Source organism: uncultured Clostridium sp. (genome assembly GCF_910588715.1).
Classification (GTDB): domain Bacteria; phylum Bacillota; class Clostridia; order Clostridiales; family Clostridiaceae; genus Clostridium.
Genome location: NZ_CAJURG010000012.1, coordinates 1 through 41,329, shown reverse-complemented (window position 1 = coordinate 41,329; position 41,329 = coordinate 1). Strand labels below are relative to the sequence as shown.

Annotated in this window: 43 protein-coding genes; 32 read left to right on the top strand and 11 right to left on the bottom strand. The window is 25.4% G+C overall.

The annotated features are described in order from the left end of the window. Positions 1-578 (top strand): Rpn family recombination-promoting nuclease/putative transposase (locus QZ321_RS11570; RefSeq protein WP_294196938.1); only part of this gene is annotated, 578 nt, incomplete at its 5' end. A gap of 17 nt (positions 579-595) precedes the next feature. Here the strand turns inward: QZ321_RS11570 and QZ321_RS11565 are convergent. Beyond that, positions 596-757 (bottom strand): hypothetical protein, encoded by a 162-nt coding sequence (locus tag QZ321_RS11565; protein ID WP_294196936.1) that lies wholly within the window; start codon positions 755-757, stop codon positions 596-598. Between the two features lie 191 nt (positions 758-948). Between QZ321_RS11565 and QZ321_RS11560 the strand changes: the two genes are divergently transcribed. Both QZ321_RS11560 and QZ321_RS11555 read left to right on the top strand, forming a co-directional pair. After that, entirely contained in the window at positions 949-2,073 is a 1,125-nt protein-coding gene (locus QZ321_RS11560) for a protein kinase family protein (RefSeq protein WP_294196934.1), read from the top strand. A 293-nt stretch (positions 2,074-2,366) separates the two neighbouring features. After that, the gene (locus tag QZ321_RS11555) at positions 2,367-2,945 is read left to right on the top strand and encodes a recombinase family protein (protein WP_294196932.1); all 579 of its coding nucleotides are present in this window, start codon (positions 2,367-2,369) and stop codon (positions 2,943-2,945) included. A 161-nt stretch (positions 2,946-3,106) separates the two neighbouring features. Here the strand turns inward: QZ321_RS11555 and QZ321_RS11550 are convergent, their stop codons facing one another. The 9 genes from QZ321_RS11550 to QZ321_RS11510 all read right to left on the bottom strand — a co-directional run bounded on the left by QZ321_RS11550 (position 3,107) and on the right by QZ321_RS11510 (position 10,096). After that, the gene (locus QZ321_RS11550; protein ID WP_294196931.1) at positions 3,107-3,307 is read right to left on the bottom strand and encodes a hypothetical protein; all 201 of its coding nucleotides are present in this window, start codon (positions 3,305-3,307) and stop codon (positions 3,107-3,109) included. A gap of 54 nt (positions 3,308-3,361) precedes the next feature. Next, entirely contained in the window at positions 3,362-3,655 is a 294-nt protein-coding gene (locus QZ321_RS11545) for a hypothetical protein (RefSeq protein ID WP_294196929.1), read from the bottom strand. Positions 3,656-4,312: 657 nt separating this feature from the next. After that, a complete protein-coding gene (locus QZ321_RS11540) occupies positions 4,313-5,158 on the bottom strand; it encodes an Rpn family recombination-promoting nuclease/putative transposase (protein WP_294196928.1) in 846 nt (281 codons plus the stop codon). Positions 5,159-5,218: 60 nt separating this feature from the next. Continuing rightward, positions 5,219-6,541: a ParB N-terminal domain-containing protein gene (locus QZ321_RS11535; protein ID WP_294196927.1), complete on the bottom strand. Its 1,323-nt coding sequence runs from the start codon at positions 6,539-6,541 to the stop codon at positions 5,219-5,221. 66 nt (positions 6,542-6,607) lie between these two features. Further along, positions 6,608-7,357, bottom strand: a complete 750-nt coding sequence (locus tag QZ321_RS11530; RefSeq protein ID WP_294196925.1) for a ParA family protein — start codon at positions 7,355-7,357, stop codon at positions 6,608-6,610. 264 nt (positions 7,358-7,621) lie between these two features. After that, entirely contained in the window at positions 7,622-7,744 is a 123-nt protein-coding gene (locus QZ321_RS11525) for a hypothetical protein (protein WP_294196923.1), read from the bottom strand. Positions 7,745-7,768: 24 nt separating this feature from the next. Further along, on the bottom strand, positions 7,769-7,987 hold the full coding sequence (locus QZ321_RS11520; RefSeq protein WP_294196921.1) for a hypothetical protein: 219 nt from the start codon (positions 7,985-7,987) through the stop codon (positions 7,769-7,771). A 447-nt stretch (positions 7,988-8,434) separates the two neighbouring features. Next, positions 8,435-8,620 (bottom strand): hypothetical protein, encoded by a 186-nt coding sequence (locus QZ321_RS11515; protein ID WP_294196920.1) that lies wholly within the window; start codon positions 8,618-8,620, stop codon positions 8,435-8,437. 357 nt (positions 8,621-8,977) lie between these two features. After that, positions 8,978-10,096, bottom strand: a complete 1,119-nt coding sequence (locus QZ321_RS11510; protein ID WP_294196918.1) for a replication initiation protein — start codon at positions 10,094-10,096, stop codon at positions 8,978-8,980. 599 nt (positions 10,097-10,695) lie between these two features. On the opposite strand from QZ321_RS11510, the gene QZ321_RS11505 reads away from it, so the two are divergent. Next, on the top strand, positions 10,696-10,890 hold the full coding sequence (locus tag QZ321_RS11505) for a hypothetical protein (RefSeq protein WP_294196916.1): 195 nt from the start codon (positions 10,696-10,698) through the stop codon (positions 10,888-10,890). Positions 10,891-10,960: 70 nt separating this feature from the next. Here QZ321_RS11505 and QZ321_RS11500 read toward each other — a convergent pair whose 3' ends face one another. Next, a complete protein-coding gene (locus QZ321_RS11500) occupies positions 10,961-11,431 on the bottom strand; it encodes a helix-turn-helix transcriptional regulator (protein WP_294196914.1) in 471 nt (156 codons plus the stop codon). Positions 11,432-11,717: 286 nt separating this feature from the next. Between QZ321_RS11500 and QZ321_RS11495 the strand changes: the two genes are divergently transcribed. The 28 genes from QZ321_RS11495 to QZ321_RS11360 all read left to right on the top strand — a co-directional run. After that, positions 11,718-12,206 (top strand): hypothetical protein, encoded by a 489-nt coding sequence (locus QZ321_RS11495; protein ID WP_294196912.1) that lies wholly within the window; start codon positions 11,718-11,720, stop codon positions 12,204-12,206. 89 nt (positions 12,207-12,295) lie between these two features. Next, the gene (locus QZ321_RS11490; RefSeq protein WP_294196910.1) at positions 12,296-13,192 is read left to right on the top strand and encodes a hypothetical protein; all 897 of its coding nucleotides are present in this window, start codon (positions 12,296-12,298) and stop codon (positions 13,190-13,192) included. Positions 13,193-13,399: 207 nt separating this feature from the next. Then, positions 13,400-16,090: a SpaA isopeptide-forming pilin-related protein gene (locus tag QZ321_RS11485; RefSeq protein ID WP_294196908.1), complete on the top strand. Its 2,691-nt coding sequence runs from the start codon at positions 13,400-13,402 to the stop codon at positions 16,088-16,090. 5 nt (positions 16,091-16,095) lie between these two features. Beyond that, complete coding sequence (locus QZ321_RS11480) at positions 16,096-17,934, top strand: isopeptide-forming domain-containing fimbrial protein (protein ID WP_294196906.1); 1,839 nt, start codon at positions 16,096-16,098, stop codon at positions 17,932-17,934. Positions 17,935-17,947: 13 nt separating this feature from the next. Next, positions 17,948-18,763 (top strand): class C sortase, encoded by an 816-nt coding sequence (locus tag QZ321_RS11475; RefSeq protein WP_294196904.1) that lies wholly within the window; start codon positions 17,948-17,950, stop codon positions 18,761-18,763. Next, entirely contained in the window at positions 18,744-19,475 is a 732-nt protein-coding gene (locus tag QZ321_RS11470) for a hypothetical protein (RefSeq protein ID WP_294196903.1), read from the top strand. Before QZ321_RS11475 ends, QZ321_RS11470 begins: the two co-directional genes overlap by 20 nt. Positions 19,476-19,477: 2 nt before the next feature. Continuing rightward, a complete protein-coding gene (locus QZ321_RS11465; RefSeq protein ID WP_294196902.1) occupies positions 19,478-20,209 on the top strand; it encodes a class B sortase in 732 nt (243 codons plus the stop codon). Positions 20,210-20,745: 536 nt separating this feature from the next. Then, the gene (locus QZ321_RS11460) at positions 20,746-21,123 is read left to right on the top strand and encodes a hypothetical protein (RefSeq protein WP_294196900.1); all 378 of its coding nucleotides are present in this window, start codon (positions 20,746-20,748) and stop codon (positions 21,121-21,123) included. A 169-nt stretch (positions 21,124-21,292) separates the two neighbouring features. Next, complete coding sequence (locus QZ321_RS11455; protein ID WP_294196898.1) at positions 21,293-21,475, top strand: hypothetical protein; 183 nt, start codon at positions 21,293-21,295, stop codon at positions 21,473-21,475. A 21-nt stretch (positions 21,476-21,496) separates the two neighbouring features. Then, positions 21,497-21,772 carry a hypothetical protein gene (locus tag QZ321_RS11450; protein ID WP_294196897.1) on the top strand — a complete coding sequence of 92 codons (276 nt, stop codon included), beginning with the start codon at positions 21,497-21,499 and terminating at the stop codon, positions 21,770-21,772. 11 nt (positions 21,773-21,783) lie between these two features. Then, complete coding sequence (locus QZ321_RS11445) at positions 21,784-22,020, top strand: hypothetical protein (protein ID WP_294196893.1); 237 nt, start codon at positions 21,784-21,786, stop codon at positions 22,018-22,020. A 46-nt stretch (positions 22,021-22,066) separates the two neighbouring features. Continuing rightward, the gene (locus QZ321_RS11440; RefSeq protein WP_294196889.1) at positions 22,067-24,289 is read left to right on the top strand and encodes a VirD4-like conjugal transfer protein, CD1115 family; all 2,223 of its coding nucleotides are present in this window, start codon (positions 22,067-22,069) and stop codon (positions 24,287-24,289) included. A gap of 12 nt (positions 24,290-24,301) precedes the next feature. Further along, positions 24,302-26,860, top strand: a complete 2,559-nt coding sequence (locus QZ321_RS11435) for a pLS20_p028 family conjugation system transmembrane protein (RefSeq protein WP_294196887.1) — start codon at positions 24,302-24,304, stop codon at positions 26,858-26,860. Positions 26,861-26,874: 14 nt separating this feature from the next. After that, entirely contained in the window at positions 26,875-27,144 is a 270-nt protein-coding gene (locus tag QZ321_RS11430; RefSeq protein WP_294196886.1) for a DUF5592 family protein, read from the top strand. A gap of 41 nt (positions 27,145-27,185) precedes the next feature. Further along, positions 27,186-27,848: a hypothetical protein gene (locus tag QZ321_RS11425; RefSeq protein WP_294196884.1), complete on the top strand. Its 663-nt coding sequence runs from the start codon at positions 27,186-27,188 to the stop codon at positions 27,846-27,848. 63 nt (positions 27,849-27,911) lie between these two features. Next, positions 27,912-29,807, top strand: a complete 1,896-nt coding sequence (locus QZ321_RS11420) for an ATP-binding protein (RefSeq protein WP_294196883.1) — start codon at positions 27,912-27,914, stop codon at positions 29,805-29,807. Position 29,808: 1 nt separating this feature from the next. Continuing rightward, a complete protein-coding gene (locus QZ321_RS11415) occupies positions 29,809-30,498 on the top strand; it encodes a hypothetical protein (RefSeq protein ID WP_294196881.1) in 690 nt (229 codons plus the stop codon). A gap of 20 nt (positions 30,499-30,518) precedes the next feature. Beyond that, positions 30,519-31,679 carry a bifunctional lysozyme/C40 family peptidase gene (locus QZ321_RS11410; RefSeq protein WP_294196879.1) on the top strand — a complete coding sequence of 387 codons (1,161 nt, stop codon included), beginning with the start codon at positions 30,519-30,521 and terminating at the stop codon, positions 31,677-31,679. A 19-nt stretch (positions 31,680-31,698) separates the two neighbouring features. Continuing rightward, the gene (locus QZ321_RS11405; RefSeq protein ID WP_294196876.1) at positions 31,699-32,055 is read left to right on the top strand and encodes a hypothetical protein; all 357 of its coding nucleotides are present in this window, start codon (positions 31,699-31,701) and stop codon (positions 32,053-32,055) included. Positions 32,056-32,079: 24 nt separating this feature from the next. Beyond that, a complete protein-coding gene (locus QZ321_RS11400; RefSeq protein ID WP_294196875.1) occupies positions 32,080-32,898 on the top strand; it encodes a hypothetical protein in 819 nt (272 codons plus the stop codon). A 300-nt stretch (positions 32,899-33,198) separates the two neighbouring features. Then, positions 33,199-33,606, top strand: a complete 408-nt coding sequence (locus QZ321_RS11395; protein WP_294196873.1) for a hypothetical protein — start codon at positions 33,199-33,201, stop codon at positions 33,604-33,606. Positions 33,607-33,621: 15 nt separating this feature from the next. Next, the gene (gene mobP2, locus QZ321_RS11390; RefSeq protein ID WP_294196871.1) at positions 33,622-34,737 is read left to right on the top strand and encodes a MobP2 family relaxase; all 1,116 of its coding nucleotides are present in this window, start codon (positions 33,622-33,624) and stop codon (positions 34,735-34,737) included. Positions 34,738-34,743: 6 nt separating this feature from the next. Next, entirely contained in the window at positions 34,744-34,950 is a 207-nt protein-coding gene (locus QZ321_RS11385; RefSeq protein WP_294196869.1) for a hypothetical protein, read from the top strand. Positions 34,951-35,007: 57 nt separating this feature from the next. After that, positions 35,008-37,389 (top strand): LPD25 domain-containing protein, encoded by a 2,382-nt coding sequence (locus QZ321_RS11380; RefSeq protein ID WP_294196867.1) that lies wholly within the window; start codon positions 35,008-35,010, stop codon positions 37,387-37,389. A gap of 18 nt (positions 37,390-37,407) precedes the next feature. Further along, positions 37,408-37,929, top strand: coding sequence for a hypothetical protein (locus tag QZ321_RS11375; RefSeq protein WP_294196866.1), 522 nt, complete (start codon positions 37,408-37,410; stop codon positions 37,927-37,929). Positions 37,930-37,945: 16 nt separating this feature from the next. Then, positions 37,946-38,326 (top strand): hypothetical protein, encoded by a 381-nt coding sequence (locus QZ321_RS11370; RefSeq protein WP_294196864.1) that lies wholly within the window; start codon positions 37,946-37,948, stop codon positions 38,324-38,326. Positions 38,327-38,787: 461 nt separating this feature from the next. Next, positions 38,788-40,602, top strand: a complete 1,815-nt coding sequence (locus QZ321_RS11365; protein WP_294196862.1) for a hypothetical protein — start codon at positions 38,788-38,790, stop codon at positions 40,600-40,602. Positions 40,603-41,184: 582 nt separating this feature from the next. After that, the coding region (locus tag QZ321_RS11360; RefSeq protein ID WP_294196940.1) for a PD-(D/E)XK nuclease family transposase at positions 41,185-41,329 on the top strand (145 nt) is incomplete at its 3' end.

Sequence of the window (41,329 nt, the reverse complement as noted above, 5' to 3'; positions counted from 1 at the left end):
ATATGGTTAAAAGAAGTCTTTATTATTGGAGTAAAATGTTTGAAAGTCAGCTTACCGAAGGACAAAAGTATGATAAGTTAGCTAAAACTATTTGCATAAATATATTAAATTTTAAATGTTTAAATACTAAGGAAGCTCATTCAGTTTACAGATTAAAAGAAGTTAATACAAATGAAGAATTAACAGATATTCAGGAATTACATTTTATAGAACTACCTAAATTGCCTAAGAACGAAGAGATAAAAGATGTTTTTGACGCTTGGATGGAATTTATTGAAAATCCTATTAGCACTAAACTGGAAAAGGCAGAAATGACAATCGAAGAAATAAAAGAAGCAAAAGATGAATTATTAAGATTAAGTGCAAATGATAAAGAAAGAATGAAGTATGAAGATAGAAGAGCAGCTTTACTGGATAAAATAAGTGCATTAGAAAATGCAGAAGAAAAAGGTATAGAAAAAGGTATAGAAAAAGGTAAAATAGAAGTAGCGAAAAAATCTTTAGAAGCTGGTTTAGATATAAACACTATTTCTAATATAACGGGATTAGATATAAGTGAGATAGAAAAATTATTGTAGATAAAAAAGAACTCGATTTATATTTTATCGAGTTCTTTTTTGGCTTGTTCATATTGTTCTTTTGTAAAAGTAATATTATTTTTCTTTAACATTTCTGCATATTTATCTATGTCAGTTATTTTTTCACCTTTTCTAGTTTTGAAAGGAGCATTAATATCCCTTGGTTTCCATTTATACATAGTTATTATCCTTTTTATATTTATTTTTTATTATAGTAAAATAATTTTTTCTATATAATATCCCATACGCTTTTTTTAAATTTTACTAATTTTAATATTTTAACATAATAAAGCTAAAATTTGGAGATAATATATTAGAAAAATTTTAAGATAGTATTTAAATATTTATTTTAAATAATAGGAGTAAATAAATGAGTAAAAGTTATTTAAGCAAAGAATGGAATATAAATGGAAATAAGATAGAATTAAAAGATGGATATATATTAATCAATAAAGAAGTAATTGAATTTCCTGAATATTATATAAAAAGTTATATAGGAAAAGGCGATAACGGAATTATATTAGAAGTTGAAGAAATTATTACTAATGAAATTAGAGCATTAAAAATTTGGTTACCAAATAATAAAAAAAGAAAATCAAATAATTCAAGAGGCAGAGAAGAAATAAAGAAATTAGCAAAATTAAATCATCAAAATATAGTTAAGTATTTTCACGCTACAGTTATCAAAAATTATAATTGTTGCATTATTGAAAAGATTAATGGAATTACATTAAGAGAATATTTAAATACAAGGCATCCTCAATTAGATGAACGATATTACATACTACAAACTATACTTGAAACATTACGCTATTCTCAGGAAAAAGGTATATATCATGGAGATTTACATTTAGATAATATACTTATAGATTTTAATAAAAAAGTAAAAATATTGGATTATGGTACTAGTATATTTAGTGGAAAATCTTCTTTAAAGAGAGATAGCAAATTATTATATGAATCTACTATTAAAATTATTGGTAAGGAATTTGACAATAAAATAATGTTATTAGAAATAAATGAAATAGCTAAACTTTCTCCCCATATTGTTAGAATAATATGTAAAGCAGTAAGTAAAATTTCTGTATTGTTAAATTTTGCTTCGTATGGATTAGTAGATTCAATAATAGAGGATATATCTATTATTGTAATCTTAGTTCCGTTTTTTAATCTTAAATATATATTAAATAAAATAGTAAGCTATAAAGCTGAAATGAGTAAAGTAGAAATCGCCAGATATTTTATGCAATGTTTATTAAAGGAAAGTTCTTATGCTGTAGACACTTATACTATGTATATTGAAGGAAGTGAACTTAAAGAAGATATGAATTCCATATATAAATTTTATAAGGAATTAAAAAATAGATTTATAAATAATATAAGCAAAAAAGTATCAGAAGAAAATATATATCCACATAGTTATCCAGGTTATTCGAGTTATCAAAAGGAAACTTTTAATAGAGAACTATATTATCAATATCAAAATGAATATTAATAGAAAATATATCAAACATTAATTATAGATAAAATTATATTTAATTAAATTAAATATTTTACTTATTATAAGAGTAAATATAAATATTTACTCTCTTTTATTTGCAACAAGGGTATCAAAAGTCAACACTTATGACACTTTGAATTTTTAGTTGACTTAAATTTAAAATTAATTATAAAATAAAGAATAAATAGGGTTCAAAAGTAATGTCCAAAAGTATTTATATTAATTTTACTTTTGAACTAACTTTTGACCATATTTTGAACCAACTTTTGAACCATGGGAGAATTATTATGAATTATGGATATGCTAGAGTTAGCACTAAAAAGCAAGGAAAGGGAAACTCATTAGATGAACAGCTATTACAATTGTTTCAAGCTGGGTGTGAAAGTGTTGTAGAAGAAGAATATTCAGGAAAATCTAATGATAGACCTAAGTTAAAACTATTATTAGAAAATTTAAAAGAAGGGGATACTTTTACTGTTACTAAATTAGATAGGTTTGCTAGGAGCTTGATAGAGGGAACTAAGTTAGTCGAAGAATTATTGGAGCGTGGAGTGAAAATAAATATATTAAATATAGGAGTAATGGACAATACACCTTCAAGCAAATTAATAAGGAATATTTTTTTATCTTTTGCTGAATTTGAAAGAGATATGATTTTAGAAAGGACAAGGGAAGGAAAAGAAATTGCTAAAACAAAACAAGGATATAAAGATGGTAGACCTAAAAAATTTAGCAAAGAAAAAATTGAATTAGCTTTATCTATGCTTTCTGTAAATGGAGGAGATAAGAGTTATAAGGACGTAGAGAGATTAATGGGAATTAGTGTAAGTACATTAAAAAGAGAAAATAATTATAGAAAACTTTAAAAAAGTAGAATAAAAAGAACAAATAAAGCTATACTTTAATAAAAATATAAGATTTAATTATATAAAGAATAATAACATTAGATGTATTTAAGTATAAAAGCAAAAAGAACAAGAAATTGTTCTTTTTTATTTTTACTACTATTCTTCTATAATTATAATTTTTAAAAATTTTTTCTAGCTATTGTCCATATTCCACGCTCTATATTTTTAAATAAAGTTGTGAAACTTCCACTCATATAATCACTTATTTCATCAAATTTATAAATTGAATGTAAATCTATTAATAATTTTCCTGTAGCATTTCCCCTATATTTATTATTTCCGTATTCTCCTCTATTTTGATAAGAAACTATACTTTTCACTTTTACATCTCCTTTATTATTATTTATAAAAGGTGTTTTGGAAACACCTTTTGATTAATATTCTTCAGGAAGCAAAATGGTAATTAATAAACCTTTAATTGAATAATCATATTCACTAATAATCCAAATTTTTGTTTTATTTAAAACATATACTCCCATAAACCTTTCTGTATATTTTGAATTAGGGATTTTTAATAATTCTTTTTGAAATTCTTTATCTTCATTAGATAAAATCCCCCAATCATTAAAAGTGAATTTAGATAAAGAACTTAGTAAATCTACTTCATTAATTTTTTGATTTTTCATTAAATATTTAATTCCTTGTGTCATTATTATTACATTTTTCATAAAGTACCTATTCCTTTCAAATTTGATGTTTTTTTGTTGAGCCTAAGACTACATATAGAAGTGAGTTGTAAAGGAAAATGAAGTAAAAATTTTTGAGTGCTATTCCTTTTAAGGATCATGGCCACCAAAAATTTTTATGGAATGGCTTTACAACTTGAATGAAGATATGATAGGCTGGTGCTTCAAAAAAACAAATAAAAAAAGAAGTCCGATAAGGGGACTTCTTACTTCTTTGAATGCACTCCAGCGGGACACGATTATAGCAAAAATAAGCTTAGATATTCTTTGTCTTAGATTGGTCGCTCGGATAGATGGAACAAGCTAAGATAATAGAATATCTTAGCTTATTACAGCGTTTTAATTGGGTGCTGGGAATAGTGCCTAAATAAGCTATCTTTTTAATTTCTTTTTTCTTTTTTCAGAAAATCTAAGAAAATAATCATCTATTACTTTCATGTAAATTTCCATTAATTTAAATAAAATAGGTATTAAAAAAAAACCTAATAGCAATATGCTTAAGGCAAATAATAAATCTAACATAAACAAAAAATCCTTTCTTTAAAATTTAATTAATGTTTGAGGAGATAAATATACTCTATTATTCAATTCTTAATTTATTATTTTGTAACATTTCGTAATTTTTTTGCAAATTTGTTTTTATAATTTTTCTATCTCATTTATATCTAATCCTGTTATACTAGAAATAGTATTTATATCTAATCCTGCTTCTAAAGATTTTCTAGCTACTTCTATAGCCTTGTTTTTTTCTCCTTCCTTTTTCCCAATTTCTTTGCCCTTTTCTTCTGCATTTTCTAATGCACTTATTTTATCCAGTAAAGCTGCTCTTCTATCTTCATACTTCATTCTTTCTTTATCATTTGCACTTAATCTTAATAATTCATCTTTTGCTTCTTTTATTTCTTGTATTGTCATTTCTGCTTTTTCAAGCTTATTGCTAATAGGATTTTCTATAAATTCCATCCAAGCATCAAAAACATCTTTTATTTCTTCATTCTTAGGCAATTTAGGTAGTTCTATAAAATGTAACTCCTGAATATCTGTTAATTCCTCATTTGTATTAACTTCTTTTAATCTGTAAACTGAATGAGCTTCTTTAGTATTTAAACATTTAAAGTTTAATATATTTATGCAGATAGTTTTTGCTAACTTATCATACTTTTGTCCTTCCGTAAGCTGACTTTCAAACATTTTACTCCAATAATAAAGACTTCTTTTAACCATATTATGTTCATCTTTTATTTGGATTTCAATATTAATTAATTCACCTTTATTAGTTTTTGCCTTTATATCCAATCTACTAAATTTATCTTCTATAGATTCTTTTTCTATATCAGTATTCATTATTTGAACCGATTTTATTAAGTCTTGTGGCTTTATTACTGCATTTAAAAAGGATATTAATATCTTAGGATTTCTTTCATTTCCAAATATTCTTTTAAAAACAAAATCGACTTTGGGGCTTAATATCTCTAGTCTAGTCATTTCTAATCACTCCTTTTATTATTAATATTTATATAATGGTGTCCACGGGGGACACCATTATTATTTAATTTCATCAAATAGATTGTTTAGTATAACTTTAGCTGTATTGACTTTTTTAAGTTCTTCTAAAATATCATTGGAGAAATTAATTTTATTGTTTTTCATTTTATTATGTTGTAACATAAGAGCATTTAAGCTATTATGAACATTTCTTAATTCAGTTATTAGTTTATAATTTTCTTTGAATTCATCAGATTTACTTTGGTTTTCCTTGTTTTCTGCTTTTATCTTTTCTAACTCATTTTTATAACGTTCTTTTTCTTCTTTATTAATTGAAACTTCATTTTTTATGTTTTCAATTTCAGAAAAATATTTTTTATCTAAATCTTTTTTTAATTCTTCCCTTAATTGATTTTTAAGTTCTTTTATTTCTTTTTCGGTTTTATTTTCGCTTTTATCTAGTTCAGCTTTTAATCTTATAACTTCATCACTAATAAGTTGTTGACTTTTAAGAGCTTCTTCCTTTTCATTCTCTATTTTTTGTATCTCAATTAATTTTTCATTTTCTATTTTTTTAATTTCATATATTTTTTCATTTTCTAATTTTTTTAATTCATCAGCTTTTTCTTGTTCAATTTTTTTAAGCTTTACTTTTAATGCTGTAGCTTCTTCTTTTGTAATTTCTACGTTATTATTTATAATGTCCAAAATTACTCTTTGGTTATCTTCACTTAAACTTGAAAATTCACTAGCATTTGCAATTGTTAAATTACCATTTTCAAGTATTTGTTTTAATTCGGGAATAAGACCCTTATTTATTCTCTCATATCTTCCTACTTGTGTTGGGGATAGCTTTAAATCATTAGCAATTATTTCTCTTATTTTTCCTGGTACTTTCTCCCCATTTTTCTTTTTAGTTTTATATAATTCAGTAAGTCTTTTTACTTGTTCAAGCTTTTCTATTTCTGTTAATTCCCTCGTTTGAGCATTGGCTTGTATCAAAATTATTTCACTATCTATGTCATTTACTTCTATAACTTTACAAGGAATTAAAGATAATATATCCTTTTTAGCTTGTTCAATTTCTTCTTGTTCAAGTAACTGTTTAATAGCCGTATATCTTCTTTCTCCACTTATTAATTCATATTTATCATTATGTAGTTTTCTAACTACTAAATTATGATTTAAACCATTAATTTTAATATCTTCTGCAAGTTCATCTACATTAACTATTTCATAGAAGTTTTTATTATTTCTTTCTATATTTTTAATATCTATATATTGAACATTGAAGTTATTTTTAGCTTCAATTTCATTTGCTTTTTTAACATTTTGAGAAACCTTATTTAACATTCCTTCACTAATTGAAAATTTCTTACTCATATTTCTAACACCTTCACTTATTTAACTTTTTTATTTTAGGTGTCCCTTGGGGACACCTAAAATTTTTTAGAATACTTCTTTACATAAATTTTTATAGTCTACACTAGCCCTAGCTTTTTTATTTGAAAAAACAACTGGACATTCTTCAAATGTACTTTCTATTACTTTTACATTTTGGTTAATAGTAGTATTAAACATTTTATCGGCTAACAACTGTTTTAATTCTTTTTTTATTACTTTATTTACTGTTGTGGCGGTATCCATAGTTACAAAACATCCCCTGAAATTAAGGTTAGGATTAAATTCATCTTTTATCTCCTCTATACTATCAAGTAAATATTCTAGTCCGTCTAGTGCAAACTTGTCTATCTTAATTGGAACAAATACTTCATCACTTGCACATAAGGCATTTATAGTAATCATATTAAGAGATGGTGGACAATCGATTAAACAATAGTCATATTCATTAAGTTTTTCTAATGCCTTACTTAATCTATTTTGTTGGCTTCTGCTAACATCTAACAGAATTTTCTTTTCAGTAAAGGCTAATTTTAAATTACTTGGAATTATATCTATATTTTCAAAATCCGTTTTCTTAATAACTGTATTTATATCTAAGTCCTTATTTAGTAAAACATCAGATATTGTTAAATCGTCCATGCTATAAGCCTTAAAAAGCTTTGTAAGGTTACTTTGGGCATCAAGGTCAATTAATAAGACTTTCTTATTTTTTTCGCTTAAACAAGCTCCTAGATTAGCTGTAGAAGTTGTTTTTGCAACTCCACCTTTTATATTAAAAATTGCAACTTTTTTCATAATAAATTTCCTCCATTTTTTAACCTAATTCTTATTATATATTTTTCATGGTAAGGTGTCTTTAAAAGACACCTTGAATTATTTTAAAATTAATACAATTGTTGTTAATACTGAAACCATCAAATTTAATATTAACAGAATTAATAGAATATTTGAATTTTTTTCGCTTATCACTTGCTTCCTCCTTATTAATCTGATATGATTAAATAAGAATAATTTTGAAACTGGAGGGGGGTAAGCCCTCCATTGTGTATAACTACTTAATTATTTAATAAGTAGTGTTATCAAGTTAATAATAGCAATTATAAGCTCAATAATTACGGTTGCTATTATTAACTTTTCTGTTTCAATTTTGTTCTTATTTTTTTTTCTTCTTCTTTTCACCATACATCACCCCCTTTCAAAAAGATATTACTTTTTGAAAATTTGTACATATCTAACCTTACGTTGTATATATTCACCTTTTATATTAATAAAATCATCATGTCCTTTTGAAACATATAAAATTTTAAAATCCTTCAATTCTTCAATATCTTTAATTTTCATATTGCCTAAAAGGTCAATTCTTATTTTTGCTTTATCTTTTAAAAATTTATCATTTGCTGATAAGAAAATCTTGTAATCTTTCAAGTTGAAATCCTCCTTTATTTTAAAATAACACTCTCGGTTAGCACCTCGTGTTGTTGTTTTTTTGTTGAGCCTAAGACTTCATATTGGAGTGGGTTGTAAAGGAAAATGAAATAAAAAATTTTGTCTACAATCGAAAGAGCTGTGGGCAAAAATTTTTATGCAATGGCTTTACAACTTTAACGGAAATATGATAGGCTAGTGCCTCAAAAAAACAAATAAAAAAGAAGTCCAATAAAGGACTTCCTACTTCTTTGGATGCACTCCAGCGGGACACGATTATAGCAAAAATAAGCTTAGATATTCTTTGGCTTAGATTGGTCGCTCGGATAGATGGAACAATATAAGGCAATAGAATATCTTTGCTTATTGCAGCGTTTTAATTGGGTGCTGGGAATAGTGCCTTAATATAAAAATTTTTTATGTATAAATTTAATAAACTTTTCATCCTTATTTATATTCTTTATTCATCATTGCAAGTATATATCCTATAATTGCAATTACAAAAGTAATAAATAATATTGGCTTACATAAAAATGATGAAAAATTTTTCATACTAAAAAAATAAAAAGATATTATTCCTAATACTGTAATACCAATAAAAGCTAATAATGCGTTTAAATTTTTATTTTTCATAAATTCTCCCCCTCCTTTTCTTTTATATTAATTAAAATTTTATACTATAATAAAAAAAAATAATACTTTATATATCTAATATATATGTAAATTATTTGTTAATTCCTAATTTTATGATATTTGAGATGGAAGATATAACATATGAAAAACTTAAACATATTAATATTTCAGCAATAATTAAATTAAAGACTTGTAATAATAATGCAATTTACAAAAGAAATAAAGAATAAATTTAGAGTTTATGGATAAAAATTTGATTTAAGAAGTATTTTTTTATTTTTTAAAAAAGGCGTTTACTCCTTGCGAAGTAAATGCCTATTAATCCAAATATTTTTATACTTTTTTAATTATTAAATACTACTGATTTTTTTCTTCAAGAAATACTTTCAAACATTCGGGTACATTAATTTTCTCGTCACCTAATTCTTTATTTTTAGAACCATATAATAATTCTTCTTCAATTAGCTTTAACTTTTCTTCTGTTGTTCCAGGCTCAAAATTATTAAATGATTTCGGATTTATATTACAATTACTTTCTTTTATATTTTCAAGAATGGACTTTAAATATTTTACAGGAGCTCCTACTCTTTTTTTTCTATTGTTTTCTCCCATTATACATATAGCTTTTTCTAATATTTCAATACCATATTCTTTTTCAAGTTTCTCTAATGTAGTTATTGCAATTGGTTTTAACGAGTATTCTTTAAGTAATTTTACTAAAGAATTTTCTTTACCAACTTCATTTAATTCTATTATTACATCATTATTATTAAATTCATAGGTTCTAGGTTCAAAATCGATAAAAATAAACTCTATTTTCGTTATTCTTCTTCCTGTTTTAATTTCATTAAAAGTAACTTGCATATTTAATTTTTCATTGATTTCTTTTACCGCTGGAAGTATAACTCTATTTTTAAACGCTTTATATAAATCATAGCTTGTTCCTTCAACAATATCGCACACTTCTTTTATTTGTTCTAGTGTAAATTCTTTATTAACTTGCTTATTTTCTCTACTCCACATCCGTAAAAGCTGATAAATTTTTTGTGTATAAAAGCCTTTTGCCCGTTTAACTAATTTTATATCAATAGGTGAATAGCCAAATTCGGTATAGTGCATTAAAGCCATATATACATTTTCAGACATACTACAAGTAAAGGTATCTTCATCTTCATCATAAATATAATCTGCTAATAAAGTTGCTCCATAGTGCTTTTTTCCTAGCTTAAATCTTATTTTCACACTCATAAATTTTTCTAACATTTTTTTTAATTCTTCAATCGTAGAATTATCATTGCTTTTTACTATATTTCTTAATTCTTCTCTGCTTATTTCAGCTTTTCTCCAATGTTCATCTTTTGTAACTTGACATCTTTGCAACAAAGTATCATATATCTTATACTCTGTACTTGTTACAGCTTTATTAGCTGTAGCTAATATTAATCCATTAGGTTTAAACAATATTTCGTTGTTCATAATAATCCCTCATTTATAAAAATATAGTATTATTATAAAAGGTAACAATAATTAAGTCAAGTTACCTTTCGCTCCTAAAATGTTACCTTTCGCTCCTAAAATGTTACCTTTCGCTCCTAAAATGTTACCTTTCACTCCTAAAATGTTACCTTTCGCTCCTAAAATGTTACCTTTATGTTAAATAAACTTAGTTAAATAGCCATTTGTAGCTTATCTAAATACTCTAAACACATTAAATACTTTAAATACATTAAACTACTGTTAAATTATTGTGAAAAATAAAAGACTTGAAATACCCTATAAATTATTACTAAACAGATATATAATAAGCCAAACAAGTCTAATAATATGTTTTATGTATTAATTGTTATTTGTTTTTTTACTTTTAAATTTAAAAACTAAAAATTTTATTGATTTTATAATCATAAATGAAATAAAAACTGCAACATTAAGGATTCATAGAAAATCCATAAATGAAAAGTACTTTTTTAATCCCAAAAGGTACTTTTTAAACCTCATAAAGTTAGTTAAATAGCGTTTTTCATAAATCCTAAATACTCTAAATACTTTAAACAACTATAAAACAAGTTGTTATTTTGATGCAATTAAATTTATGGGTTAAGTTAGAAATAAAATTAATATTTAAAGAAGTTTTTGATATGAAAAATGTTGTTAAGAAATGTAGAAATAGTTTTTCTTATTTTAAGTATAGTAATGAAATTAGTATTAATAAATATATTAACGGGTTCTTATCAGGAATGATTAATTTAGTAATCATTCTTGATAAGTTTTAAATGATTTATGTATTTATGTTTTTACAATGTTTTAATTTAAAGTTTATATATGTAAAATATAATTTTAAAATTATTTCTTAAAAAATGAAATTTCTTGAGCCATTTCTAAATCTAAATTATCATATTCGTTTATATAATTAATTAAACGATCGATTTCTTTAAGTTTTTTTGGAATTTCTTTATCTCTTAAATGAAAAAAAAGTTTTTTTTTATCTTCTAATTCTAACAAGATATTTTTACGTAAATCTAAATTAATATCTTCAGTTTCTTTACTAAAATCTAAAGAGTTAAAAATTACATTTTTTATATTTTCTAAAAAGTTAATATCATTACTAAGGTTTTCTGTTAATAATTTATCTATTTCTATATTAAGAAAATCACAAATTTTTATTAAGGTATCTAAATCAGGTTGTCTACGTCCTGTTTCATAGTTTGAATATGATGCAGGATTTACTTTTAAATAATTTGAAATTTCTTTTTGGCTAAAATTTAAAGATTTTCTTATAAACTTTAAATTCTCATGAAAATAATTTTTTTTCAAAGAATACTCCCTCTTTCTTTTTTATCATTATAATAATGTTAAAAAACATTAAAAGACACACATTCTTTGATATGAATAATAAATAAAAATTAAAAAATATTCATATTGACAAATTATCTTGAAATTGTTAATATATAATTAAAATAATACAAAAAAATACAAAAACATTTAATTTATCCAATAAGACGACTTTGGGGATTAAATACTTTAGGGAAAAATATTAAATTTGTCCCAAAATGTCCCCTAAATGGGTTGGGGGAAACTATACATTTAAGGGAGAAAATTTATGGTGCTGAATCTAGAAGATAAGAGTTTAATTGAAGAATTATATTTAAATGGAATGGAAATTAAGGAAATATCTAAGATATTAGATAAGAATTATGATGTTGTAAGAAAATTTATACAGAGAAATTTAAAGTACCTTAAAGAGAAACATGAAAGTGAAAAATTAAGGGACATTGGGGAATTATATTTAAAAGGACTAGGAGTTGAAGAAATATCTAAAAGACTGAATAAAAGTCCTGATGCTGTAAAAAAAATTATACAAAGAAATTTTAAGCATCTTAAAGAGAAGCATAAAAATGAGAAATTAAGAGCAAAGGAAATTCTAAAAGTAACTAAGTGGGAAAGTTCTAAAGCAATTTCAAGTCGTAGTTTTGCGAAATCCAATCAATCTATTTATAAACAAGCTAAGAATGGAGATTTAGTAGTCAATAAGGAAGTTGCACCAGTAATTACTTTTGATACACCTAAAAGAATTACTAAAGTTATATAAATTTGTTATAATAGTATTAATATAAAAATAAATAATGAAAAGATAAAAAGTGTTCCCGAAGGACACTTTTTTATAGCGGGGAAGTAAATATGAATTTAAAAAAGATAAAAGATATTTTAAAAAACAAAAAGCTACAAATTATAGGTGGAACAATAAGTGGATCTTTAGCTTTAATTTTAATTGGAACAATGGTATTAAATAATAGAAATATTGAAAGTAAGATTATTGTTTCAGATAATAAAACAATTAGTGATAAAGATAAAAATAATAAATTAGAAAATATAAAAGATAATGTAGCTGATAATTTAATTGAAGTAGATAAATCAGAAAATAATAATCAATTAAAAGAAGAAAATAATTCAATTAAAGATGATCCAGCAAGTTCAAATATTATAGCAAATGAAGCAAATGTTCCATTATCAGAGCCTAATAAGAGTACAAGCAATAATACAGAAAATTCACAAAATACTATTAATAAACCAACAACAAGTGTTTCAAATACACAAGGTAATGTAGCAAACAATGGTCAACAAGAAGTAGAAAACACTAAGCCGTCAGTAGGTTCATCATCAAATAATAAGCCTAATAATAGTACAAGCAATACTCCAAAGCCAGATAAACATACACATAATTGGATACCAGTTACTCAAGTGGTACATCATGATGAGCAAGGGCATAATGAGAAAGTTCTAATTAGCGAAGCTTGGACAGAAGAAATTCCAGTTTATGAAGAACAAGCTAGAGATATATGCAATACTTGTAATGCTGATTTAACTGGACTTGATATATCAGCTCATGTAAAAAAACATATGTTGGCAGGAGAAGATAAAGGTGGGCATAGAACAGAATGGAAGAAGGTTCAAGTAGGAAGTAATAAAATAAATCATGATGCAGTATATGAAAATAAATGGGTTGTTGATAAAGCAGCTTGGGATGAAACAGTTACTACTGGACATAAGTGTAGTGATTGTGGAGAAACTAAATAATAAAATGTGTTCCCAGGGGACATTAAAAAAAACACCTAATATTTAGGTGTTTTTTTAGTATGAAAAATTATGTACTATAAAGAACTTCAACTACTTAGTAGTTGGAGTTTTTTAATTGCATAATTGTTTTAAAGGGGGGAAGAGTATATGAGTGTTTTAGCAAATATCTAATAATAAAAAGGTCAAAAAATATAAGGAGGGGAGATCGTGAGAAAACTTAAAAGAGTTTTAAGTTTACTTCTAACAAGCTGTATTTTTATGAGTTTAGGTGGAAATTTAATTACAAAAGCAGAAACAAGAGAAGATATTGCTAAGTTAGAAATTAAAGTCAACGGTAATGGAACAGTTATAGTTGATGACGGTGAAGCTAAATATTCCTTAAAGGATAAGGAAACATTAAGAGCTAATGTAACTGTAAATAGTAAATTAAAGTTAACAGTTACTCCCGATAGCGGCTATTCAATTTTAGAAGTAAATGGAATTGATTCTGTAACAAGTCAAAATGGAAATAGCAAAACTTATGAAGTTAATACAAAAGCAAATGGAACATTTATTGGTGTAAAATTTGTGAAAGAAGTTAAAGAAGAAACAAAAAGTGAAATTAAAGAAGAAAATAATATTGTTTCTGAAAAAGTTGAAGATAACTTAAATAATATTGAAGATGTTGTTTTAACAGAAGAAGAAAAAAGAGAAATAGAAATTATTAATAAATACATTGAAGGTATAAAAATGTTACCTGAAATGATTGAAGCAAGAAAGAATAAAGCTGAAGAACTAAATTTATTAAATTTAGTAGATGAAAATTATTTCTTAGTAGATGATTTCTATAAAGATAAAAGTGAAGCTGATGTTGAAAATTTAGGTGCTAATATTTTAGTTAATACTGTGACAAATGAAGAATTAAATAATTGGGCAAAAGCATTAAAGTATTCTTTATTAAAAAATACAGATTTAGATTTAAAAACTGTTACTTTCTACCAAATGGTTAGTTATGGACAATCTATCGTTGGAAAATTTGAAGTTGATGGACGTATGGCATTTTGTTCTCAACATAGTAGACCAACTCCAGCTAAGGGTGCACCAACTGGAACACCAAGACTAATAAACAATGATATGATGAGAAAAGCACTATATTATGGTTATGGAGGACCAGGACAGTTGTCCAACATGACAGGGAATTATGGTTGGGTTGTTACATCTCTAGCATTATCAAGAGCCAATGGAGATAAGGGTGGAAATTTAGCTAATGATTTTTATAACCAAATTTCTAATATGCCAACTCCACCAACTGGATTTAAAGTTTATGTAGTTTCAACTAATAGTGGATCTACGCAAGATTTGGCGTATTGGGAGTATAGTCCTAAAGGTACATTACAAATATCAAAATCTTCTGCTGATCCTTCTATAACAAATGGAAACAATTGTTACGATATAACTGGTGCAGAATATGGTGTATTTACTAATTCTAATGCAACTGGTCAAGTAGCTACACTTAAAATAGATGCAAATGGATGGTCGCAAGAAATTGAATTAGATGAAGGAACTTATTTTATAAAAGAAATTAAAAATCCGAAAGGTTTTGCTTTAGACAATAACGTATATTCAGTTTCAGTTTCAGCAGGAAATAAAACAACAAAAAACTTTACTGATAGACCTCAAGCCGATCCTATAGGTATATTAATTAGAAAAGTAGATGCTGATACAGGTGCTAATAGACCGCAAGGAAGTGGTAGTCTTGCTGATTCTCATTTTACTATAAAGTATTATGCAGGAGAATATCAAGAAGATGTTAATCCAGCAGATTTAGGTGTTAATCCTACAAGAACTTGGGTATTAAAAACAGATAATGATGGGTTCACATATTTAAGTGATTCTTATAAGGTATCAGGTGATCCTTTTTACTATAATAGTACATCTGCACCAACAATACCTTTAGGTACTATAACAATTGAAGAAACTAAAGCACCTATAGGATATAAATTAAATAGAGAAATTTTTGTAAGAAAAATTGTTTCTAATGGGTATGCTGAAAATATTACTACTTACGTTGAACCTATAGTAAGAGAAGATGTATTAGAATTTAAAATAAAGAAAGTTCAAACAGGAACTTCAATTGTGATACCGAATGTTAAGTTCAAACATACTAAACCTGATGGATCTAGTGAAGAATTAACAACTAATTCAAATGGAGAAATAATTATAAAAGGTTTAGTTCAAGGTACTCATAAAATTATTGAAATTAAGAGTGCTGATGGATATGAATTAAATAAAAATGAATTTGTATTTGAAGTAAAAACTGATAATACAATAAAAGTTGTTTCTAATACAACAAATATGGGTATGGTTTATTCTGAAAATAATGGAGATGGGCTTTTAACGGTAAACAATAATGTTGCTCCATTTAGCATTAAGATTATAAAAATTAATGATAAGGGTAATGCACTTGCTGGTGCTGAATTTGGATTATTTTCAGACAAAGCTTGTACAAATAAGATAGATACTCAAACAACAGATGGTAAAGGTAATCTTAAATTCAACAATTTAAAAGTTGGAGAAAAATATTATGTAAAGGAAACCAAGTACCCAACAGGCTATCCAATATTAGGAGAAGCACATATTTACGAAATTCAAGTAGAAGCAACACCAATTAATAATGTATTTGATTACATTGTAGATGGTGTTAAATACACAATAAAAGACACAAATTCTAAAAATGATATTTATTTAAGTGGTGGAAAATCGGATAGAGAATTAAATATAAAAGTTGTAAACAATATAGGAATGGAATTACCTAAAACTGGTTCAGTATTAATGTTACCTATATTATTTATAGGAATAGGATTAATGTCTTATTCATTATTTTCGAGAAATAAAATAAAAAACGATAAAGGGGAATAGAGGGAATGTTAAGTAAAAAAACTAGAAAAGTATTTAGTGCAATGATGTTAACTGGAGTTCTAGTAACTCAAATGAGTTCTTTGAATGCTTATGCAGAAAAAAATACTTCTACAGAAGCTACAGCTATAGAAGCAGTTAATCTTGAAGTAAGAACAAATAAAGGGATAGCAAATTTAGGGCGTGGAAGTGCTGAAATAACAATAGAAGGGAATAAAGGACAAAGCCTAGTTGGGAAAAAATTTAACGTTTATAAGATTTTTGATGCTGAAAATTCTGTTGGTTTAGAATCAATAAGATATATAATGAATCCTATTTATGAACCTGCATTAGTAAATGTAATCAGCGAAAAACTGCATAAGTCTACATCTCAAATAACAGAATATGAGATTATAGATTATATTCAGTCTTTGAATACTAATAAAGCTGAAAGTGCTATTTCAGATCAACCACTAGAGGGAAGATATAGTGATTTTAGATATTTTGTAGAAGATTTAAGAGATGAAATTAGAAAGTTAAACATCAAAGGTGATGTTGTTACAGTTAGTGAAACTAGATCAGATAATAGTGTAGTTATTTCTGGACTAGATTATGGTTATTACATCATAGATGAAGTAACAGAAGTTGATGACACTCACTCGGCTAGTTCTTTATGTATGGTTAATACTGCTAATCCAAATGCTGAAGTTCAAATTAAATCGGATTATCCTTCAGTTATTAAAAAAATACAAGAAGATGACAACAAAGATACTATTGGGAATGATGGTTGGAATGATATAGCAGATTTTGAAATAGGACAAACAGTACCATACAAATTTGAATCCAATGTACCTAACATGAATGGTTATGATACATATTACTATGCTTGGCACGATAAAATGGATGAAGCTTTAACTTTCAATAAAAATTCTGTAGGTATTAAGATTGTAGATTCTAAGGGAAAAACTTATACTCTACAAAATAATGAATTTAATGTTGTAGAAAATCCAGGAATGGGAGAAACATTTAAAGTTGTAATTAGTGACTTAAAAGCATTAGTAGATAGAGAATTTAATAATAAAAACGGATCTGATGAAAATGTGTATGGACAAAAGGTTATACTAACATTTAATGCTACTTTAAACGATAAAGCAGCAAATGATACAGGTAGACCAGGTTTTGAAAATGATGTAAGACTAGAGTTTTCTAATGATCCAGATAGTGATGGTGAAGGATCAACAGGATTTACGCCATGGGATACGGTTGTTTGTTTTACGTTTAAAATAAATGGTCTAAAAGTTAATGATCAAGGTCTTAAATTAGAAGGTGCAAGATTTAGATTGTATTCTGATAAAGATTGTAATAATGAAATTTATGTTAAAAATAGCGATAAAGGATATATTGTAATTAATGAAGATTCAGCAGGTGGTGATATACCAACAGATGCAGTAGAAATGGTATCTAATGAAAATGCTGAATTTAATATAATAGGTCTTGACCAAGGAACTTATTATATTAAAGAAGTTGGAGCTCCTCCAGGATATAGACCATTACTAGATCCAATTGAAATAAATGTTGTACCAACTTATACAACAGATAGAAACAATTATATTAAAGGCGACGGAGCAACAGATAAGACTTTACAAACATTAGAAGCAACAGCTAAAATTAAATCTTTCTATTCAGGAATATTTAACACAGAGGATTTAAATTTAACAACAGATGTAAATGAAGGTTCTGCAAATTTAACAGTTGTGAATAAAGTAGGAGCTAAATTACCAATAACAGGTTCATCAATGACTTTATTAATGATGGCTGCTGGAACAGGAATTATGACTTGTTCTCTTAAAAGAAAGAAAAATAGATAGGAAAAATTAAATTATGGGGAAGAATAATATATTAAAAAAATTAAGTTTTGTAATTGGATTAATATTATGTTCTTACCCCTTGGTAAGTGGGATTGTTCAACAACAGGCTCAAAAAGGAACTGTTGCTACATATCAGCAGATGATAGATAATTCATCTAATTCTTCAATAGAAGAATCGTTATCAAGGGCTAAGGAGTATAATAAGATTTTATTTGAATCTTTGACAAAGCTTAGTAGTGATAAGATAGACATTTTAAGTGAAGAAAATTACAACTCGATTCTTAATGTTGGAAATGGAGTAATGGGAAGTATAGAAATACCTTGTATAAATGTTAATTTACCAATATACCATGGCACAAGTGATGAAGTATTGTCTGTTGGTGTAGGACACCTTAATGGAAGCAGTTTACCTATAGGTGGTACTAATAATAAAAGCATATTAACTGCACATAGAGGACTACCTAGTTCAAAGTTATTTACAAGATTGGATGAATTAGTTGAAGGGGATTTATTTTTTATAAGAGTTTTAGATCAAACTTTAGCTTATAAAATAAATAGTATAGAAGTAATTGAGCCAGAAGATGTTTCAGGATTGGAAATAGAAGCAGGAAAAGATTTAGTTTCTCTTATAACTTGTACTCCATATGGAATAAATACACATAGGCTTGTAGTAACGGGAGAAAGAACAGAATATGAGGTAGAAACTTATAAAAATATAAAGAGTAAAAATATGTCCATTAGAGAGTGTGTATTTTTAATAATCCCATTTATATTTATAGGAATTATTGTTGGAAGGAGGGTAATTATTCGTGTTAGGAAAAAATATTAAAGTATTTTTAACAACATTAGCGTTATTAAGTATACCAGTTTGTGCTATAGCAACACCAAGAGCAATAATAGCGGATTCTATTACGATAGATAAGGGTGATGGAAGTAGTGTAATTCCACCAAGTGAAGTTTTAACAGAAATACTTGATGAAAGTAGCAAGGATTCTTTAAAAGATAAGGGAAGTATAACTATAAAATTAGCAGATTTAAAAAATAATAAAAGCAAAAAAGACGTTGAATTCTCAATTTCAAAGATAGCAGATATAGTAGATGGAGAATATAAAGTAAAAGAAATTTATAAAAATGTACAAATTGATTTAAATAATATAAATACTGCTAATGACTTAGAAATGGCGGCAGAATTATTTAAAGATGTGGCACAAACAGATAACATAATGAAAACAGATAGTAATGGACAATGTAGCATAGATAATTTGGAAATAGGAGTATATTTAGTTAAAGCTAAAAATATAGCGAATTACGATAATATAACACCTTTTATAGTTTCAATTCCAGCATGGAGTGATACTAATAAAACTATGTCTTATGATTTGGAAGTAATACCAAAACATACAGAAATAACTGAAAAGGGAAAATCTAAAGTCCCAGCAACAGGATATAACGATAAGGTTATGATGAATGTAGCAGTAGGTAGCATTTGTTTAGTTGGAAGTGTTTTCTTATTTTTAAATGTTAAAAGGGAAAGGCAATAACCATGAAAAAAATCGTAGCAAGTATATTATTAATTTTGAGTGTATTTTTTTTTATTAATGGGATAAAAGAAGCTAAATATTTAATTCAAAATAAATTAAAAAATCAAAGCATTAGGGAGATAGCAACAAGTAATGCTGATGATCCATTTTCAAGAGTAATAGATTTTACAAAATTAAGAGCTATAAATGAAGATATTAAGGCTTGGATATATATTCCTGAAACTAATATAGATTATCCAATATTAGTTGGAGATGAAAATGAAGAATATATTAATAAAAATTTAGATAAAGAATATACGCCTTTGGGTTCTATTTTTAGTTACAGTAATACAAATTTTACAAGGGGCAACACTTTTATATTTGGACATAACATGGCAAATGGACAAATGTTTGGTGAATTGAAAAAATATATAAATTCAGATTTTCTAAATAAAAACAAATATTTTTATATCTATACGGAAAGGAAAATATTAAAATGTGAGATATTTTCAAGCTTTATAGCAGACGAAAATGATGATATATTTGGCAATGAATATGAATTAGGCACAGCAGATTATCTTTCCTTGCTTTCAAAAATAATAGATAGAAATAATTATTGTGATAGTAATTTAGATAAGCCAATAATCGAATATTCAACAACTCAAATTTTTAATCTTGTTACATGTCAGGGTAATGCAGGAACTTCTAATAGATTAGTTGTAAGTGGATTAGTTATAGAAGAAAAAATAAAATAAAAAAGGTGTTCCCTGGGAACACCTTTTTATAAGCAATTTTAAGGGTATAGGTTCGATGCCTATATATTTAATAGTAGCTTAAATATATTAAGAAAATCAGAGAAATGTATTCCCGACTTAGTAAATACTATGATGGATAAGGGTAATTGGACTCACCCACAACGTATAAGGGTTGCCTATTAGGTGGAAACTTAAATATCAAACTACGTTAAAAGAATCCTCGCACCCTTGTGGTCGAGGTAGTTCAAGTTAACTGCAATTATAATGCTATTTGTTATATTAAGTTGTGTAATTGTAGGTTCGAGAAGTGAAAAAGAGTATAGAAACAATAAACGAATATATTAGTAAAATCAATAAGGTGTCCTTGGGGGACACCTTTTAATTAGGGTTTATGATAATATCACTTTTGAATAAGTTAACTAAAGTAATTATTTTATGATTATTTTAGTTAATTTAATTTGATAATTTTATAGTACGATAGATAAATTTTAAAAAGGTGTTCCCAGGGAACATCTTTTTTTATGGAGGTTTTTAGAATGGAAAATGAAATTAATATAGGAGTAAGAATTACAAGAGAAACATTAATACAAATGCAAGAATATATAGTAGAAAAGGGATTACATAAATACTCAATAAAGCCCTCTCAACTAGGGATATTTATATTAAAAGAATGGTTAGAAAATCCAATTTTAAATAAAAACCAAATGATATTTGGTAGAGTTCCAAATGAACCAAGAACACATAGAATAACAGTAAAATTAAAAGAAGATGAAAATATCAAATTATATGAAATATATGTTAGAGAGTATATAAGAGAGTGTAATTCTGTAAATATGCTTATAAATAATGTTATATTGCAGTTTTTAAAATACAATAGAGAATTAAAGACATTACCAAATGCAATATTAACTTAAATACTATAGCTAAATAAGCAATAGTGTTTAAGTTGATATGAAATGCGGTAGCAACTTAAAGTGTTCTCCAAAGACACTTTTTAAATTAAAACCTAGTTTGTATAGAAAAGGTGTTCCCGAAGGACACCTTTTTAATATATATAATTTTTAGTGAAAGGGGGTGAAAAAGATGGCTGAAAAGTTAGATAAGGAAATAAAAGAAATAGCAGCAGCTATAATTGAAGCCAATGGCAAAGGATATGATGAATGGCTTAATGAAGAACATAAAAAGGTTATATTTAATAATTCTAAATTATTAAAAGAAGTATTAATGCTGAAAAAACAATCGCAAGAAGCAAAGAAAGAAAAATAAAAGAAATGAGTGAAGATCTTATTGGAAATTAAGGTACGAGGAATTTCACAGGCAGTAGTTTTAAGTATTGATGAAAAAGCCAAAAAATTAGGGTATAAAAGTAGAAATGACTTTTTAAAAGAATATTTAGAAAGAGAGTTTCTATTATTAGATCAATTAAAAGAACATGATAGTAACTATAACATATTATTTGAAAAAGTTTTGAAACAACTAGAGTATAATACTTTAGTTTTAAGTGAATTTTGTAATACAAATTTAATTAACTTAGAAGATACAATAAAAAAACAACAATTATAGGAGTGATAAAAATGGACGTTATACAACAATTAGCTAATATGGGGAATGAAGCCATAAGTTGGATGCAGATTTTAGGTGTAGTAGCTGCGGGATTAGCATTTGGTGTTGGTGGATTCCAACAAATATTAGGGGGAGCAGAAGGATTAAGAAAAGCTAAACCATGGTATATTGGTTCTGCGGTTGGTCTTATATTTATACTTGGAGCTTCTGCTATAGCTTCATTTTTAAAAATGAAAATAACATTTTAATAAATTTATGGAGAAGCTTTAGGCTTCTCCTTAAAAGGGGAATTGTATGAAATTTATAGAAGATTTAAAAGAAGAACTTCAAACTTTATTAGATGAAAAAGAAGCTAATAAGGAAATGAAATTAATTAGAAAAATTGCTGATAAAAAAATCCTTTCAACAGCAATAATAATATTATTTATTTTAATAACCTTATTTGTTAATTTTATATCAAACTCACTAGATGGATTATTTCTATTATCTACAGGGATGGAGAAAAAAATTAATTTGATTTGGAATATACTCATGCCGAATTTATCCTATCCTTTACTTTACTTATTAGCATATATTTTAGCTGGAGCAGTTTTATTTAAATTAGTATTTAATATAAAAGCTTCTTTTAAGGATATACGGGAAGGTCAAAAAGGAAATAGTAGATTTGCAACTCAAAGTGAAATAAGAGAACAATATAAATCTGTTCCAGAATTAGAAAGTGAAATGGAACAAATATGTGGAGGATATGAAGGGCGTGGAGGTGTTATTGTAAGTAGAGAAAAAGACAAGATATTTTTAGATGATAGTCCAACTAATAACTTAATTATAGGAACAACTAGAAGTGGTAAGGGAGAGTTATTTATATTTCCGACAATAGATTTATATTCAAGAGCTTCCATAAAATCTTCACTTATTTTAAACGATCCTAAGGGCGAACTATATAGTGCCTCAAAAGAAACATTAGAAAAAAGGGGATATAGAGTTGAAGTATTAAATCTATTAAAACCAATGAATTCTATGAGCTATAACCCATTACAATTAATAATAGATGCTTATAGAGAAAAAGATTATAGTACAGCACAAAGCTTAGTTAAAACATTAACTTATACATTATATTATAAGCCAGGTTCTAAAGATCCATTTTGGCAAACATCCGCTATGAGCTTAGTTAATGCTTTAATTTTAGCAGTCTGTGATGAATGTATTAAAAGTGGAGATTTACATAAAATAACACTTTATACAGTAGCTAATATGTTATCCGAGTTAGGTTCTAAAGAAGATGTAACAGGAAAAAATGAACTAGATAATTATTTTGAAAGGTTAGACAGTTTGTCAGTTGCTAAAATGCAGTATGCTACTTCAAATTTTTCTAAGGGATCAACTAGGGGAGGTATATTTGCAACTGCAATGTCAGAGCTTCAAATATTTACTATGGATGAAATAGCAAAGTTAACATCAAAAAATTCAATAAATTTAAAAGATATAGGTTTTAAAAATGCAGATGATAATAAACCAATAGCACTCTTTATGGTGACACCTGATTATGATTGTTCTAATCATGTTATATCTAGTATTTTTGTAAGGCAATTATACTATGTTTTAGCAAAAGAAGCATCACTAAAAATTGGGGGGAAATGTGATAGAGAAGTAATATTTTTATTAGATGAATTTGGTAACATGCCTTCAATAGAAGGTATGGCTAATATTGTAACTGTTTGTTTAGGAAGAAATATAAGATTTAATTTAGTTATACAAGCTATATCCCAATTAAAAAAATTATATGGTGATGATTATAAAACAATACTGGGTAATTGTTCAAATAAATTTTATATATTTACAAATGAAGTTGAAACAGCAGAAGAGTTTTGCAAAATTTTAGGAGATAAAACTATTATTACTTATTCTCGAAGTGGGGAAATTTTAGATACTACTAAACACCAAACAGAAAGTGTGGATGCAAGAAAATTATTAACTGTTGATGAACTAATGCACCTTGAGGAAGGGGAGATAGTTCTTGCTAGAGGTACGAAAAGAAGCGATTTAAATGGTAATAAAATCAGACCATTTCCAATTTTTAATACTGGAGAAAATAAACTTAAATATAGATATGAATACTTAAAGGATTATTTCGACACTTCAAAAAATTTAATAAATGAAAAAGTTGATACATTGCATAGCAATGTAAATTTAAAAGATTTACTATTAAATCAAAATGAAAATAAAGAAAAAATATTAGAAAGTATTGAAACAAAAGAAATTGAGGAAATAGAAATAAAGGTAGATAATTCAATAGTTAAAGAAGAAAATGAAATATTAATAAATGAAATATTTACTATAGATGAATTTTATAGCATTAATAAAATGATTGAGGCTACTCCAACAGATGGAGGAAAAATTAAATTAGACATGAAATGGTCAGATGTAGAAAATATTTTAAAACAATATGATAAAAAGTATTTTGGGAAATATATAACTCTTGGAGAAGATAGGATTAAAATGTTAAATGATAAGTGTTAGTGAGGTTCGAGAATGGAAATATTGGAAAAATTAATGGAACACAATATTCTTGAAATGGCTAATATAATTAGCACTTGTATTAGATGGATAATGTGGAGAGTAGTAACAACATTAGCATTGTTAGTAAACGGAATAGAAAAATCTATAACTAAAATTTATAATATAAATGGATTTTTTGATTCTCCAGAAGTAACTATGTTAATAGATAAATACAAACCTTTGATTTGGGTTATCCTTGGAATATCAATAGCGGCGTTAGGGTTTAAAATAATGTTTAATAGGAAACAAAATAGAGATGAATTACCAGCGAATATTTTATTTTCTATTCTTATGTTAGTCTTATTACCAACTTTAATGACTAAGTTAGATAGTATAACAAGTATAGCAGTTAAAGATGTTGCTAGTGAATATACAAGTTCAGCAAATGAATTAATAAAAAATAACATATATGATCTATATTATTTAGATGCTAATAATTACGATTTGAGTAAAAAAAATAATATAAATTCTGCTGAAATATTATCTGTTAATGAAAGTGAAACTATAGATTTAGAAGAAGTAAATAATAAAGGTGTTCTAGGAAAGAAAATTGAATTTGACAAAAATGGTAATAAGAAATTAGAAGATTTAGAATCGGGTTGGTTCAAAATAGATGAAGAATATTATAGATATGGAATAGATTTTTTAACAATAATAGTAACACTAGGAGCTATGGGTATAACTCTTATGTGTGTTGGATTAAAAGTTGCAAGATTGATATTTGAATTAGCATTTAATAAACTACTTGCAACATTTTTTGCATTTGCAGATATTGGAGATGGAAAGAAATTAAAAGAAATAATAAAGCATATCTTCTCAATTTTTATAGTTATATTTGCAACGGCTATAATGACGAAATTGTATGTAATATTTAGTTCTTGGTTAGGAACAAGTTTAGGAAATGCTGGATTGAGTGCGAATGGTATCGCCAAAATGATTGTATTAGTTGGTGGAAGCATAGCAGTTATAGATGGTCCTAATATAATAGAAAGAATAATAGGAATAGATGCAGGACTTAAAAATGGATGGTCAGCAGTTATAGCAGGGTATGGATTAGGTAAGGGAGCTATTAATGGTATAAGTACATTATCGAATGGAGTTAAGAATTTAGTAAAAACTACCGCAGTAGGAGTTAGCATGGGTGCTGGAGCGGTAAATGGTATATTTGATAAAAATAATATTAATGATAGCAATAAAGATACAAATGATAAAAATAATGATAATAATAATAATTTAAATAATAGTTTAGAAGAAGATATGAAAAATTCTAATAATACTGAAAATAAAAGTTCTAATAGTGATGATAATAAATCTAAGAATATTAAAGAAAATGATGAAATAAAAAATGTAAATATGAATACTATTGAAGAAGAAATGAAAGCTAATAAGAATTTAAATTCAAATAGTTTTAATGATAATAAAAATACCAATAGTATTGAAGATGAAATGAATGGAATTAATCATTCAAATAATGATAATAGTGTTTCAGATAATGATTCTAATGAGAGAATTAGTGATACTAATAATAATATTATTTATAGCAATGCTAATTCAAGAGAATTAAAGGATATTAATAAAAATAATGATAGAAGCAATAGTGGTAATATTCAGGAAGAAATGTATAGAAATCAAGCTTCAGTTAGTAAAATTGATGGAGATTCAATGATTAATCCAAATAACATAGATAATTTAAATAATGAAATGAATAAAGGTGATTTAAACAATCTAACATCAAAGGATATTATAAAGAGTGCAGTTAGCTTAGATAATTTTAATAATAAAGAAAGCTTAAATGATGAAATTACTAGAAATAATTCTAGTAATTTAAATTCAAGGGAAGCTTTAAAAGGTGAAAGTGTTAATAATAATAATGCTATTAAAGATGATCAAGTTAGCTTAGATAATTTTAATAATAAAGAAAGTCTAAGTGGTGAAATGAATAGAAACAATCCTAACAATTTAAATTCAAGAGAAGCTTTAAAAGATGAAAGTATTAATAGTAGTAATAGTTTTAGAAATGCTTCAGCTAATTTAGATAATTCTAATAGTAGAGAAAGCCTAAATAGTGAAATAAATAGAAATAACCCTAATAATTTAAACTCAAAAGAAAATTTCAAAAATGAAGGTATTATTAATGATGGAGTTAACGTAGATAATTCTAATAGTAGAGAGAGCCTAAATGGGGAAATGAAAAGTAATTTTAGTAATTTAGGTTCAAGTAATAGTTTTAAAGATGAAGGTGTTAATAATAGTGCAGATATTAGAAATAATGAATCAAGAAGTATAAAAAATGATAATGGTATGAGATATAAGGAGGGAGTTGAAAATATTCAATCTAAGGAAGTTCAAGGTAACTTAAATTTAGATGATAGAACAAAGAATAAGAATGTAGTAGGTAAAATGGAAAATAGAACAATTGGTGAATATACAAGAGATAAGGTTAAATCATCAAAATTTATAGATGATTTGGCAAGGTCTTATAATTTAGGGAAAAATACTGGTAGTAAGTGGAATGTTAAAAATAAAAAATAAAGTTGGGTGATAGTATGTATGTTTTACCAAAGGAAATTTCATCTTCAATGAAGTTTACTAAAAACTTATATTTATTTGATATTGTTTTTGTTGGGACTGTATTAATTATAGCATGGGCATTGAGTTCTCTTGTTTACAAGCCATTAGTTGTACCATATTATTTATTTATGTTTACTATATCAATTATTTTAACAAGTAAAAGTAGAATAAACCCAGAAAAGAGAAAATTTCAAAGCATATATTATGCTTTAATAAGAAATAGGAAAGCTTATGCTAGAGAATAGAAAAGTGTCCCCAAAGGACACTTTTTTAATTGGAGGTTTTTATGGCAGTAAAAAAATTTGAAGATATAAACATAAAGAAAGAAACTCAAAAAGAGAAGATAAAACTAACAAAAGAAGAAAAGAAAATAAAAAAAGAAGAAAAAAAATTAAAGAAAAAGGAAAATAAAGAATTAAAAAGAGAAAATAAAAAGGTTTTATTAACAACTAAAGAATTATTACCATTTAAAGATATAAATGATGATGATAATAGTATAATTACCAAAAATGGAGAAATAGATATTTTTCAGATTGATAGTAAAGACATATATTCACTAAATGAAATTGAAAGAAAAATGCACATATATAGTTTTGTATCATTTTTAAGGGGATATGTTTATGATTTTAAAATAATATCAATGAAATTTCCAGTAAATACTGTGAATCAGCAAAAGTATTTAGAAAAGAAACTAAAGGAGTGTAAAAATGATATTTATGCAAGTTTTTTAAAAGAGAAATTAGAGCAGTTAGTTTATCTTGAATCAAATAGACAAAATAGAGAATTTTATATAATGATATTTATCAAAGATAGTGATAATAAAGAAGAAGTTAGGGGATTATTACTTAGAAATCAAAATTTAGCTATAAAATTAAAATCTTTAGATACAGAAAAAAAGCTAAAAATATTATTTAAATTAAATAATCCAAATACAAAACTTATTAATTAAAGAGTAATTTAAAAGATACTAATTAATTTTAGTATCTTTTTATTTTAAAGGGGGGAATTTACAATGACGTTAAGAAAAAAAATAGAATATAATCCTTATCTTTTAACTACAATACAACCCGTAGGTGGTATCAGTTTCGCAGATAAAGCTATTATAAAAGGTGATGGATATGAAGCGTGTATAAGAATATATGAATTTAAAACACAGGTGAATGACTATTGGTTAGAAGATTTATTAAATTTTGAAGATGTAACAACTACAATAGATGTTTCAACGGAAAATCAAGATAGGATATTGGAAAAAATTAATAGATCAATTACTGAACAAATTACAAGAGTAGGAGATGCTCCAAGTAATATAGATAGAATTAAAGCTACATCAGAGATTAATAAGTTACAAGCATTAGTTGAGGATATTACGCAAAATGAAGAAATAGTAAAGCTTGTTACTATAAGATATTATGTATCAGCATTAACATTAGATGAATTAGATATAAAAATTAAGGAAATATTGATTAGATTACAAAACTTAGGCTATAGAGGAGCAGTCTGCATTAATGAACAAGAATATGAATGGCAATCATTATTTTCCTCAGCTACGGAACAGAGTTATTATCCTAATAAAAGAGTTGGAAAGCCATTACCTTCTATATTTTTAGGAGCAGGTTATCCATTCCATTTTACAGAACTAAACGATCCGACAGGAAAATACTTAGGTAGAACTTATACAGGTGGAAATGTACTTTTTGATATTTTTACTAGAAATGATTATAGAAAGTCATATAATGCGTTAGCAGTTGGACTAATGGGTTCGGGAAAATCTACTTTATTAAAAAGATTAATGACAGATAATGCAATAGTAAATAATATAATAAGAGTTTTGGACATTTCAGGAGAATTTAAAACTTTAGTGGAAGCTTTAGGTGGAAAAGTAATTGCACTTGATGGTACAGATGGAATTATCAATCCATTACAAATTTTCGCAACAGTTGTTGATGAAGAAACAAACGAAGTTTTAGAAGAACAAAGTTATATGCTTCATTTGAGTAAGGTTTCTATGTTATATCAGTTTATTTCTCCAAATGCAGAACAAGCAGAAATAAGAGAATTTGAGAGAATTTTAAGTGACTTTTACAGAAGCTATGGAATTGATAGAAAGAGAGCTACAACTTATGAAATTAGACAATATCCAATAATGGAAGAATTACTAGAATATATAAAACATGAACTTTACGAAAATATAGAAAAAGAAATTATAAAGAAAAATTTAACTCCAACTAAACAAGAGAGATTAGAGTTAATAATATTAAACATTGAAAGTATAGTAAGAGATTACGGTACACTATTTAATGGGTATTCTTCAATAAACAGTTTTGATAATGAACAGTTAGTAAGCTTTGAAGTTAAAAATTTAGTTCAATTTGATAAGAGAATTTTTAATGCACAAACTTTTAATATAATGACTTTATTGTGGAATAATGCTTTAACACATGGATTAAAAGTTAAAAAATTATATGATGATGGAAAGGTTAAATTTGAAGATATTATAAAGTATTTTCTTCTTATAGATGAATCACATAAGTTTATTAATTCAAATAATATAATGGCTGTTGATTATCTAATTTCTTTTGAAAGAGAAGCTAGAAAATATTTTGCAGGACTAATTTTTGCAACACAAAGCATTAGGGATGTAGTACCAGAAAACGCAGAAAGTGAAGCATTACAAAAGATAAAAACATTATTTGAGTTAACTCAATATAAATTTATTATGCAACAAGATAATAACTCAAAAGGAGCTTTACTAGATATTTTTGATGGACAATTAACTGAAAGTGAAATTGAAGGTATACCCTTTTTCAGAAAGGGAGAATGTATATTAGCTATAAATGGATTTAAGAATATAAAGTTTAGAATTGAAGTTACAAATAAAGAGTTAGATTTATTTAAGGGTGGTGCTTAATTTGAAAAAAATTAAACATTTAATAATAATTTCTTGTATATCATTAGGAGTTGTATCTACTATTTTTGTAGCAAAAGATTTAGCAAATGATATAAAAAATAAACAAGAACATAATAATATTAGTGTCGAAGAAAACAATATTTCTAATGAAAATAGTAATAAAGTTTATGATTTGGATAAAGAATTAGAGAATAACAAAGATGAATTTTCTAAAGATATTATAATAGAAAAAGGATTTAAAACTAGCATAACAAATGGAAATTCAGATGAAGAAATTAAGAAAAATAATTTCCTACTTGATACAAATAAATTTAGCTTAGATGAAAGAATTAAGGCTAAGAATGTAGCGGAAAATTTTGTACAAGCAATAGAAAGTTTTGATATTGAAAATATCAAGGAAACTGTAGATTTAGCTGTTAAATATTCAGCAGATGAATTAAAAGAAGAAGTAGAAGCATTGTATATGTATCTTGGGAAAAATCAGGATATTAAGAAAAAAACAATTGAAGAAGTAAAGTCTTATGAAGAAGAAAATAAATATGATAATGATTATATTTTGTTTGATGTTTATGTTAAATGGAATGTTATAGATCAATACGATCAAATCTGTAATTCGGGAAGAAGTTCTTATGAGGTTAAGTTATTAAAATTCAATAATAAATATAAAGTAGTTAGTTATAGAGTTATTTAAATTAAAAGTTGGTGGGGTTATTGGAAAAAGAGAAGCAGTTAATTAAAAGAGTAATTAAGATTTCATTATCAAGTGTAGGAGCAATAACTATTAGCTTTTTAATATTAGTAAGTGCTATAACTATGTATATTTTTAAAGCACAAGAATTTCAAAATGATGGCGGAGGAGGGCTTATTACTGATATTGGTGCATATGGTGTACCTACAGAATTTGTTCCTTATTTCAATGAAGCAGCAAGTATATTTAATGTTCCTAATTGGGTATTAGCAGCAGTTGCAAAACAAGAAAGTAACTTTAATCCTAATACATCTTATGGTGGAGCATATGGAATAATGCAAATACAAAAATACGATATTTTAACAGGAAAAGATTTATGGAAATATCTTATTGATATGGGATTAGGAGATGCTTATAAAGAAAGTGGATATGTATTTTCATCATCAGATGAAATGTGGAATATATATTTAAGCGATCCTAAAGCTCAAATTTTTGCGGGTGCATATGAAATGAGATATTATGCAAATTTTGTTTTGTATAAACAAAATAAAGTAGATAAATTAGACTACAATAATGATGAAAATATGAAGCTAGTTGGTTGGGAAAGAAGTGAAACAGATAAGGACTTTAAAGAAACTTTAAGAAGAATTTTTGCTTGTTACAATGGAGGTCCAAGTTATGGAATGAGTGTAGATTTAGATAAGGCACAAAATAATTATCCTAATAAGGTCTTTCAATATGCCATGGAATTTCGTAATGCAGGACTATTGGCAAGTGGTAATGAGATAATAGAAAAGGCAATTGAGGCAGGAATGAAATGGGTAGGAAAATCGCCTTATGTATGGGGTGGTGGAAGAACAGAAGCAGATGTTTTAGCTGGTCGTTTTGACTGTTCGTCTTTTATACATTATATGTATGCAAGTGCTGGAGTTCAACTTGGCGATAGAGCAAGTGTTGTAACATTTTCTCTTGTAAAGATGGGAAAAGCAGTAAACCCTAAGGATATGAAAAGGGGAGATATAATCTTCTTTGATACTTACACAATTAACGGTCATGTTGGAGTTTATTTAGGAAATGGACAGTTTATACATGATGGTAGTAGTACAGGTGTAAGTATAGGAAGTTTAAATAATCCATATTATCAGCAAACATTTAATAGGAAAGTTAGAAGGGTTGTAGAATAAAAATTTATGGGAGGTTACTATGAATAATTACTCAATTAACTTTATTTTTAATGAAGGTGATTTAACTTTTGAAACTAAAACAAATTATAAATTTAGTGCCAAAAGCAAATTGAAAGCTATAAAAGAAATAGAAAAAATAGAAGATAAATTAAGAAAATATTTAACTTCGTTTTATGATAAAGAATCAAAAACAATTAAAGGAATAATGGAAAAGAATAATTATTTTTCAGAAATAATTTTAAGTGATTATGCGTACAAAGGAAGTATTATAAGTGAAAAAGAATTTTACATATTAATAGATAACCTTTATGAAAAATATCTTAATTTAAATGCAATATTAAAATTTGAAGCAATATCATTTAAAGTAATATCTTAAATAAAAGGTGAGTGATCTTGGAATATGAATAAAGAAAGTATGCAAATTAAAGTAGATAATATAAATAAAAAATTAGAAAAAAATAAATCAATTCCATATTATTTTTTAGCTTCAATTTGTATAATTGGAGTTTTATTTTTTTTATCTTCAAATGTTATTTTTAATAAAGAAATGAGTTTGATGAGTACAGAAATTAATAAGGAATTAGTTTTAAATAGCGTAACTATTATGTTAAAAGATAGAGAATATAATTCTGAAAATGGATTAGTACAATTTACAGTTAAGGTTAAAAATAATAGTTTAACTGAGAAAGTAAATTTAGATTTTTCGATAAGAGAAAAAACAAATCCTACAGAAGTTATTCCAAGTAAAGTAACAAAAGTAACTAATAGTGACTATATAATAACTACAAATGTTAATAAGAATTGGAAGGCTTTATCATTAACGGTATTAGATAAAAATAATCAAGGGAGCATTAAATTATATTCAGATTCAAGGGATATAAATATTAACAATAGCTTAAAAGAAAAGGGAATTAATGAATATACAGTTGAAGTTATAGAAAATGAAATCAATGATATTCAAGCAGAAATAGAAAAAATAAATGAAATGATTTCTTCAAAAAACAATAGTATAAATTCATATGAGGAAAACATAACTACACTAGAAAAAGATAAAAAATATCAAACAGAAAGTGAGCTTGAAGCAACAGAAAATACAATAAGTTCTAATAAATCTAAGATTAATCAATTAGAAATTGAGATGAAAATTGAAGATAAAAGAGCTGATGAACTTAAAGAAAAGATTAAAAAATTAGAAGAAAAGAAGAAAAATTATGAGTAAAGTTAATGTAGAAACATAATTATTTTTTTTTATTTTGTACGGATGTCGTACGGATTATGTACGGCGACTTAACGGTTTTGGAAAAAATTTTGTCCCCATGTAAACGCTAGGCTTTGCCTAGCTCCCCAATTATTTTGGGGACAGTTTTCCCTTATGCTCTTATTAAATATCTTCATATGTAATTTCCAATTAAGATATTTAATATTTCATTATAAAAATTTTGATTAAACTTTTTAAAGTTTATAGGTGAGCGAAAGCGAGGACAAAGTCCTTTTTGTTATAATTATAAGGAGAATATTTATGGGAAGATTACGAAAAGAATTTAGATTAAATCAACAATGTATAGATTATATAGAAGAGATCAGAGAAAAAAATAATTTTAAATTTGATAGAGAAGCGTTAGAGTTTATTATAAGAGAACATCAAAATAATTGTGATATGACTACAGATGTTATGATTAAGTTAATAGGAAAAGAGATTGCAGAACAATTAAAAGGTGAATTATTAGGTATTAAAAAAGCAAGTAATGAAACAGATAAAAACTCTCAAGTTATTATTGAACTTTTAAATGGATTCTTTGTAAAGTCTGGATATAATTTTTTAGCAACAACAGAAGAAGCTAAGTGCGAAGCTATAGATAATGCAATAGATGTAGTAGAAAAAAGAATTGCAACTAAAAGGGTATCTAAACTAGATAGAGAATATTAATGTAAGGATAAAAGTATGGTAGGAATAATTCATAAAGTCAGATGGATTAAAAGCAATAGTAAAAAATTTTCAACTTATATAGATTATATAGACAGAGAAGAAGCAGTTAGAAATTATAAATTTGATGACTTTTCATTATATAATGACTATATGGGCAATCCAAGTAAATCAGGCAATTTATTCACAGCAGATAAATATTTTTTGAATGAAAATGAAAAAAAAATATTAAAAAATTATTTTTCTATGGCACAAAAAAAAGAAGGTATAATGTGGCAAGATGTTTTTAGTTTTGATAATAATTGGCTAGAAAGTGAAGGACTATATGATAGAAAAACTGGAATTGTAAATGAGAAAAAAATAATTGAGGCAGTTAGAAGTTCAATGAACGAGTTGATTAAAAAAGAAGGATTAAATAATTTAATTTGGAGTGGATCTCTCCATTATAATACGGATAATATTCATGTTCATGTAGCAAGTGTAGAAATCAATCCAACCAGGGAAAGAGGAAAAAGAAAACCTAAAACTTTATATAATATGAAAAGTAAATTTGCAAATAATCTTATTGATAGAAGCAAAGAACAAAGACAAATAAATGATTTAATAAGAAAAAATATAATTGAAAGCAAAAAGAATTTTTCTTTTCATAATGATATTGAAATGAAAAGAATGGTTTTAGATATAATAGAAAAATTACCTAACGATAAAAAACAATGGCACTATAATTATAATTCTATAAATGATGCTAGACCTATTTTAGATGAATTAACAAAGTATTATATTGAGAATTATAAAAAGGAAGAATTAAATAAATTAGAGAATTTACTTGATAGAGAAGTAGAATACTTAAAAAAAATGTATGGTACAGGTGAAGAGTTTAGGTATAATAATTATAAAAAAAATAAGATAGATGATTTATATACAAGAATGGGAAATACACTTCTTAAAGAAATAAAAGATGTAGTTGAAAATGATAGTAGAAGTCTATTTAATAATAATAATAAATCTAAAATAGTATTATTAACAAAAAGGGAAATTAATAATTTAAAAAAGGCATTTGATAATGACTTTGAAAAAGTTAAAAATCAAATAGCTTATGAAAAATTACAAAGAGAAATAGAAATGGAAAGGTAGATGTTTATGTTTAATAATTTAGGAATAGTTAAAGAAGCTATAAGTAATAATGAACTGAAAGTATTAAGTATTAATAGAAAAGAAGAATTTATATTGAAAGCTTCAAATGAATATGTTTCATCAATAAAATCAGAATTAAATGACGAAGAAGGAGAAACTATTATAGTAGAATTTGATTTGAAAAATAAAATTATAAATGAAAATATATTTTAACACCAGGTAAAATCCTGGTGTTTTATTATTGATTTTTTTGGGGAGGATAATTTGAAAATGAAGAAATCATACAGTAAAAAATCAAAAGAAGATAAAGAAAAGGAAATTAATAATCTTTTAGAAAAAGCTAATATAGAAATAGAAAATTGTTTTACAAGTCCAGAGCAATTAAAAGAATTTGCTAGTTATATGGGAAAATTCTATAATTACTCTTTACGAAATACTATTTTAATTAAAAGGCAATTTAAAGGAGCATTAGCAGTTGGTTCATATGCTTTTTGGAAAGAAAAAGGCTATACAGTTAATAAAGGAGAAAAAGGAATTAAAATATTAGTTCCTACTAGATTAAGTGATTATTTTATTAATTTAAAAGGTGAAGAAGTTAAGATAAATAAAGCAAACTTAGATGAAAAAGCATTAATAGAGCAAGGGAAAATTGAAGTAAAAAAAGGCAAGTTAGTTTTCAACCAAGGATATGTTTTTGACATTAGTCAAACAAATGCTAAGGGAGAAGATTTACCAAAAATATTTCCAAACAAATGGCTAGATGGAGAAGTTAAAAATTATGATTTAATGTATAGTGCTATGAGAAATATAGCTAATAACATAGGAGTTAAAATTATTGAGCCTAAAAGTGAATTGGGAGTAGCAAAGGGAGTTAGTTATACATTAACAAAAGAAGTTGCTTTAAATCCTAGAAATACTCAATTACAAAATGTAAAAACATTATTACATGAGTTAACTCATGCAAAATTACATACTATTGAAAAAAGAAATAATTACAGTATAAATGAAAGAGAATTTCAAGCAGAATTAGTAGCATATACAGTATGCAATTATTTTGGATTAGATACAGCAGAATATTCTTTTAGATATATAAAACAATGGACTAAGAATACTGAATTAAATAATAAGGAAAAATTAATAAACGAAGTAAGAGAAACGGTAAAAGAATATATTGAAGTTATAGAAAAAACATTAATTAATGAAAATATAGTAGAAAAGGAAATAAGAGATGAGAAATTAAAAAAATTTTTAGGAAGAGATAGAGTTGTTATAAATGAAATTACTAGAGATAAGATGGAGAATATAATAAATAGAAATAATTCAACTATATTTTTAGAAAATGAACAAGAGTTAACTATAAAAAATGAAGTAGTAGCAATGAAAGGGAGAAATAATAAATATGTGGATGTATATTGGGGTACAGAATATAAATTAGAAAATCTTATATACATTGATGATAATAAAAATTTATATAAAATCAAAAAAATAGAAAATGATAAATCACAAGTTTTTAATAAATTAGAAGAACTTAAAATTGGTGAAGTTAGAATATTGATGAGTGAAAGTCCTGCATTTAAGGAAAATCAAATATTACATTTTATAAAAGCAAATGAAATTTTAGAGTATCAAGAAAAGAGAATTGAAAGATTAAAAAGAGAATATAACAAAGAAAATAAATACTATCCTTATGAAAAAGTAAAAGGAGAAGTTAAAATTTCAGATAAAGAAATTTTAAAATTTAGGTTTGATATAGGTGATGGGGAGTTTAGAAATTTAATACATTATTTAGAAAAACACTTCCCTACAAAATTTAGAGAAAGTGAATTTTTATATGAGCAATTAATAGATGAAAATAGGAAACTGCTTAGATTATCTGAAATAAAAATTAAAAATACAAGAGAAGTAGATGAGAATAATTATTTTAAAGAACCGTTTATTGCAATTAATATGGCTGAAGGGAATAAATTTAAAAAAGACGCAGTTATAGACTTTAGAGAAGCAAATAAAATATTCAAAAAAGAAGAAGAGAATGTAAAAAAACTTAAAGAAGAATATAGTGAGAAAGGAGAATATTATCCTAATTTTAAAGTAAGATTTGACCTTCATATTTCTCCAAATTGGTCAATTGATCTTAGGTATGATATAGGAGATGGTTTTGCAAAAGATTTAATTGATTTTTGCAACAAGGAACTTCGTAATAGTAAATTTCTTGAAAATATAAATGCTTTAAAAGCAAGTGAAATAGAAAAGGATAAATTAGATATGATAGACGAAAATAAAGAAAAGGAAATTAGGAAAAAAATAAGAGAGCATGAAGAGTGGATTAATACTAATGGATTAAAAGGAAAGCAACTTAATTTAGAAAATGAAAATTTAAGTGGAATGAAAATATTAAATGCAGATTTAAGAAATTCAAATTTAAAAAATGCAGATATAACAGAATGTATTATATTTGCAGATTTAAGGGGGGCAGATTTAAGGGGAGCTAAAATAAATAACACTAAATGGACAGGATCACAAATAGGAAAAATTACAATTGAAGCTAACAAATTAAACTTAATAAATTATCAGTTAGAACAAGAAGGTTGCAAACATATTGAGGCAATGAAAACTCTTAAAACTAATAAAAAAGAAAAAGAACTTGAAAGATAATATATTAGGATGGGAAAGATGGAACATATAAAAGATTTATTAAATTTTAATACTAATAAAAAATATAAAATAATAATAATAGTTTTAGTTATAATAATTATTTTTATGCAAACTGGTTTATCTATGACGAATAAAAAAATAAGAATTTTAAGTGAAAATACAAAAAAATTAAATGAGAAAATAAAAGATTATCAAACAGCATCTATTAATAATGAAGTTAATAATATAGATGATTTGATAACTTCTAAAACAGAAGAAAGAGAAGAAGTAGGAGAAGCTAAAAGTGATTTTTTAAATAAAAAAGATATATTAATAGATAAATTCAAAGAAATTGGGAGTTTAGAAAATAAAATTTATAATGAAAATATTATAGAAGGAAAAAAACATCTTATTTTTGAAAGTATTAATTTAGAAATGACTGATAATCAAATTACATCTGCTTTTAAAAATATTACATCTGAAGAGTTTAATATTGAAATTAAAGAGAATAAATTAGCTGAAAGTAAATTTTTTAAAATATATTTAATTGAAAAAAATTAAAATCTGTGGTGAGCCTATGACAAATTTAGGAGTAAAATTTTCTAAAGAAGATGTTTTTTCATTCAATAGTGAGATTAAAGAACTAATTAGTTTGCTGAATGGAACAACATTATATTGTAAAGATGAATTTAAATTAAAGCAAATTTCAAAGCAAATAATTAAATTAGAGCAGTTGTCTAATAAATTCGAGCCAACACTATATGATGAGTATTCATTAAAAGTTAAATATGCTTATAAAAAGATGATTAAATTAAAAGGAGAATATGAAAGAGTAATTAGAGAAAAATGTTTTAATGAAACTATTGAAGAATATAAAAACAATTATTATAATTCCTATAATGAATATATAAAACTTAAAGCATATAGAGATAAATTAAAGGAAGCACTAAGTAAATAAATTATATAAAGATTATATTAAAAGTATCATTTACTTATAAATTATTAAGCAAAAAAAGCAGTAAATTAATTTACTGCTTTTTTTGTTAAATTATATTGTTTTAATTCTAAAAATGTAATATAATTTAGTTAAAAGAAGAAATTCTTCTTTATATTTCAAGTTCAAACGATAAATTAAAATGTCGCCAAACATTTTAATTTATATAACTGAAACTGGTAGCAACAATACCAAGAAACAGAATGTTTAAACTTTAAATTCATTTTATGTTTATATAATAACATAAGGTGATATTTTGTGCAATATAAAAAACAAAGAAATTGACAGGAGGAAATAAAAAGTATTCCTGGGATATTATTCAAAAAGTTTTTAGTGTGCAACATAAGTTTTAATATACAACTCTTAGGTATTAACCTAAGAGTTTTTTTGTTTGTAATTAGTTTTTGAAAGGTAGGTGAAGAGTAATGGAAAAGGGTAATTTTATAGAACAGATGTTTATTTATAGAGCATTAAGAAAAATGGACAACAGTATGCAAAAATATGGTGGAATACATGAAGTTGTTCAAGGAAGTTTTTCTCAAAATAGGGCTGATAAAAAATATGAAACTCATATAGAAAAATTATTAGCATGGACTATAAAAAATAAAGATAAAAAAGAAATAAGCCATTTTTCATTACAAGGACACTTTACTTATTTATCTAAACAAAAAAGAAATATAAGAACTGAAGAACTTGATGATAGATATTATCCCTTTGTCCTTGAATTTGAATCATCTAATAAGGCTAAAGAAATTGATGTTTATTATGAAGTTGCTGAATACATACAACATTTATTAAAAGATTATAATATAGAAGAAAATGATATAGTTATTACTATAACTAATTCAAAATCAGTTTATGTATGGGTTAATCCTAAAACATTTGGATTAAAACCGTCAAAAAATGTACATAGAATATATACAGAAATGTATAAACAGTTTAAAGAAGAACTAGGCTTAAAATATGTAGATGAAAGTGTTGTTAACTCTAGTTATAGATTAATAAAAACACCAGGAAGTTTTTATAATGGGGGATTTGTTAATTATATTACACTTCAAGAACTGTTATATCTTATGACTGGAGAATTAAATAGAAGTGAATTAACTAAAAATCAAAGGGATATAAGAGAGCTATCTTTATCTGGAATAAAATCTTTAAAGCTTGTAGAATTATATGAAAAATCAAGAAAAAAGATTTCTAAATTAAAAAAAGAGAATAAAAAAGTTTTAGAGTTACCAGGAAATGAAAATAGAGAATGTGTAAGAGCATTACTTAATATGCCAATAGTTGAAAAAGGCAATAGAAATAATTTCTTAGTAACAATAGCATTAGGACTTCTTCAAGAAAATTATGGGGAAGATGAAATTCTTGCTATTTTAAAAGATAAAGCAATTGAATGGAAGCATGATGAAAGTTTAAATGCAGTTGTAGGAAAATATAAATCTTTAGTAAGAAATAAAACTAAATTTTCTTGCGATAAAGTAAAGATGTTATTTGAAGAAGAAGGATTAACCCTTAATTGTAATGTCTGTAAAAAGGCTATAAATAGTATATATATTGCTAGAAATATTATTGAAACTATTTATGAAAACAAGGGGGCAGTCCGTCATTATAAGGCTTATTTGGAATTGGAAAAAAATAATTATATTAATAGATACTTTGATTTATCTGAAACCAATATAAAAGAAACTACTTTAAAAGAATTAGCAAAAAAAGTGAATGGAAAAGTTGAAAAAAAAGATGGTTTTTTTAAATTAAATGTTAAGAGATTAAAACCCTTATACAAATTACCTTTAAGTTATATAGAAAATGCAGTTAATATCTTAGACCAAAAAATAGGTAAGGTATTAATGTTAATGGTTAAGGCATATAACAGCAATTCATATGGAGCATTTATTAGCTTAGGAATAGAGAAGATTTCTGAATATTTATGTTTTAAAAATGAAAGAAGTGTTTATAAATTCCTAAAGGAATTAGAAAACATAGGTTTTTTAACTAAAAATAAAAAAGGAATAACATTATATTATAAAAGTAGAAAAGTAATAGATTTAAATGAGGAAAGAAACAATAGAAAAGAGCAATTAAAAACTATAGAAGAACTAAAAGTAGTAAATGGAACACAATTAGAATTTGAATTTGAAAAAATAAAGATTAATACAAATAATCAAAATAAAAATTTTGAAATTTCTATTTTTAATAGAATCGAAAATAAAAGCCAAAACAAAGGCTCACCGCCTTAATGTAAAATATGATTAATATTCGTATTTTATAGCCATAATTCATTATGGCCATAAAATTTTATTTAAAAAATCCAGGATAAAAATAAATAAATTACGAATTAAAATACAAATTATTAGAATAAGTTTCGAGTTAAATATTTGGCCATATAAGGAGCTAAATATTTAACAGTAGTTTTATATTAAACATGTATATATAATGCTAAAAATAGCTTTAAAACAACTTGTATTAATTTTAAATAAGTATTATCCAATTTATTTTCCATAAAAAGTAATTTTGTCATATTGATGAAAAATTTTAATAATAAAAAGTGCTTTAAAGCATTGATTTTACTAGGGTTTACTCTTTTTTATTTTCCTCGTATTTATATATAATATCTTTATTCTTTTATCGGGATAGTGCTATCTTTAATTTATTTAGTCTTTAAAGATACTGTAGATATTATGTTTATTAGATTAGAAGTATTATTCATTTACGAGTATATTGTTTAAAAGCATATTAATTTGATACAGTATTTATTTAATTATTTTTCCTATAGTATAATTAAGATAAGATGTTTAATAGTATGGAAGGAGTTGAGATATTTGACTAGGCTAGAGATATTAAGTCCTAAGGTAGATTTTGTGTTCAAAAGGATATTTGGTAATGAAAATAATCCAAGGATATTAATTTCATTTTTAAATGCAGTAATAAAGCCACAAGACTTAATAAAATCGGTTCAAATAATGA

Bases quoted from the DNA above. Each gene is read 5' to 3' on its own strand.
- QZ321_RS11375 (WP_294196866.1), top strand. From the start codon at position 37,408: ATGGAACATATAAAAGATTTATTAAATTTTAATACTAATAAAAAATAT.
- QZ321_RS11515 (WP_294196920.1), bottom strand. From the start codon at position 8,620: ATGAAAAATAAAAATTTAAACGCATTATTAGCTTTTATTGGTATTACA.
- QZ321_RS11555 (WP_294196932.1), top strand. From the start codon at position 2,367: ATGAATTATGGATATGCTAGAGTTAGCACTAAAAAGCAAGGAAAGGGA.
- QZ321_RS11530 (WP_294196925.1), bottom strand. From the start codon at position 7,357: ATGAAAAAAGTTGCAATTTTTAATATAAAAGGTGGAGTTGCAAAAACA.
- QZ321_RS11365 (WP_294196862.1), top strand. From the start codon at position 38,788: ATGGAAAAGGGTAATTTTATAGAACAGATGTTTATTTATAGAGCATTA.
- QZ321_RS11380 (WP_294196867.1), top strand. From the start codon at position 35,008: ATGAAGAAATCATACAGTAAAAAATCAAAAGAAGATAAAGAAAAGGAA.
- QZ321_RS11440 (WP_294196889.1), top strand. From the start codon at position 22,067: ATGAAATTTATAGAAGATTTAAAAGAAGAACTTCAAACTTTATTAGAT.
- QZ321_RS11560 (WP_294196934.1), top strand. From the start codon at position 949: ATGAGTAAAAGTTATTTAAGCAAAGAATGGAATATAAATGGAAATAAG.
- QZ321_RS11565 (WP_294196936.1), bottom strand. From the start codon at position 757: ATGTATAAATGGAAACCAAGGGATATTAATGCTCCTTTCAAAACTAGA.
- QZ321_RS11455 (WP_294196898.1), top strand. From the start codon at position 21,293: ATGGCTGAAAAGTTAGATAAGGAAATAAAAGAAATAGCAGCAGCTATA.
- QZ321_RS11495 (WP_294196912.1), top strand. From the start codon at position 11,718: ATGGTGCTGAATCTAGAAGATAAGAGTTTAATTGAAGAATTATATTTA.
- QZ321_RS11545 (WP_294196929.1), bottom strand. From the start codon at position 3,655: ATGAAAAATGTAATAATAATGACACAAGGAATTAAATATTTAATGAAA.
- QZ321_RS11420 (WP_294196883.1), top strand. From the start codon at position 27,912: ATGACGTTAAGAAAAAAAATAGAATATAATCCTTATCTTTTAACTACA.
- QZ321_RS11540 (WP_294196928.1), bottom strand. From the start codon at position 5,158: ATGACTAGACTAGAGATATTAAGCCCCAAAGTCGATTTTGTTTTTAAA.
- QZ321_RS11505 (WP_294196916.1), top strand. From the start codon at position 10,696: ATGCAATTAAATTTATGGGTTAAGTTAGAAATAAAATTAATATTTAAA.
- QZ321_RS11395 (WP_294196873.1), top strand. From the start codon at position 33,199: ATGGGAAGATTACGAAAAGAATTTAGATTAAATCAACAATGTATAGAT.
- QZ321_RS11385 (WP_294196869.1), top strand. From the start codon at position 34,744: ATGTTTAATAATTTAGGAATAGTTAAAGAAGCTATAAGTAATAATGAA.
- QZ321_RS11475 (WP_294196904.1), top strand. From the start codon at position 17,948: ATGGGGAAGAATAATATATTAAAAAAATTAAGTTTTGTAATTGGATTA.
- QZ321_RS11490 (WP_294196910.1), top strand. From the start codon at position 12,296: ATGAATTTAAAAAAGATAAAAGATATTTTAAAAAACAAAAAGCTACAA.
- QZ321_RS11400 (WP_294196875.1), top strand. From the start codon at position 32,080: ATGAATAAAGAAAGTATGCAAATTAAAGTAGATAATATAAATAAAAAA.
- QZ321_RS11435 (WP_294196887.1), top strand. From the start codon at position 24,302: ATGGAAATATTGGAAAAATTAATGGAACACAATATTCTTGAAATGGCT.
- QZ321_RS11510 (WP_294196918.1), bottom strand. From the start codon at position 10,096: ATGAACAACGAAATATTGTTTAAACCTAATGGATTAATATTAGCTACA.
- QZ321_RS11525 (WP_294196923.1), bottom strand. From the start codon at position 7,744: ATGGTGAAAAGAAGAAGAAAAAAAAATAAGAACAAAATTGAAACAGAA.
- QZ321_RS11425 (WP_294196884.1), top strand. From the start codon at position 27,186: ATGGCAGTAAAAAAATTTGAAGATATAAACATAAAGAAAGAAACTCAA.
- QZ321_RS11430 (WP_294196886.1), top strand. From the start codon at position 26,875: ATGTATGTTTTACCAAAGGAAATTTCATCTTCAATGAAGTTTACTAAA.
- QZ321_RS11535 (WP_294196927.1), bottom strand. From the start codon at position 6,541: ATGAGTAAGAAATTTTCAATTAGTGAAGGAATGTTAAATAAGGTTTCT.
- QZ321_RS11405 (WP_294196876.1), top strand. From the start codon at position 31,699: ATGAATAATTACTCAATTAACTTTATTTTTAATGAAGGTGATTTAACT.
- QZ321_RS11445 (WP_294196893.1), top strand. From the start codon at position 21,784: ATGGACGTTATACAACAATTAGCTAATATGGGGAATGAAGCCATAAGT.
- QZ321_RS11370 (WP_294196864.1), top strand. From the start codon at position 37,946: ATGACAAATTTAGGAGTAAAATTTTCTAAAGAAGATGTTTTTTCATTC.
- QZ321_RS11465 (WP_294196902.1), top strand. From the start codon at position 19,478: ATGAAAAAAATCGTAGCAAGTATATTATTAATTTTGAGTGTATTTTTT.
- QZ321_RS11460 (WP_294196900.1), top strand. From the start codon at position 20,746: ATGGAAAATGAAATTAATATAGGAGTAAGAATTACAAGAGAAACATTA.
- mobP2 (WP_294196871.1), top strand. From the start codon at position 33,622: ATGGTAGGAATAATTCATAAAGTCAGATGGATTAAAAGCAATAGTAAA.
- QZ321_RS11480 (WP_294196906.1), top strand. From the start codon at position 16,096: ATGTTAAGTAAAAAAACTAGAAAAGTATTTAGTGCAATGATGTTAACT.